The organism is Streptococcus australis, from assembly GCF_901543175.1.
Classification (GTDB): Bacteria; Bacillota; Bacilli; order Lactobacillales; family Streptococcaceae; genus Streptococcus; species Streptococcus australis_A.
In genome coordinates this window covers 865073-922743 of sequence record NZ_LR594040.1, presented here as the reverse complement: position 1 = coordinate 922743, position 57671 = coordinate 865073, and the positions used below count along the sequence as shown (strand labels likewise).

51 protein-coding genes, 1 tRNA gene, 1 pseudogene and 1 riboswitch (2 of these 54 running past the window's edge) are annotated in these 57671 nt (G+C 40.5%); of the genes and pseudogenes, 10 read left to right on the top strand and 43 right to left on the bottom strand.

Annotated elements, in window-relative coordinates:
- From FGK98_RS04485 to FGK98_RS04465, 5 genes are all read right to left on the bottom strand, one after another.
- Positions 1-103: the 5' portion of a YwqH-like family protein gene (locus FGK98_RS04485; RefSeq protein WP_138100246.1), read on the bottom strand. It extends 299 nt beyond the left edge of the window; 103 of the gene's 402 nt are visible here — the first part of the coding sequence; its start codon is at positions 101-103; its stop codon lies off the left edge, out of view.
- 106 nt (positions 104-209) lie between these two features.
- On the bottom strand, positions 210-4658 hold the full coding sequence (gene essC, locus FGK98_RS04480) for a type VII secretion protein EssC (protein WP_138100245.1): 4449 nt from the start codon (positions 4656-4658) through the stop codon (positions 210-212).
- On the bottom strand, positions 4648-5838 hold the full coding sequence (essB, locus tag FGK98_RS04475; protein ID WP_138100244.1) for a type VII secretion protein EssB: 1191 nt from the start codon (positions 5836-5838) through the stop codon (positions 4648-4650). Before essB ends, essC begins: the two co-directional genes overlap by 11 nt.
- Positions 5835-6083, bottom strand: a complete 249-nt coding sequence (locus tag FGK98_RS04470) for an EsaB/YukD family protein (protein WP_084948606.1) — start codon at positions 6081-6083, stop codon at positions 5835-5837. Before FGK98_RS04470 ends, essB begins: the two co-directional genes overlap by 4 nt.
- Positions 6083-6568 (bottom strand): type VII secretion EssA family protein, encoded by a 486-nt coding sequence (locus tag FGK98_RS04465; protein WP_138100243.1) that lies wholly within the window; start codon positions 6566-6568, stop codon positions 6083-6085. The genes FGK98_RS04470 and FGK98_RS04465 overlap by 1 nt, the downstream gene beginning before the upstream one ends.
- Positions 6569-6788: 220 nt before the next feature.
- On the opposite strand from FGK98_RS04465, the pseudogene FGK98_RS04460 reads away from it, so the two are divergent.
- Positions 6789-8096 (top strand): annotated as a pseudogene (locus tag FGK98_RS04460) (transposase).
- A gap of 34 nt (positions 8097-8130) precedes the next feature.
- Here FGK98_RS04460 and esaA read toward each other — a convergent pair.
- From esaA to FGK98_RS04400, 12 genes are all read right to left on the bottom strand, one after another.
- Entirely contained in the window at positions 8131-11589 is a 3459-nt protein-coding gene (esaA, locus tag FGK98_RS04455) for a type VII secretion protein EsaA (protein ID WP_138100242.1), read from the bottom strand.
- Positions 11590-11654: 65 nt separating this feature from the next.
- Positions 11655-11948 carry a WXG100 family type VII secretion target gene (locus FGK98_RS04450; protein WP_138100241.1) on the bottom strand — a complete coding sequence of 98 codons (294 nt, stop codon included), beginning with the start codon at positions 11946-11948 and terminating at the stop codon, positions 11655-11657.
- A gap of 464 nt (positions 11949-12412) precedes the next feature.
- The gene (gene rlmD, locus FGK98_RS04445) at positions 12413-13771 is read right to left on the bottom strand and encodes a 23S rRNA (uracil(1939)-C(5))-methyltransferase RlmD (protein ID WP_138100240.1); all 1359 of its coding nucleotides are present in this window, start codon (positions 13769-13771) and stop codon (positions 12413-12415) included.
- 73 nt (positions 13772-13844) lie between these two features.
- The gene (locus FGK98_RS04440) at positions 13845-14819 is read right to left on the bottom strand and encodes a DUF1002 domain-containing protein (RefSeq protein WP_138100239.1); all 975 of its coding nucleotides are present in this window, start codon (positions 14817-14819) and stop codon (positions 13845-13847) included.
- An 86-nt stretch (positions 14820-14905) separates the two neighbouring features.
- Positions 14906-15508 carry a lysozyme family protein gene (locus FGK98_RS04435; RefSeq protein ID WP_008289362.1) on the bottom strand — a complete coding sequence of 201 codons (603 nt, stop codon included), beginning with the start codon at positions 15506-15508 and terminating at the stop codon, positions 14906-14908.
- Positions 15508-16482 (bottom strand): nucleoid-associated protein, encoded by a 975-nt coding sequence (locus tag FGK98_RS04430; protein WP_171011112.1) that lies wholly within the window; start codon positions 16480-16482, stop codon positions 15508-15510. The genes FGK98_RS04435 and FGK98_RS04430 overlap by 1 nt, the downstream gene beginning before the upstream one ends.
- 7 nt (positions 16483-16489) lie before the next feature.
- Positions 16490-17746 carry a serine hydroxymethyltransferase gene (glyA, locus tag FGK98_RS04425; RefSeq protein ID WP_138100237.1) on the bottom strand — a complete coding sequence of 419 codons (1257 nt, stop codon included), beginning with the start codon at positions 17744-17746 and terminating at the stop codon, positions 16490-16492.
- 62 nt (positions 17747-17808) lie between these two features.
- Entirely contained in the window at positions 17809-18240 is a 432-nt protein-coding gene (locus FGK98_RS04420) for a GNAT family N-acetyltransferase (RefSeq protein ID WP_138100236.1), read from the bottom strand.
- A gap of 1 nt (position 18241) precedes the next feature.
- Positions 18242-18844, bottom strand: coding sequence for an L-threonylcarbamoyladenylate synthase (locus tag FGK98_RS04415; protein ID WP_171011111.1), 603 nt, complete (start codon positions 18842-18844; stop codon positions 18242-18244).
- Positions 18828-19664 carry a peptide chain release factor N(5)-glutamine methyltransferase gene (gene prmC, locus FGK98_RS04410; protein ID WP_138100235.1) on the bottom strand — a complete coding sequence of 279 codons (837 nt, stop codon included), beginning with the start codon at positions 19662-19664 and terminating at the stop codon, positions 18828-18830. Before prmC ends, FGK98_RS04415 begins: the two co-directional genes overlap by 17 nt.
- Positions 19664-20743 carry a peptide chain release factor 1 gene (gene prfA / locus FGK98_RS04405; RefSeq protein WP_138100234.1) on the bottom strand — a complete coding sequence of 360 codons (1080 nt, stop codon included), beginning with the start codon at positions 20741-20743 and terminating at the stop codon, positions 19664-19666. Before prfA ends, prmC begins: the two co-directional genes overlap by 1 nt.
- Positions 20740-21330, bottom strand: a complete 591-nt coding sequence (locus FGK98_RS04400) for a thymidine kinase (RefSeq protein WP_138100233.1) — start codon at positions 21328-21330, stop codon at positions 20740-20742. The genes prfA and FGK98_RS04400 overlap by 4 nt, the downstream gene beginning before the upstream one ends.
- A 122-nt stretch (positions 21331-21452) precedes the next feature.
- On the opposite strand from FGK98_RS04400, the gene FGK98_RS04395 reads away from it, so the two are divergent.
- Both FGK98_RS04395 and mnmE read left to right on the top strand, forming a co-directional pair.
- Complete coding sequence (locus FGK98_RS04395) at positions 21453-21635, top strand: 4-oxalocrotonate tautomerase (protein WP_138100232.1); 183 nt, start codon at positions 21453-21455, stop codon at positions 21633-21635.
- Positions 21636-21767: 132 nt separating this feature from the next.
- Positions 21768-23141 (top strand): tRNA uridine-5-carboxymethylaminomethyl(34) synthesis GTPase MnmE, encoded by a 1374-nt coding sequence (gene mnmE / locus FGK98_RS04390; protein WP_138100231.1) that lies wholly within the window; start codon positions 21768-21770, stop codon positions 23139-23141.
- 44 nt (positions 23142-23185) lie between these two features.
- On the opposite strand, the gene dapA is transcribed toward mnmE, so the two are convergent.
- From dapA to FGK98_RS04370, 4 genes are all read right to left on the bottom strand, one after another.
- Positions 23186-24121, bottom strand: a complete 936-nt coding sequence (gene dapA, locus FGK98_RS04385) for a 4-hydroxy-tetrahydrodipicolinate synthase (RefSeq protein WP_138100230.1) — start codon at positions 24119-24121, stop codon at positions 23186-23188.
- A gap of 51 nt (positions 24122-24172) precedes the next feature.
- Positions 24173-25249 (bottom strand): aspartate-semialdehyde dehydrogenase, encoded by a 1077-nt coding sequence (locus FGK98_RS04380; RefSeq protein WP_138100229.1) that lies wholly within the window; start codon positions 25247-25249, stop codon positions 24173-24175.
- Between the two features lie 339 nt (positions 25250-25588).
- Positions 25589-25661: transfer RNA gene (locus FGK98_RS04375), tRNA-Thr, on the bottom strand.
- Between the two features lie 105 nt (positions 25662-25766).
- Positions 25767-26276: a QueT transporter family protein gene (locus tag FGK98_RS04370; RefSeq protein WP_138100228.1), complete on the bottom strand. Its 510-nt coding sequence runs from the start codon at positions 26274-26276 to the stop codon at positions 25767-25769.
- Positions 26274-26370, bottom strand: a riboswitch (PreQ1 riboswitch). Its footprint overlaps the gene before it by 3 nt.
- Positions 26371-26398: 28 nt before the next feature.
- On the opposite strand from FGK98_RS04370, the gene FGK98_RS04365 reads away from it, so the two are divergent.
- Positions 26399-26833 carry a GtrA family protein gene (locus FGK98_RS04365; RefSeq protein WP_138100226.1) on the top strand — a complete coding sequence of 145 codons (435 nt, stop codon included), beginning with the start codon at positions 26399-26401 and terminating at the stop codon, positions 26831-26833.
- Between the two features lie 81 nt (positions 26834-26914).
- Positions 26915-27295, top strand: a complete 381-nt coding sequence (mscL, locus tag FGK98_RS04360; RefSeq protein WP_138101032.1) for a large conductance mechanosensitive channel protein MscL — start codon at positions 26915-26917, stop codon at positions 27293-27295.
- A 41-nt stretch (positions 27296-27336) separates the two neighbouring features.
- Here the strand turns inward: mscL and hemH are convergent, their stop codons facing one another.
- Entirely contained in the window at positions 27337-28431 is a 1095-nt protein-coding gene (gene hemH, locus FGK98_RS04355) for a ferrochelatase (protein WP_138100224.1), read from the bottom strand.
- Positions 28432-28575: 144 nt separating this feature from the next.
- On the opposite strand from hemH, the gene pepT reads away from it, so the two are divergent.
- A complete protein-coding gene (pepT, locus tag FGK98_RS04350) occupies positions 28576-29799 on the top strand; it encodes a peptidase T (protein WP_138100222.1) in 1224 nt (407 codons plus the stop codon).
- Positions 29800-29835: 36 nt separating this feature from the next.
- Here the strand turns inward: pepT and FGK98_RS04345 are convergent, their stop codons facing one another.
- From FGK98_RS04345 to FGK98_RS04325, 5 genes are all read right to left on the bottom strand, one after another.
- The gene (locus FGK98_RS04345; protein ID WP_138100220.1) at positions 29836-32883 is read right to left on the bottom strand and encodes a pneumococcal-type histidine triad protein; all 3048 of its coding nucleotides are present in this window, start codon (positions 32881-32883) and stop codon (positions 29836-29838) included.
- A gap of 13 nt (positions 32884-32896) precedes the next feature.
- Complete coding sequence (locus FGK98_RS04340) at positions 32897-33814, bottom strand: metal ABC transporter substrate-binding protein (protein ID WP_138100218.1); 918 nt, start codon at positions 33812-33814, stop codon at positions 32897-32899.
- A 187-nt stretch (positions 33815-34001) separates the two neighbouring features.
- The gene (locus FGK98_RS04335) at positions 34002-36506 is read right to left on the bottom strand and encodes a pneumococcal-type histidine triad protein (protein ID WP_138100217.1); all 2505 of its coding nucleotides are present in this window, start codon (positions 36504-36506) and stop codon (positions 34002-34004) included.
- 245 nt (positions 36507-36751) lie between these two features.
- Entirely contained in the window at positions 36752-38485 is a 1734-nt protein-coding gene (ptsP, locus tag FGK98_RS04330) for a phosphoenolpyruvate--protein phosphotransferase (protein ID WP_033585964.1), read from the bottom strand.
- A 4-nt stretch (positions 38486-38489) separates the two neighbouring features.
- The gene (locus FGK98_RS04325) at positions 38490-38753 is read right to left on the bottom strand and encodes a phosphocarrier protein HPr (RefSeq protein WP_000146947.1); all 264 of its coding nucleotides are present in this window, start codon (positions 38751-38753) and stop codon (positions 38490-38492) included.
- 361 nt (positions 38754-39114) lie between these two features.
- Here FGK98_RS04325 and nrdH point away from each other — a divergent pair, with 361 nt between their 5' ends.
- The 4 genes from nrdH (at position 39115) to FGK98_RS04305 (ending at position 43627) form a co-directional block, all read left to right on the top strand.
- Positions 39115-39333 (top strand): glutaredoxin-like protein NrdH, encoded by a 219-nt coding sequence (gene nrdH / locus FGK98_RS04320; RefSeq protein WP_138100215.1) that lies wholly within the window; start codon positions 39115-39117, stop codon positions 39331-39333.
- 81 nt (positions 39334-39414) lie between these two features.
- On the top strand, positions 39415-41574 hold the full coding sequence (gene nrdE, locus FGK98_RS04315; protein ID WP_138100213.1) for a class 1b ribonucleoside-diphosphate reductase subunit alpha: 2160 nt from the start codon (positions 39415-39417) through the stop codon (positions 41572-41574).
- 183 nt (positions 41575-41757) lie between these two features.
- Positions 41758-42720 carry a class 1b ribonucleoside-diphosphate reductase subunit beta gene (nrdF, locus tag FGK98_RS04310; protein WP_138100211.1) on the top strand — a complete coding sequence of 321 codons (963 nt, stop codon included), beginning with the start codon at positions 41758-41760 and terminating at the stop codon, positions 42718-42720.
- 139 nt (positions 42721-42859) lie between these two features.
- Positions 42860-43627 (top strand): DeoR/GlpR family DNA-binding transcription regulator, encoded by a 768-nt coding sequence (locus FGK98_RS04305; protein WP_138100209.1) that lies wholly within the window; start codon positions 42860-42862, stop codon positions 43625-43627.
- Between the two features lie 42 nt (positions 43628-43669).
- On the opposite strand, the gene lacG is transcribed toward FGK98_RS04305, so the two are convergent.
- The 16 genes from lacG to FGK98_RS04225 all read right to left on the bottom strand — a co-directional run.
- A complete protein-coding gene (gene lacG, locus FGK98_RS04300; RefSeq protein ID WP_138100208.1) occupies positions 43670-45076 on the bottom strand; it encodes a 6-phospho-beta-galactosidase in 1407 nt (468 codons plus the stop codon).
- Positions 45077-45169: 93 nt separating this feature from the next.
- Positions 45170-46864, bottom strand: a complete 1695-nt coding sequence (locus FGK98_RS04295) for a lactose-specific PTS transporter subunit EIIC (protein WP_138100206.1) — start codon at positions 46862-46864, stop codon at positions 45170-45172.
- Positions 46864-47181: a PTS lactose/cellobiose transporter subunit IIA gene (locus tag FGK98_RS04290; RefSeq protein WP_001078327.1), complete on the bottom strand. Its 318-nt coding sequence runs from the start codon at positions 47179-47181 to the stop codon at positions 46864-46866. Before FGK98_RS04290 ends, FGK98_RS04295 begins: the two co-directional genes overlap by 1 nt.
- Before the next feature lie 35 nt (positions 47182-47216).
- Positions 47217-48053, bottom strand: coding sequence for a PRD domain-containing protein (locus FGK98_RS04285; protein ID WP_125847599.1), 837 nt, complete (start codon positions 48051-48053; stop codon positions 47217-47219).
- Positions 48054-48288: 235 nt separating this feature from the next.
- The gene (gene lacD / locus FGK98_RS04280; protein ID WP_138100204.1) at positions 48289-49269 is read right to left on the bottom strand and encodes a tagatose-bisphosphate aldolase; all 981 of its coding nucleotides are present in this window, start codon (positions 49267-49269) and stop codon (positions 48289-48291) included.
- A 1-nt stretch (position 49270) separates the two neighbouring features.
- Positions 49271-50200 (bottom strand): tagatose-6-phosphate kinase, encoded by a 930-nt coding sequence (locus FGK98_RS04275; RefSeq protein WP_138100202.1) that lies wholly within the window; start codon positions 50198-50200, stop codon positions 49271-49273.
- Between the two features lie 10 nt (positions 50201-50210).
- Positions 50211-50726: a galactose-6-phosphate isomerase subunit LacB gene (gene lacB, locus FGK98_RS04270; protein ID WP_138100200.1), complete on the bottom strand. Its 516-nt coding sequence runs from the start codon at positions 50724-50726 to the stop codon at positions 50211-50213.
- A gap of 30 nt (positions 50727-50756) precedes the next feature.
- Positions 50757-51182, bottom strand: a complete 426-nt coding sequence (lacA, locus tag FGK98_RS04265; protein WP_000029277.1) for a galactose-6-phosphate isomerase subunit LacA — start codon at positions 51180-51182, stop codon at positions 50757-50759.
- A 290-nt stretch (positions 51183-51472) separates the two neighbouring features.
- Positions 51473-52369 (bottom strand): aldose 1-epimerase family protein, encoded by an 897-nt coding sequence (locus FGK98_RS04260; protein WP_138100198.1) that lies wholly within the window; start codon positions 52367-52369, stop codon positions 51473-51475.
- A 107-nt stretch (positions 52370-52476) separates the two neighbouring features.
- The gene (locus FGK98_RS04255) at positions 52477-53952 is read right to left on the bottom strand and encodes a PTS galactitol transporter subunit IIC (protein ID WP_000382509.1); all 1476 of its coding nucleotides are present in this window, start codon (positions 53950-53952) and stop codon (positions 52477-52479) included.
- Between the two features lie 44 nt (positions 53953-53996).
- Positions 53997-54302: a PTS sugar transporter subunit IIB gene (locus tag FGK98_RS04250; protein ID WP_000590545.1), complete on the bottom strand. Its 306-nt coding sequence runs from the start codon at positions 54300-54302 to the stop codon at positions 53997-53999.
- A 38-nt stretch (positions 54303-54340) separates the two neighbouring features.
- A complete protein-coding gene (locus FGK98_RS04245) occupies positions 54341-54817 on the bottom strand; it encodes a PTS sugar transporter subunit IIA (RefSeq protein WP_171011109.1) in 477 nt (158 codons plus the stop codon).
- 218 nt (positions 54818-55035) lie between these two features.
- Positions 55036-55725 carry a sugar phosphate nucleotidyltransferase gene (locus FGK98_RS04240; protein WP_138100196.1) on the bottom strand — a complete coding sequence of 230 codons (690 nt, stop codon included), beginning with the start codon at positions 55723-55725 and terminating at the stop codon, positions 55036-55038.
- 11 nt (positions 55726-55736) lie between these two features.
- On the bottom strand, positions 55737-56615 hold the full coding sequence (locus FGK98_RS04235; protein ID WP_138100194.1) for a DMT family transporter: 879 nt from the start codon (positions 56613-56615) through the stop codon (positions 55737-55739).
- A 1-nt stretch (position 56616) separates the two neighbouring features.
- Positions 56617-57474 carry a phosphotransferase family protein gene (locus FGK98_RS04230; RefSeq protein ID WP_138100192.1) on the bottom strand — a complete coding sequence of 286 codons (858 nt, stop codon included), beginning with the start codon at positions 57472-57474 and terminating at the stop codon, positions 56617-56619.
- Between the two features lie 16 nt (positions 57475-57490).
- On the bottom strand, positions 57491-57671 hold the final stretch of the coding sequence (locus FGK98_RS04225) for a ribitol-5-phosphate dehydrogenase (RefSeq protein WP_138100190.1). Its footprint extends 842 nt past the window's final position; the window shows 181 of its 1023 coding nt (coding positions 843-1023); its start codon lies beyond the right edge, outside the window — the gene reads right to left on this strand; its stop codon occupies positions 57491-57493.

Below are 57671 nucleotides of genomic sequence, written 5' to 3'. Positions count from 1 at the left end.
CAGATTCCAACCGTCTTATCTTATCCTCATAAGTACGTATATCCAAACGGATCCAACGAATTTGCGCATGACAATTCGCAATAGCACTATCGTATCGTCCCATACATAAACTCCTCCACTTTTTCTCTAATTATATCAAAAATTCTGATGTTTTACCATAAGGATTGGGAAAGAACCATAAAAATAAAAGCAAGTCAAATGACTCGCTTTTATTCACTGATAAGTTTGATGCGATAACCATCTCGGCTGGTGAAGTAGTTGTACTCATCCACTCCGACAACCGATTCTGTGAAGCTACTCTTAATGGATACAACATTCTGGTCTTGGAAACGAATTCCGATACAACCTGCAGGCACATTAACCTTTAAAATCTTATCCACTTCCATATAACCGTTAACGATCTGACGGAGCTCACCCATAAAGATGAAGTGGAGCCCAACTGTCCCTCCTTTGTGCAGAAGAGACTTAAAGGCATCTTCTGTCATCTTAAGATTCATAAGCTTGCTGAGGGCTTGTGCTTCTGGAATCAAGATGTAGATAGGATAATCCAAATCAGCTGGCGTGCGCGCATCCACTTCAGACTGCATATCCATAAAGAAACCAGGGATCTCCTCGCCCACAAATACTTCGTCGAACAGCCCTTCCGACTGATGGTAGTTTCCTGTTGGATCCACCAAGAACTTTTTAATGTGACTAGGCACTTTTTCTAAGCCTGTCAGAAGCGCTGCTTCGCCATATTCTAGTTGCTGCATGGTATCATAGAGAAGCTCAAAGTAGCCGTCTCGTTTTGGCACAAAGCCAACCGGGTGTGTACTTTCTTTGTCAAAACCAATTGGCAACTCGCCTCTTTGCCACATATCCTGAACTTTCTCGTGATTTTCAAAGAAACTCGTAGAAATCTTACTTGGCAACATAGGTACTGCTTCTGGACGTAAGCCTTGCCAGTCCTGATTCATTGATTGGATTTCTGCTGTTAAGTGAGAAAGACGGTCGATATCGTCTTTTCCTTCTATCGGCAGATAGACTTGTAACTCTAGAACTTCTTCCTGTGTCACCTGAGCACGGCCGACAATTTCCTGGCCTGGCAGGGCATCACGTCCCATAACCGTCCGAAGCGCTCCTTCTTCTACTAAGTAAAAGCTCAAAGCATTGGGAATCGTCGAACTCATCCGTAAACGCAAGCTACTAGCGCTGAGTACGGTTATCAGAGTATAAATACCCAGACTAGCTCCCTCACGTAGGAGCTGGTTGACAGCTGACTCGATGATCTCCTCTAATGGGCTTTCCCGTACTGAGTCATAGCCATCAAAGAAGTTGAGAAGAACAGGGAGAGCTTGACCTGTCTTTTGCTCATACTGTGACAGACTAGACACGCCAGCCTCTGTAAAGAGGGCTTTTCGCTCTTTCATAAGACTATCCAGACGTTTCAGATACTTGAGGAGCTTTTCTTCCTCATCTAGTCGAACCAGATCCGCCACATGTGGCAACTCTCTAATTGGTAAGAGACCATTCGTCCCAAAATCAAAAAGGTTAAACTGAACTTGCTCAGGCGTATTTCTACGAGCCAGATTCATGAGGATAGTTTGAAGAGCTGTTGATTTTCCAAAGCCTGGGGACCCATATAAGACGGTATTGCCTAACTCCTCAATATCAAAGTGGTAGACCTCCTGCTTTTGAGCACTTGGCAGATCCAGCATGCCTAGTGGAATGGAGAGTTGACGTGGGGTTGTCCACTCTGCTTGACGATCAATTGCCGCTCCTACTAGCTCCTCTCCAAGAGCTGGTAACCATGGCTTTTCAGGGAGGATGACTTGCAGACGCTCCGTTTCCTTATTGATATAATCAATCACAGCTTCAAGCTCTGTCTCCTGCTCTTGTGTCTCTTCAACCGAGTAATCCCCGTCATTTCCGTCAATCAAGAGTTCGCTCTGCCCTAGTTGATTCACTAACCAAATCCGTTCATCTACTTGGTTGCCTTCATCACTATATGGCTGATAATCCGCTCCACTCCATGCTGACTGGAAGAGTTCATAGATTTCATTGTTTCCGACCTGAAGATAAGCACGACCAGGCTGAGTGATACTAGCCGCATCTGGGGTTTTGATAATCTCATTTGAGTCTGAAGGATCGGCAACCTTGAGCGCCAGCTTAAAGCGAGAATTAGACCAGATCTGCTCATCCACCACTCCAGATGGCTTTTGAGTCGCAAGGATCAGGTGAACCCCTAGGGAACGTCCGATACGTGCCGTGGAGACGAGTTCTGCCATAAACTCTGGTTCATTTTGCTTCAACTCCGCAAACTCATCTGAGATCAGGAAAAGATGAGGTAAAGGCTCTGTCGGATAGGTCTTTTTCTCCTCTGGATCGCTAAGTGCCTTCCCTTTTTTATAGAGCTTGGTATAGCCATTGATATGGTTGACACCGAATTTCCCAAAGAGACGCTGACGCTTTTGAAGTTCCGCACGAATACTCTTCAGCGCACGAGCCGTCCCAGCTCCATCCAAGTTGGTAATAGCACCCATCAAGTGAGGCAGCTTGGCAAAGAGATTGGCCATCCCTCCCCCTTTGAAGTCAATCGGAAGAAATCCAACATCTTCTGGCGCAAAGTTAACAGCTAGAGACAGAATATAGCTCTGCACAATTTCAGACTTACCAGATCCGGTAGTCCCTGCAACTAGTCCGTGTGGACCATGGGCACGCTCATGAAGGTTGAGCAGCACAATATCATCCTTCCCTCGAACACCTAGAGGTACAGCGAGAGACTTAGATGCATCCGCTGCCTGCCAGCGTTTCTCCACATCCAATTCCTCGACCTGCTTAACACCGTAGAGTTCCATAAAGGAAATCGTATCTGGAATCGAGTTTTTCTCCACTTCGATATGATTGAGATTGGCCAAACGGTAAATCGCTTCTTCAAGTTTTCCATTTTGAGGCAGACGATTAGGCTTAAAGTCTTGGTTGACATAGATATGATGATTATTGACGAGCTTGGCTGTTTCTCCATTTTGGTAATCAACCACTGCCGTCACCGTCTCAGGCAACATATTGAGGCTTTCCTTACCCCAGATAACCGTCACCCCATATTGGGTCATATCCTCTGCCAGAAATTCATTGAGCCCATGTCCTGACAGCCATGACTCATCCAAAATCGTCAAGACATAGTGCGGCGAGAATATTTGCTCCTGCTTTTGTTCCCGAACGACCTGACGACGCTTGACTAACATCTGGTAAAAAGAGGTCAAGATCATGTCCCTGGTCTGGTCATCATGAATAAGTCCCCGTAGATTGAGACTCCGCATTTGCGCATGAGGCAACCAGCGCCATTCTCGCCAGTGATTCTCGTATTCCTCTTGGGAGACCAAGGTCACAAACTCTACATCATGATAGGAATGGAGCGCCGCAATCTGAAACAATAGCGTTTGAACTGCTACTCGTAAGACAGGAGCTACTCCCGCTAATCCCAAAGCCTGATCACGTAGAGAGAGGACAATAGGCGCATCCTCTAATTTTATATGAGGTTGTACCAGTTTTTTCTCGACAAAGCGGCTCCAGTCTTCCTTGCGATTGGTTGGCTGAAAACGTAAGGAATAACTAGAATCAATCGTTCCAGTTCCCAAATGAACCTTTAGAAAGTCATCATTTGTCACCATCTTCTCATAAATCCGTGGGTTGTAACTTTCTACTAAATCCACTAATTCATCAACCGATGGAAAATTATATGTCAAGGCTTTCTTTTGTTCCGCCTTTAGACGACTCAATTGGCTTCCTGTCTCTAAGATATACTCTTGATAATCATCGTTTCTTTTCTGATTCTTCTCTTTGACTTCCTTTTTGTTGGTAAAATAGCTCGATACTGAAAATCCAGCTGTCAAGAGACTGGCACTGGCCATTCCCATCATAAGCAAGGCATTTCCCTGCATAAAGACACTAGAGGCTCCGCTAATCACCACCATTCCAACAGGCGGTACGATCGCACGCCATAGCTCACCACGTCTAAGTTTTTCTTCTGGCGCTGGTGAATTGATTTCCACCTTATCCTCAGGCTCTTTTAGATAAATGCGTGGACTTCTACGATAATTAGGAAATTCATGTGGAAACTCAGCTTTAAAAGGTTCTTCAAACAAATGATCAGATTGGATAGTGTACTGTCTGCTCAAGGGCAGGAAATGGATCTGATGTTCTCGAAATGAGAAAAGAAAGCAGTCCACCACCAAAACATCCCCTACCTGAATAGAGGCATCAACTTCCTCTAGAATTTGTCCATTTAGATAAACCTTAGCTCCATTAGATGATCCAGAGAGATGATAGGTATTCTCCTTAACTTTCAGGTAAAGGAGAGCTTGACTTTCAAGGCAAACATCTGCTTTCTTCTCCTTAGAAAAGAGTAAGTCCTGCTTAGGATAGGTAAAGGAATGGATCTGAATCTGTTCATGTGGAATGGCTACCAGACTTTCCTCCTTCTGACCAGCCCAAGGGATTCCGTCCTTTTCAAGACCACTTTCAGTAATTGAGATATGACTTTCTCCAATATTGATTGAGGAGGCCCTTTCGGTCAACTCTTTGTACTCAAAGCATTCTTTAAACGAAAACACATGCCAAAGAACCTCTTCATCTGACAGCTTTTGACTCCAAGTCGCTTGTTTGCCCTTAGTTGCCATTTTTAGTCTCCTTTGATGTACTATTTGCCTTTGAACTTCCGTTTAATTGTTCCTGTAACTTATCAATTTCTTTTTGATACTTTTCAAGGAGTTCTCGCTTTTTCGCTCCGCTCATCGTACTGTCTGTATTGACCTGATCATAGAGCTTCGTATAAGCATGAAGAATATACTGAATGTCCCCAATATTTTGAGCAATATCAAGTGCTTTTTCAAGTTCTCCACGGCCGATATAGATCCAATAAGAAAGAGTATTCTCACTAGATTTCTGTGACAAGTTTCTAGATACAGCTTCCTTTTGTTCTTGAGTAAGATTGTCTAACTCTAACGAGCTAGCCGCAAGTGTATACTGGACTCCCTTCGGAAGACTATTTGGAGCTTCTGACTTAAGACCTTCTACCACTGCCGTATAATCCTTAGCAATGTAACTCGTCTCAGCCTGAATGATTTTATCCTGCTTAGGCACCACATAAAAAGCATAAATACCTGTTGCAATCCCCATCGCAACTGTTACAATTGTGAGTCCTAAAGAACCCCATTTAAACAATTGATAGTTCCTTTTCGAGACAAGCAGTTTTTCCTTTTGACGCTTCTCTTCTTGGATACGAGCCTGCTCGCTAATGAGATGGTCTACTTCATCAAAAGTCTCCGCTTTAAAAAGAGTTTCCGCAAAAGCATTTTTTACCGTCGTAAGACTATCAATTAACTCTTCAAAGTTGAGCTTAGGTTGTAAAATGAACACAGCTAAAGCCTTATATTGCTTTAACAAGTCCTCCTTCATGAGCGAAAAAGGAACCACACTATCTGTCATCCCTCTATGTCCTAAAAGGACACTTTCCCCGCTCACAAACAGATTATCTGGGTGAATAAAGGGTTTCATAGGCTGATCGACAGTTTCTTTTAAGAATTGTAACTTTTGAAAAAGATGAAGGCGTTCTAAGATTTCTTTATTTTCAACAGCTTCTCGAATTGACTGATAACCTGCTGGAATTTGGTAAGAAAGACGAACGACCTCTTCTGCCTCTTCTTTCACTGCTCCTTGAGCTAAATGTGCCGTGCTTTCTAAAAAGAATCGATACTGCTTCATCCGATTCAGTTGAAATTGATTAGCGGATAACTTAATCTCTAGTTCACCAGCCTCTTTCGACCACTTGGATTGGATACTTGTCTCTTGTACTTTCATTTCTTTCTCCCTACAATTTCTAATTGATCTCCGTTTCCTAAAGGAAAGTCCGCTATCTGGTCATCATCATAAAAGGCAATTGATTTATTAGTCACTTGAAGATCAAAGTGACTTGGTAGCTCTTGGTTCATCATTGAAAATGACTCACATATCAGCTCTTTTACTCTCTTGAATGAAACCTGCGTTGGAAGTTTCAAATCATATATTTGGTCTCTCCATTTTATACCAACCGTAATTGTCTTCATCACACACTCTCCTTCTTAAAACGAAGCACTTTTGAGTACTTCCTACCTAGCCAAACACCTAGATAGGTCACTCCAAGTAGACCTATTCCAAATCCTAAAATAGATAGCCAAGTAGGTAGCGAAGTCTTAGAGGTGCTCTCTCCAGTCAAAATTGCTTCATCTGCTCTATAATTTGCTTGAAACAAGCCACGCGTCACCTTATCCTGACTCTGAAAACTATTAGTATCTTTAGTCCCGATAAAAAGAGAGGACTGCGCTTGATGAACATTCTCTTGCTGTGCTTTTTGTAGCTGTTTTTCTTTCTTCACACTATCTTCTAAAAATAATTCAGGAATATTCTTAGACTTAGTAGTCTGAGGATTGTTCCCTTGATCATGGATGGTTTGATTATTAATTTCAAGACTTCCATCATCTGCTCGGACATCACCTGAGTTAAGAAAAAAACACAACAATAATAGACTAAAAATGACTTGAACCTTCTTCATAAATCTCCTTCCCCACTTGGTAAAGATAACTTTATTATACTACAAATCACACCATCTCACAAGAAGACAAAAAGGATCCTTACCTTGATTATTTCTGGCTCTATAATTTCTGTAGTGGGTAAAGCCACTGTAGGAATTATGGAGTCTATTTTTTTGTAGAAAAAAAGCCCCATAAGACCTATAATGAAAAAGTGACCAAACCCTCATTAGAAAGAATCTTATGAAACAATTAAATTTTATCACAAACATACTTGAAATTAAAGACAAAAATATTATTATCTTAGATTATCTTGACGCTGGAACGCATAAAGAAGTCATTGCTAAGCTCGATTATCCTGCCTCTAAATGTCACAACTGTCAAGGACAAATGGCTAAATATGACTTTCAAAAAGAATCCAAAATCCCCTACCTCGAATGTGCTGGCTACAAGACTCTCATTCGATTGAAAAACGCCGTTTCCGCTGTAAAAACTGTGGAAAAATAGCCGTCGCAGAGACTTCCTTAGTCAAGAAGAATCACTAGATCGCAACCATCGTCAAACAGAAAATCACTCAAAAATTGATTGAGAAAGTCCCTATGACAGCTATCTCCGAAAGTTTATCTGTCTCCACTTCGACAGTCATTCGTCAGTTACATAAATTCAAATTTTAGACTGATCTTAACCACCTTCCAGAACACATGAGTTGGGATGAATATAGCCTCAAGAAAGGAAATATGAGCTTTATTGCACAGGACTACGATACAAGAAAAATCCTAGCTATCTTAGATGGACGGACTCAAGCAACTATTCGCAATCACTTCCTGCGCTATTCCAGACAGGTCCGAAATAGCGTGAAAATCATTACGATGGATAGGTTCAGCCCTTACTATGCCTTAGCTAGACAACTTCGCTTTTGAATTTCTAGGCTCAGGCTGAAACAGTCTCCCAGACTGTTTCACTCCCAAACGCTAAAATCGTTCTCGATCGTTTTCATATTATCCAGCATCTCAGCCGAGCAATGAATCGCGTATGCATCCAAATTATGAATCAGTTTGATAGAAGATCGCAAGAATATAAAGCACTGAAACGTTACTGGATACTCATTCAACAGGATAACTATATGCTGAGCAGTAAACGATTTTATCGTCCAACATTTCAGTCGCATTTAACCAATAAAGAGATTCTCGAAAAACTTCTCTCTTACTCTCAAGATCTTAGAGAGCACTATGAACTCTATCAGCTTTTACTCTTTCATTTTCAAGAGAAGCACGCTGATTATTTCTTTGAATTAATAAAGGAAACTATTTCTTCTGTCAATCCAATCTCCCAGACCATTTTTAGGACTTTTTTGAGAGATCAGGATAAGATCATTAATGCACTTGTACTTCCCTACTCAAACGCAAAACTTGAGACCACAAATATCCTCATCAAAGTCATTAAGCAAAATGCTTTTGGTTTCCGGAACTTTGAAAACTTTAAAACGAGAATTCTCATCGCTCTTTGAATATCAAAAAGGAGAGAACCAGTTTGGTCCTCTCCAGGTTGTAACTTTTTATCAACCCACTACAGTTGACAAAGAGCCTTATTTCTTTCTTGTAAAGAGATTGAGACTAACTCCGATGCCTACAAATAATAAGAGTAGAAGAATCGTTACAATGCTTAAGTTACCACCGACCAAGAGATAACTAAAGCCGTTTTCAATATTTTGTAACGGAGACAGTCGATATAAGAAATTAAGGAAACTTCCTGATTGAGTTGCCACTCCCAAAATAGGAGTTAGTAGGAGATAAAAACCTAAGAGGGATGCAGATACAATATAAGTCGGATACGGAGCTTTCTTCAAGCTGTAAGATAGCACTAAAATCAAGCTTGCCATTAACATAAAGCTATAAATGAACCATAAGAATCCATTAGCTGCTGTTGCTACTCCTATTGTAACTCCTGAAAACAAAATCGAACCAACAGTAGCCGTTATGATTGTCGGTAAGAAACTTTGAAGTTTCAAGTCCCACTTTTTCGTTGTCAAAAGATCAGTTTCTTCCCTTTCCTGTCTATCTTTAACAAAGCGTCCGATCGTCATAGCTATCACAAAAGAAATAACCGATAACAACAAGGTCATATAATAGGGGATGATGGAAATGTGACTAGCTGCCTGTGTCTTACCTTCTGTGACTTTTGTAGTAATTGGATCGGATAAGAAATTGAACACTTGCTTGTTATCAGCACCTCCACTTTTCGCATTGGCAAGCACCTTTCCAAACTGTTCTGCATAAGAGGTATTTTTCTCAACTGTACTACTTGTTTCCTTCACACTCTGGTTCAAACTGGAAAGGACACCATCTGCGGACTTTTGAACCGATTCTGTTGTCTCGTTTAACTGTTGGATTTGTGGTGAGATATCTCGTACCTGAGCAGCTCCATCAGCTGTAGCTTGTGCAGCTTTTTTAGAACTATCTCGTAAGCTATCGTATTGAGACAAAAGTTTCTTCACTTCTTCTTCCAGCTTAGAGGTATTCATCTTCTCTGGTTGTGGATTTTGATCATTGACAACTGATTCATAAGCAAGTTTCTCAGAATCTTTCCACTGATTATGAGCCTCATCTAAGACCTTCTGCATCTCCCCATACCAGGTATTTAAGGCAGAAGCTTGCTTAACAAGCAAATCTGAGTCTGGGAGAGACTGATACACTTGACGAAGGGTGCCTTCTTTAGGATTCACTTTTTCACCTAGAATATCTGTCACATCCTTTAATTGCTGATCTACCTGTTTGTATAAATTATCTCCTGCAAGCCGATACTTCGTAACTAAAACATCCGATATTTCTGAAGCCCGTTCGTCGTCAGTTAGATTATTGTAGAGACTATATACAGAATCTGGACTAGCCTTTTGTACGAGAGTACCACTTGATAGCGTGCCTGCAAATTGATTGATATCTAAACTTGCCCCTGGTGATGCAAATAGAGTAACGATTTGTTGGGCAGCAAAGTCTAGGTTTTGGAAGTTTTTCAGAATCGTAGGTAAATCCTCAGCCAAAGTGTCATACTTACCATTAAAGACAGATAACTGAGCACTAGCTTGAACTGAACTTCCATCTGTCCAACTATAACCTACTTGGTTATAGGAATTCTTTTTCACATCATCAGATAAATTCCACTTTATCTGTCCACTAATCGTGACACTCACCTTTTTAGGAAGTGTTGCATAGCTTGGTTGACTGACTCCTGGTGAAGTAGTTGGCGTTGCTGCCGTACTTTCACTTGTAGAAGTGGAATTTGTAGATGTTGTTGCATCACTTGCATCCGCATTTGAAGTACTTGATCCCCCTGAGTCCGAAGAGGTAATCGGAGTAGTTGACGCCGTTCTTTCATTGACAAATGTGACTTGAATTGTATTTCCTGATACTGCAGCTGTCACATGATAGCCTGTATCTTTTAACTGTTGACGGATAGAGGCTTCAATTGAATCTTTCGTCACACCTTCCAGTTCAAGATTCCCCATCTTTGCATCATCGATGTTCAATTGGACTGTCTGACTACCAGTTGACGGATCAAATTCTAGAGTTTGGTGAATGGGATAGGTCACTGGACTAGTAACAGTAGCCGCTGAGGACAGATACTTAAAGGTTGTATTTTGCCCTAAAGAACCACCCAACTCGCTACTGTAGTTAGACACAATTTTCAGTGCATTACGATAAGTTGTAGCCTCATCTGATGAGATCAATTTATCTTGCTCTAATTTAGCAATGAGAGCACTCAAATCTCCAGATGAAATCATCGGTAAGCGACTAGCAATTGCCTCAATATACTGCTTAGGGAGTTTGCTTCGGTTTTCTGGCTTCGTCATTAAGTTCAAAATAGCCGAGCGAATATCTTTATCAGTAGCTGTCTGATCACTTAAATCCTTAGAGTCATAATAAGTCTCTGCAATGGTCTCCCTGAGTGCTCTAAGCTCCGCTACTTCTTTTTCTAAAGAAGTGAGTTGTGCCTCTAAGTTCCCCTTGACCTTACTTTGTGCAGTTTTATACTCCCCCGCCTTAGCTTTGAAATCTGCCATAAAGGAACCGGTTGCCGTATCGGAAAACTGCAATTCTTTTAATTTAGCATTCCCAACAGTGTAAAGGGCATTATACAAGTCAGAATAATGCTTCTGATCATCTGTCCATTGTTTTTCCAAGGCAGCCTTATCTTTTTCAGATTGCTCCTTATATTGGTCGGTTGACTTTTCAAGACGAGTATTAGCTTCTTTTGAAAACTCATTCACAGAGTTTGTTGTAGACTCAAGGGCTTTCCCAGAAGCATCTAAAGAGTTGTTATTCGCTTCCATGCTGCTTGCGACTGATTTAACAAAAGCTTCTTGTTGGGTCTTAAAGAGTTCATTATCCGTCTTCAGACTATTTGCAATGGATTGAGTACTTCTAAATGAATCTGGTAGGGTCGAAAATGGAGCTTGAATATTTGAAATGATGAACGTATTTTGAGATAACTCTGTAGTTGCCATCTGATTCACATTCGTCTGTGCATCTGAAAGATTCCGAATGATGCTCGAAAAATACATCCGAACCACCCGTTGATTAAATCCTTGTAAGACTGTATTAACTTGACTGTGGACAGCCTGATTAGCTTGTTCGTTTTGCCCTTCGCGAATCTGGTAAGAAACAGTGGCTTTTTCTGGAGAAACACTCTCTAAGCTCAACAATTTCTCAGAAAAGTCTGACGGAAGAGTAATAACTGCATCAAACTGACCTGACTTCAATCCTGCTTCAGCCACGCTACGATTGGTTGTCTCCCAGTTATTCTCTGTATCCTGATTAATTAAAGTGACAAAATCCGAGCCTAAATTATAATCAGTATTTTCAAACCTTGCACCTTTATCTTCATTCACAAGCGCATATTGAACCTTAGCAGTTTGCTTGATCTCACTTGAATAGTGAAGGCTCTGATCCTTTAATGCGAAATAAACAAGAGAACCTGATAACAGGGATACGAATGCTACTGCAGTTAAAATTTTTAAGTATCGTTTTTCTTTATGAGGACTATTCATTATTCCCTTTTCCACTTATAACTAGCAAAAAACGACGCCCCTTGCGAAGCGCCGTTCACCGATGATTAATTCAAACCAAATGAAGTTGCATCCTGACGGTCACGCTCAGCAACAGTATCAGCGTATTGATTCAATTGTGCATGGATACTTTCAAGAAGTTGTTCCATTTGAATCACGCTTACTGATAATTGTTGGAATTGTTCCAAGTAAGATTGGAAAGCCGCACCTTGCCATTGTCCTTGAAGACGACCATTTGCGCCTGAAACTTTGTTAATGGCATCTTTCAATTGTTCAGAAGCATTGGTATAAGTTTGTGCTTCAGACTTTAACTGTTCTGGGGTCAACGAAATTGCTGGCATATCATTATTCTCCTTTTTTAACTTGGTCATCTTCCCGATAACCTTATAGTCAATATTGTATCACAAACTCGTCAGATTGCAAGTGTTTTTTAGAATTTTGATTCAACTTTATAAATCGATTGAATACTTCCCACTATTTGATGTGTGCAATCAAGCATGTCACATCTTTCAATATAAAAATACTAGGTTATAAAGCATTTCATTGTAGACTATTGTATCAATTACTGAACTCCTACTTCCATCGACCATCTTGGTGATATCAAAAAAAGGGGGTGCAAAACAATTCCCACAGACACCCTACCTGCTGGAACATTTTGCACCCTCTTTGCGTATGTGAGAATAAATTTCATACTTTACCACTATCAATCCTGCTACATCACTTCAGACTGTTAGATTTATACTTCACTCAAAAATTCAAAAAAGACCGAATATCAAGCCTTTTGTAACCCCTGAAACGGTGGGCTTTATCCCTTTCTCTCCAGCATTCCTACAACCTCGATATGATGCGTTTGCGGAAATAAATCAACTGGCTGTACATTCTTCAGTTCATATCCTAACTCTTGGTAGAGTTTGATATCACGCGCCATGGTTGCAACATTGCAGGAGATATAGGCAATGCGGTCTGCTCCTGTTTGGCTACTTGCCTTTATAAAGCTCTCTGTGAGGCCTTTTCTTGGTGGGTCTACTAGGATAAGACTTGGTTGAATACCTTCCTTGAGCCAGTTCTTCATAGCATTTTCAGCTGTGTCACATACATAGTGGGCGTTGGCAATCTCGTTGATTTCCGCATTCTTTTTGCTATTCTCAACTGCTTCTGGAATGACTTCAACACCATAAACATCCTTGACATGCTTAGCAACGGATAAACCAATGGTTCCAATTCCTGAGTAGGCATCGATTACCACATCGTCTTCTCTTAACTCTGCAAAGTCAATGGCTGTCTGGTAGAGTTTCTCTGCCATTTCTGTATTTACCTGGTAAAAGGCTGGTCCAGATATTTGGAAGTCATTTCCCAACATTTGGTCGGTAATGTAGTCTTGACCATAAAGTGTCCGCCAGTCCTTGCCGAAAATAGCATTGGTATTCTGGTCGTTGATATTTTGCATGACAGAGACAATCTCTGGAAACTGCTTGATTAGTTGTTCAATCAATTGATCAACACGGAAAAATTTCGGACGAGTGGTTACCAAAATAACCATGATTTGTCCGGAATAATGCCCACGACGCACGACAAGGTTCCGAATCAAACCAGACTGTTCCTTTTCATCATAAGGTTTCAAATCATAACGACGGAGTAAGTCACGTAGGGCTACTACAACTTGGTCAATCACTGGATCTTGGATAAAGAAATCTTCGAGTGGCATGAGGTCATGCGAATTCTTACGGAAAAAGCCAGTTTCCAAGACGCCATTGACACGACGAACTGGAACTTGCGCCTTATTTCGATACTTGACTGGATTTTCCATACCAAGTGTCTCTGCTACTTCTATATCTGCAATTCCAGCAATTTTGTAGAGACTGTCTTTGACTTGCTTGGTTTTAAACTTGAGCTGCTCTGGGTAGGCAAGATGCCCTAAATCAGCGATACCTGAACGTAGATAAGCTAGGTCAAGGTCTTGGTTACGATGTGGAGAGTAAGTAAGGTATTCTTCAACCTTCCCAAAGCCAATCTTTTTAGTGACTTTAAGGACACGCATAAGGATTTTCTCAGTTGGTAGAGCATTCTCTACAAAGAAAACCAAACCATCTACCTTGGCAACCCCTGCCCCTTCATGGGTCAAATCAACAATTTCAACTTCTACAATATCATTTTTCTTTAACATATTTTTCACTTTCTATCAGCCGACAAAAAAGACGGCAACATTTCTGTTACCATCTATTATATCATGAAATGACCTAAGCACCAAAACTCTTGAAGAAGTTGACAATGGCTTGCCAAAGAGAGCTAAAGAAGTTGCCCCCCTCTTCTAGCGCTTTATTGGCATCAAAGTTGAGGTTGATATTTTTAAAACTATCTCCAGCTTGTGAAACGATGCTTTGTTTGAGATCATTTAGGGTTTTGGTGAAATCAGCATTGTTCAAAATATCACTCTTTGAGAGATTGAGGGCAAAACTGATGATGATATTGACCTGGTTTCCTGTTATAACCTGATCGAGTTTGTAGTTTTTTAGAGTGTCTTCAACGATTTTGCGAACATCTTCTTCTGTCAGATTTCCTTTGGCTTCTTTTGCCTTTGCGATTCCTGCCTTGATATCTGTCAAAGCAACATTGAGTTTATTGGCATCGTAGCCCGACTTGTCCTTGTTTTCAGCATTGATATCGGACAAGGCTTTTAGTTCTTCTTGGGCTAGGTCTTTATTGGCTTGCGGTACTTTAGCACCATTGGCCTCTAATGAGTAGTATATCCCAGCTAGGGCGCTCTCACCTGTAACTGGAATAGGAGCTGCAACTGTAATTTTGGCATGCTCGACTCCCAGAGTCACCGCTGCATTACGGTACATATCCTGCGTCACCTTGGTGATATTTTCAGGCGTTTCAATCTTGATCTCTAGAGGTGATTTATCCCCCAGCTTTTGAATCTTGGCCGACGAATAGAGTTGTAGACTAGCATCATTAGCCACATTCATAATTTTCGAATAAATATCAGGTGTCATGGTTTTGATATTTTTGGTGTCTTTGGATGCGTCATAGCCAAGTTTGCTAAGAGTTTTATTTTTCTGGTCTTCAGTTAGTGAAGAACCAAGCACATATTCAGGTTGTACATAGGTTTCATCGATTACTTTTTGAACATCTGTTGCTGCGTGGACACTCGTCATAGCTGTTGCTGCCCACAGAACTGCAGCGCTTGTTAGAAAGAATTTCTTTCTCATAGGGTATACCCTCCTTTACCTTTCTAGGGTAATAAAACAATCTTAAATAAAACTTATAGTGAAAAACACCTGGTAAAACCATATGCTTAGAAGAAATTAAAGAATTTCATGATGTACAGGTTAAAGCGTACCTGTCTCGAGTAGTAATAATTTCCACCATTTTCATAGAGTTCTGCACCATGAAAGATAGAAATTGGGTTGATGTAGGTGTAGGTCTTCCCAGTGGTATTTCCAAGGATAGGAGCGACCGTCTCTCGGGAATAACGCTTGGCTAATGCTAGTGTATTTTCCTTACCATTCTGAGCGATAAAGTCTATATAGGCAGGTCCAAAATTATAGGCTTGAACGGCCGTCCAGACATCCACTCCTTTGTTTTGAGCAAGATAAAGGTTATCTGTAAGAGTTTGAATGCCTTGCCGAATGCTAGAGGCATTATCATTGATGGTGTTGGTGGAGCCACTTGCAGACTCACTAGACTGCATAACATCGCCTTCTTTTCCTTTGGTTTCGGTATAAATCATGGCGAGCACCAACTCTTCATTGGCTGGAGTATCTCTTTCACTGAGAATTTCCCGAACCATAGGTTGATAGGTCATGACTTGCTTTACATCCTGACGAATGTGATAGGCTTTGTATCCAGCAAAAAGAAGGACTGCTAGCACTAGCATTCTTCTTATAAATTTAAACATTATTTACTTTGAATATCCTCGATATTTTTGATTAAGATAGAATAGGTTCCATTGTCATTTTGGATAAACTCAACAGATTCCGCGTCTTGATAAACATTATTTGGAACGATAAGTTCGATTCCATTTGACAAGGAAAGTTTTTGGTTTTCAAATTTCTTGAGCTGGCGACTGGCATCAATCTCATCAAACTGGACTGGTTCAGGTACAGCTTCCTTGACCTGGTCGATAAAACTTAGACGAGCTGTCAGGTTGTTATCAAAAAGGTCATTAGCCAATTTTTCAGGCGACAATTCATTGCTTTCTTCAAGATTGTTGAAAATAGCAGATTTGACCTTGGATTGAAACTGAAAATCATCTGTGTTAAAGGACTCAGCAATTCTCTGGGCTGTTTTTTCCAATTCCTTGATGGATTTCTTGGGAGAAATCTTAGGAGCGACAGCAAGAAGATTTTCTGAAAAGTAGTTCAAAAAAGTTCCATTATACTTGATTCGTTTCTCGATCAGGTGGTACTTGCGACTTTGAAGATTGACGACCAAAGCCTCATCAGCTCCCGTTCCAAATCCAGGCAGGTTATTCTGAGTCAGCTTGATTGGATTATCAACTTCTCCTCCAAGGTGGGTCAAGGTTTCCCGCAGGGCAATTCGTAAGAAGGCGAAATGCTCTACACCTTCTTTAGAAAACTGAACAAAAACCAAGTCATTGGTTTTGAGATTTTCTGAAATACTAAACTCCTCTTTCCAGAGATTAGCCAGTGTTACAGAAGTCTCCAACAAATCATTTGTGATGTGATTGAAGAAGGGATTTTCTTCCTCGAAAATCCCAGTCTTAGCTTCATCTGAATAAACACGTTCGATTTTTTTGCGCAAGTATTCTTCGATTTTTGGAGTGATATTGAGAAATTTATCCGCTAGAAACAACTCAGTATCATCTGGGCTGAACTGATGGATAATAGCTTTCTTAATATAAATGTCCATAAAAGTATTAGTCCTCGTATAATGGGAAGGCATCTGTCAATTCTTTGACTGCGCTTCTCACTTCTTCTAAGACAGCCTCATTTTCTGCATTTTTAAGAGTTTTAATAATGAGTTCAGCTACTTTTCGACTTTCTTCTTCACCAAATCCACGTGCAGTGATGGCTGCAGATCCGATACGAATACCACTTGTCTTGAATGGTGACAAGGTTTCGTATGGGATTGAGTTTTTATTTAGGGTAATATTGACTTCGTCCAGCAAGTTTTGAGCAACTTTTCCGTTCTCTACAACCTTAGTGACATCAACAAGGAAGAGGTGATTTTCAGTCCCGCCAGAAATGATACGGAAATCAGGGTCTTGCAAGAAGACTTCAACCATGGCCTTGCTATTTTTGATGACATTAGCAGCATATTCCTTGAAGGCTGGATCCAAAACCTCTTTGAAGGAAACAGCTTTAGCCGCAACAACATGCTCCAAAGGACCACCTTGAATACCAGGGAAAATAGCTGAGTTGATTTTCTTAGCTAGTTCCTCATCATTTGTCAAGATCAACCCACCACGTGGTCCACGAAGGGTTTTGTGGGTCGTTGTTGTGGTGATATGAGCGTATGGTACTGGGCTTGGGTGAAGTCCAGCTGCAACCAAACCAGCGATATGGGCCATATCTACCATGAGCTTAGCCCCAACAGCATCAGCAATTTCACGGAATTTTGAAAAGTCAATAATTTGAGAATAGGCTGAAGCACCAGCTACGATCAATTTTGGTTTTACTTCTTGGGCTTGTTTCAAGATAGCATCAAAGTCCAAGAGTTCCGTTTCAGGATCCACACTATAAGAAACAAAGTTGTAGGTTTGGCCAGAGAAGCTAACTGAAGCTCCGTGGGTCAAGTGTCCACCTGCTGCCAAATCCATTCCCATAACCGTATCACCTGGCTCAATCAAGGCCATGTAAGCAGCACAGTTGGCTTGGCTTCCTGAGTGAGGTTGGACATTGGCAAATTTTGCACCGAAAATTTCTTTGGCACGTTCAATAGCAAGAGTCTCTACCACGTCTACCACATCAGTTCCACCATAATAACGGCGTCCTGGGTAACCTTCGGCGTATTTATTCGTCAAGATAGACCCTTGAGCAGCCATTACAGCCTTGGAAACAACGTTTTCCGAAGCAATCAACTCAATGTTGTTTTGTTGGCGTTCTTCTTCTTTGGCAATAGCATTCCAGAGATCAGCATCGTATGCTTTAAAATCATCTTTGTCAAAAATCATAGGTCTTCTCCTTTATAATAGTGTGACTGGTCCTTTAGTTTGTTTTTCGATAAGAAAATAAGCTAAAAGATGCGAATAAACCGTTTCTGCACTTTATCACAAGTATAACCAACTTTTTCATAAAATGCATGAGCACCCAGACGATGATCGGCAGAGTTTAAGCGGATAAACCCATAGCCACGTCTTTTTGCTTCTTGATCCAACCCTTGCAGTAAGCTTTTACCGATACCTTGCCCTTGTGCTTGCGGTGAAACCGCTAAGCCTAAGATGTTAAATCCTGCTTTGGAATAAAGAGATTCATAGACCTCAGCGTGGACATATCCAAGTAGGACATGGCTGGCTTCATCATCATAGCCAAGTAGGAAATGATGTGAATCCTGAGACAGTCTAGCTAGTTGACTAGCTGTGTCCTCTGGACTAAAAGAATACTCCAAAGCCTCTTGGTTAATCTCACATATAGCATTCACATCTGTTTCTTGCAAATCTCTAAGCATCTCATTCCTCCTCGAAAGAAATCTCTGGCAACTGTGCAAGAATATCATCTCGCTCAATGGCTCCTTGGCGTAAGATTTTCACCTTGTCTCCAGACAGATCCAAAATGGTCGAATCCTGTCCAGTTAGAAAAGCATCGTCTTCCAGACCCAGAACCTCTTGATCAAAATCTTCAAGGATTTCCTGAAAGGTTACTCCACTTGCCTGACCTGAAATATTAGCAGACGGTCCAATCAAGGGACCTGTCTCTCGAATCAAATCCAGCGTAATGGGGTGATTCGGCATCCGAAATCCAACAGTTGCAAGACCAGAATTAACCCAATAGGGCACTCTATCATTGGCTTCGAGTATAATGGTCAGGGGACCTGGTAAAAAGGTATCTACAAGTTTTTGTAGATAAGCTGGTTGATTCTTTGAAAAGTACAAGATGTCCTCTAGAGAGGCAACATTGAGATTAAGCGCCTTGTCTCTAGGACGACGTTTGAGCTGGTAAACATGGTCGACTGCTTTTTCGTCTAAGGCCTTAGCAAAGAGGCCGTAAACTGTCTCTGTAGGTAGAACAACAGCTCCTCCCTTTTCCAACTCTTGCCTAATCCTGTCCATCATCAGCTACAACCATCCTATCTTGACCAAATTGGTCCTTGAGTGTTCGTACTCGTTTTTCAGGAAGATGTTTCCTAAAAAGCGCAGGAACACTTTGACCTTGCTTGTATCCAATTTCAAGGTAAATCTTACCACCATCTTTGAGATAGTCTTTTGCCTCTTCCACAATTCTGCGGTAAATAGCTAGGCCATCCTCATCTGCAAAGAGAGCTAGATGAGGTTCTGAATGCAAAACATTCAAACCGACCTCTGACTCATCTTCACGAGAGATATAGGGTGGATTGGATACAATTATATCATATTTTTCAGAAATTTCTGCAAAACAATCAGATTTTTTAAAAAATATCTGGAAATTCTGAACTTTAGCGTTTTCAGTTGCCAAATCTAGTGCATCCTGTGAAATATCAACTGCTGTCACTGACCAGTCTGGACGATTCTTTGCTAAAGCAAGGGCGATGGCACCACTTCCCGTGCCGATATCCAATACCTTAAGATTTTCATCAGAATTTTCAGCCAGGATGAGCTCAACCAACTCCTCTGTTTCGGGTCGGGGAATTAAAACCCGCTCATCCACTTTTAGCTGCATTCCAAAGAAATCTGCATGACCGATGATGTACTGGGCAGGTTTATGAGCTGCTAACTGTCGGTAAATCACTTCTACAAATTGATTTTCTTCCTCGGTTACCTCTTGCTGGAGGGCAAAGACGAAGTCTGTAAAAGAGAGATTTTTCAGACTACGATAGACAAAAGAGAGGCTTTCTGCTTCCTCTCCTTGTCTTATCAACTTTTCCTCAAAATCTGAAAATAATTGAGCTAGTTTCATTATTTGTTTAATTCTTCTAATTTCTGTGTTTGGTCGTAAAGTACCAAGGCATCCACAACTTCATCCAATTTACCAGACAAAATGGTATCTAGTTTCTGGAGAGTCAAGCCGATACGGTGGTCTGTGACACGGTTTTGTGGGAAGTTATAAGTACGGATACGTTCTGAACGGTCACCAGTACCAATTGTTGACTTACGCTCAGCGTCTTGTTCGTCTTGTGCGATTTGTGCAAAGTGGTCAGCAACACGCGCACGAATAATCTTCATAGCCTTCTCACGGTTCTTTTGCTGAGTACGTTCTTCCTGCATCTCAACCTTAATATTGGTCGGCAAGTGAACAATACGAACAGCAGTCGCAACCTTATTGACGTTCTGTCCACCAGCACCTGATGCGTGGTAAATATCAACGCGAAGGTCTTTTGGATCAATATCGTATTCTACTTCTTCCACTTCTGGCATGACAAGAACTGTCGCTGTCGAAGTATGTACACGGCCTTGGCTCTCTGTCACTGGGACACGTTGTACACGATGAGCACCAGACTCATACTTAAGCTTAGAGTAAACAGACTGACCGGAAACCATGGCTACGACTTCTTTGAAACCACCGACACCGTTGATAGAGGCTTCCATGACTTCAAAGCGCCAGCCTTGGGCTTCCGCATACTTTTGATACATGGTTAGAAGGTCTCCAGCGAAAAGTGCCGCCTCATCTCCACCTGCAGCTCCACGGATTTCAAGGATGATGTTCTTGTCATCGTTTGGATCTTTTGGAAGGAGCAAGATTTTTAGTTTTTCTTCGTATTCTTCTTTTTCAGCCTTGGCATCCTTCAGTTCTTGCTTAGCCATTTCTTCCAAGTCCGCATCTCCGCCAGACTCTTTAATCATTTCCTCAGCATCAACGATGTTTTGAAGGACTTGTTTGTACTCACGGTAGGCTGTTACCGTATCACGAGTTGAAGATTCTTCTTTTGAAAGCTCCATGAAGCGCTTGGTGTCAGAGACTACATCTGGGTCACTAAGCAATTCTCCTAATTCCTCATAACGGTCTTCTACAGCTTGTAGTTGATCATAGATGTTCATTTTTCTTCATTCTCCTTATTGATTTCAGGGGCAAAATAATGTTTACGGCAGACTGAGATATAGGTTTCATTTCCACCTATCTGTATTTGTTCGCCTTCGTAGGTGGGCTTGCCGTCTAAGGTTCTGAGTACCATGGTCGCCTTTTTCTTACAGTACTGACAGATAGTTTTAATCTCATCGATTTTGTCTGCTAAAAGCAAGAGGTGTTTGGAACCTTCGAAGAGTTCATTGCGAAAGTCATTTTTCAAACCAAATGCCATGACAGGGATGTCTAACTCATCGACAACACGAGCTAGGTCGTAAACATGGTGACGTTTGAGAAACTGCGCCTCATCGACCAGCACACAGTACGGTTCCTCAGGTAAATCTCGAATAAACCCAAAGATATCCGTCGACTCCTCAATGGCAATGGCTGGACGTTTCATACCAATTCTACTCGACACATAGCCAACACCGTCACGCGTATCCAGAGCAGAGGTCATGATGACAACACCTTTTCCTTGCTCTTCATAGTTATAGGCTACCTTGAGAATCTCGATCGTTTTACCTGAATTCATAGTCCCATAACGATAATACAACTGTGCCATGCTTCTATTTCACGTCCGTTTCTAAATTTTTGCTACATTCTAGTATATCATAATTTTCTTAAGCTTTAAACGGCAAAATGTGGTAAAATAGAAGAAATCAAGAACCAGTGGAGGAAACCATTATGCCATTTATACGTATCGATTTATTTGAAGGACGCACTCTAGAGCAAAAGAAAGCTCTCGCTAAGGAAGTTACTGAAGCAGTTGTCCGCAACACAGGAGCGCCTCAATCTGCTGTTCATGTCATTATCAACGACATGCCTGAAGGAACTTACTTCCCACAGGGAGAAATGCGTACCAAATAAGCAAGCTTAAGCAAATTGGCTTAGGCTTTTTCAATCTCCAAGTACATCCATTGAAGAAATGGTTTAAATTTGTTACAATTTGAAAAGAGTCTTGGAGAAAGCTCCAAGAAAAGTGTTATTAAAGGAAGAAGTATGATTACACGTGAATTTGATACCATTGCTGCCATCTCTACTCCTCTTGGAGAAGGGGCCATTGGTATTGTCCGCTTGAGCGGAACAGATAGTTTTGCTATTGCACAAAAGATTTTTAAAGGCAAAAACTTGAGTAAGGTTGCCAGCCACACTCTTAACTACGGGCATATCGTTGACCCTCAGACAGGCAAGGTCATGGACGAGGTCATGGTTGGGGCTATGAAGTCTCCTAAGACCTTCACCCGTGAAGATATTATCGAGATTAACACCCACGGTGGAATTGCCGTGACCAATGAAATTCTCCAGCTAGCTATCCGTGAAGGAGCTCGTATGGCAGAACCTGGTGAATTTACCAAGCGTGCCTTTCTAAATGGTCGTGTGGACTTGACTCAGGCTGAGGCGGTGATGGACATCATCCGTGCCAAGACAGATAAAGCCATGAACATAGCAGTCAAACAATTGGACGGTTCTCTTTCTGATCTCATTAACAATACTCGCCAAGAAATCCTCAATACACTTGCCCAAGTTGAGGTCAATATTGACTATCCTGAGTACGACGATGTTGAGGAAGCTACTACTGCAGTTGTTCGTGAAAAGACTATGGAGTTTGAACAACTCTTGACCAATCTCCTTAAAACAGCTCGCCGTGGTAAAATCCTTCGCGAGGGCATTTCAACAGCCATCATCGGACGTCCCAACGTTGGGAAATCCAGCCTTCTCAACAACCTCTTGCGTGAAGACAAGGCTATCGTGACGGATATCGCTGGTACAACGCGTGATGTCATTGAAGAATACGTCAACATCAACGGTGTCCCGCTTAAATTAATTGATACAGCTGGAATTCGTGAAACAGAGGACATCGTCGAACAAATCGGTGTTGAGCGTTCGAAAAAAGCCCTCAAGGAAGCTGACTTGGTTCTACTGGTGCTAAATGCCAGTGAACCCCTAACTGCTCAAGACCGCCAACTCCTAGAAATCAGTCAGGATACTAATCGCATTATTCTACTTAATAAAACCGACTTGCCTGAAACGATTGAAACTTCTGAACTTCCAGATGACGCTATTCGTATTTCAGTTCTTAAAAATCAAAATATTGATAAAATTGAGGAACGCATCAACAACCTTTTCTTTGAAAATGCCGGTCTTGTCGAGCAAGATGCAACCTACCTATCCAATGCCCGTCACATTTCCTTGATTGAAAAGGCTGTTGAAAGCTTGCAAGCAGTTAATGAAGGACTAGAGCTTGGGATGCCAGTCGACCTTCTCCAGGTTGACTTGACCCGTACTTGGGAAATTCTCGGAGAAATCACAGGTGATGCGGCTCCAGATGAACTCATTACCCAACTCTTTAGCCAATTCTGTTTAGGAAAATAAGAAATCCATGATCGTTCTTGCGGTCATGGATTTTATTGTCTTTATTAGTAATCTGGTCTTAAGACACCTGTTACAGTTGCCTTTGTGGCCTCGTAGTCGCCGTCTACGACAACTTTGATAATGCGTTTGGCATCTTCTTCTGGTGCTGGAACTAGAGGTAGACGAGTTGGTCCAGCATCAAATCCCATGTAGTTCAAAACTGCTTTAACAGGTGCAGGACTTGGATAAGAGAAGAGGGCGTTGACCTTAGGAATGAACTGACGCTGAATAGCTGCTGCTCTCTTCATGTCGCTTTCTGCAATAGCAGTGAACATCTCATGCATCTCATCTCCATTTGTATGTGAAGCAACAGAGATCACACCATCTGCTCCGAGATTCATCGCATGGAAGGCATCTCCGTCCTCACCTGTATAAATCAAGAATTCTTCTGGCTTATGCTCAATCAAGTAAGCCATATTTGCCAAGCTAGTACATTCTTTGACACCGATAATATTTGGATGGTCAGCCAAGCGAAGCATGGTTTCAGGAGTCAATTCGACAACCACACGCCCTGGAATGTTATAGATAATAATCGGTAAGTCAGACGCATCTGCAATGGCTTTAAAGTGCTGGTACATACCTTCTTGTGATGGTTTGTTATAGTAAGGTACGATTGCAAGTCCCGCCGCAAATCCACCAAACACAGCTACTTCTTTGACAAACTCGATAGAGTCACGCGTGTCATTGGTACCGATACCGGCAATGAGTGGAACCCGTCCATTGACCACTTTTTGTACAGCAGTAAAAATTTCCAACTCCTCATCGTGAGTCAAAGTCGGACTTTCAGCTGTAGTCCCTGCAAGGAGAATGCCATCCGTATGATGGTCCAACAAATACTCAATCAAGGCAGGGATTGCATCAAAGTTGATAGAACCATCATCATGGAAAGGAGTGATGAAGGCCGTGATGATTTTACACTCTTTTAGATCTTGGTAAGACATGAGAAACACCTCTCTATTTCAAAGAAGGAGTTCATTCGAACTCCTAAACCATTATTTCAATTCAAATTTTAGCTCAGCTGTTGGACGGACTAAACCACGCTCATGAAGCGTTTCTGCGATCTGTACAGAGTTCCAAGCAGCACCTTTAAGAAGATTATCTGAAACAACCCACATGTGGATTCCTTTTTCAGCATCCAAGTCCTTACGGATACGACCAACAAAGGTATCACGTGAACCCACTGCATTGATAGCTTGAGGATAGATTTGATGAGCTACATCATCTTCAAGGACAGCACCTGGGAAGGCTGCGATAGCTGCTTTTACTTCTTCAATTGGAGCCACTTCTTTTGTTTCGATGTAAACAGACTCAGAGTGGGCTGACAAGACTGGAATACGCACACATGTTGCAGATACTGCAATGCTATCATCTTCCATAATTTTCTTAGTTTCCTTAGTCATCTTCATTTCTTCGTAAGTGTAATCATTGTCAGTGAAGACATCAATTTGTGGAAGAGCATTGAAGGCGATAGGATAATGTTTCTTGTCACCACCTGAAGGTAAGATTTCCGCATGCAAATCACGTGGATTCACTCCATCATTTAAAACTTCACGAAGTTCACGTTGAGTTTCAAGAATAGCTCCCATACCTGCACCTGAAACGGCTTGGTAAGTTGAAACGATGATACGGTCCAAGCCCCATTTTTGACGAACAGGTTCAAGGGCAACCATCATTTGGATTGTGGAACAGTTAGGGCAGGCAATAATTCCGTTGTGGTCATCAAGTGCATGAGCATTGACCTCTGGAACAACCAATGGTACATCTGGATTTTGACGGAAGTAAGATGTGTTATCAACCACTACTGCACCAGCCTTAACTGCGTAGGGAGCATACTTGGCAGATGTCGAACCACCAGCTGAGAAGAGAGCGATATCCACACCTTCAAAAGCTGTCTCAGTCGTCTCCTCAATCGTAATATCTTGATCTTTAAATTTCAAAGTCTTACCAGCTGAACGTGCAGAAGCAAGGTAACGAATTTTATCAATAGGAAGTGATGACTCTTCCAGCATTTTTATCATCTGAGCTCCGACAGCACCTGTCGCGCCGACTACAGCAACTGTATATCCCATAAATAACCTCTTTCGGAATTTTCTAAAAATTTCTATAATAGAAGTATTATACTACTTTTTCAGTGAATTGCAAAGCTTTTTAAGCTATATTTTCTGAAAATTAAAAATCCCTAGCCATTGACTAGGGACTAAGAGGCATCTTCATGTGATGAGCTGGTTCACACAACTCACCAAGGTCCGCTCCTGCGTTATGACCTCCTTATGCTCAATAGTAGTCCGAAGACTACCTATCGACTCATCGCAGGTTTTATTCTACTATGCTTTGCTGACTTTGTCAAGGCTAATGCGAGGTAAATATAAAAAAACTCTCGAATATCAAGAGTTTTTCTGTCCATTTAATGCTAATTGCCGGGATTGAACCGGCGACCTCATCCTTACCATGGATGCGCTCTGCCAACTGAGCTAAATCAGCTTACCTAAAAAGTATACTATAGTTCTATGCTCTTGTCAAGCGCTCTCTTTTAATTTTCTAGAATGAGAAAAGCTAGACCTGGCAAGTATCTAGCTTATAAACTTCTTATTTTGTAAGGTCGATTCGCTGTCCCAGTTTTCCGATTAGGATTGCACCAACGATAAGCGAAGCAAACTCTCCAATCCCTGTAGAAAACCAAGTGAAGAAGAATGGAGCTTCAGCAACGATATGAAGTTCTGCTGCAATGGTAATCATTGAAATAGAGAAAAGGATTGAAAAGAAGAAATGATCTTTTCGAATCAAACCATTGAACAAATAGTCTTTCTTATACTTGCTAAAGAGCCAGACACCTAAACTTAAAAAGACCAGGGTAGATCCCCCTCCAACAAAGACATCAATCATACCAAAACTAAAGAAATTAGCAATCATACAACCAATCGTCACACCGATGATGTATTTAGGATTGTAAAAGGCCAAAAAATTCATCATCTCAGAAATACGGAACTGGTAAGCACCGTAGCTAATGGCATTCAGCGGTGGGGTAATGGTCAAAACCACATAGATAGCAGCAACGATAGCAATATCTGCCATGTCACGAACAGTTAAATTTTTCATGTTTTCTCCTTTGGCGGTTTCCCGCGTGAAATATGCTTGGTGAAAGAAGCTAAGCACCAAGGGTTGAGTGAATCAACCTTACTAGTATAGCACAATATATGTCTTTATGCTATACTAAAATTATGAAAAATCAAATAAAAACTTTTTTTGATAATGAAATCCTCTCCTATCTATTTTTTGGTGGAGCTACTACTTTAGTATCTATTTTATCACGTTTAGCTATCTACCATATCAGTCATCAGGAAATCCTAGCAACTGCACTTGCAAATATTATCGGTATTCTTTTTGCCTTTATCACTAATGATACATTTGTTTTTAAACAAAAGAGAAGGAATTGGGCAATCCGTCTGGCCAAATTTTTCTTAGCACGTCTTTCTACACTTGGTCTTGACGTTCTTTTAACTTATATCTTCGTTACATCTTATCCTGATATTATCGGGCAATTTGTCAACGATCAACTAGATCAGGTTAATGCCATCGAAACGATAATTGCGCAGGTTTTGATTATCATTCTTAACTATATTTTTAGTAAAGTCTATATTTTTAAAACAAAATAATGGGTTGTTAGAACATCAGAGTTGTATTATTTCACTATTTGGGATATAATTAATTAGAATTTTTGAAAGGAATTTATGAAAATGTTAAAGGATCTTAAAGCATTTTTGCTTCGTGGTAATGTTGTTGACCTTGCTGTCGGTGTGATCATTGCCTCTGCTTTTGGTGCTATCGTTACTTCATTTGTTAATGATATCATCACTCCACTTCTATTGAACCCTGCCTTGGAAGCTGCGAATGCTAACAACATCGCTGATCTTGCATGGAATGGTGTTACATATGGTAAATTCTTGAGTGCTATTATCAACTTCCTCGTTGTAGGTACTGTGCTTTTCTTCGTTGTTAAAGGTATGGAAAAAGCGCAAAACCTTACTAAAAAAGAAGAAGAAGCTGAGGAAGCTCCTGCTGCTCCAACTGAATTGGAAGTACTTCAAGAAATCAAAGCTCTTCTTGAGAAAAAATAATCGATTAAAAGGATCTAGCACAAAGCTAAATCCTTTTTCCTTTACAATTTTGGTAACTTACCTGCTTTCTCAAGCATTTTTTTGATAAGATAAGGCATCTTAACATTTTCACGACCTTTTTTCTCAATCAATTTTTTCACAAATTCTGGCATCTGAAGGTCGTCTGTCTCTTTCATGATGTCCTTGGTAGTTGCTGAAGGAACTAACTCATCAAAGGTTTCTTCTTCTGGAAGAAAAGCTTTAAATCCTTTGTCTTCATTGGCTCTTACAGTAGCAACTAAGGCGTCAATTAAACGACTATCCGTATTTGGCATTGGTGGACGATGGTAATGCACCCCCAATTCCTGACATAACTCATAACATTCCACATCGTTGTCAAACAAGACTTCAATGTGCTCACTGATAAAACTAATAGGTACAAAAATATAATGGTCTGGATGTTCTGTCTGTTCTCTGAGATATTCTAAAACATCTGGCTTAATCCATGGAATACCGATATCACTCTCACTCTGCCAAGTGTTGGTATATTGTTCTGAATCCAAACCTAGTTTTTCAGCAACTAGCTTGCTATTTTCAAAAATTTGATCGATATAAGGATCACCAAAATCCAAGGCAAAAACGGGCACACTATGGGCTGAAAAGATGACTTTAAAGCTATCTTGCTTCACTTCTTCTTTTAAAATTTTAGCAATTTCATCTGCCCAATAGTTTAAGAGCGCTTCTTCTTGATACCAGTCCTTAATAACTAAAAATTGAATTTGCTTGCTTTCTAAAAATTTCTCATAGCCCATAACAGAGTAAAAAGAATAATGGGGCTCCAAAATCAAACAAATACACTGCTCAATTCCGTCTGCTTCCATCTGACCAATCACATCTGGGATAAAGGGTCTAGAAAACTTATTAGCAAAATAAACACTATACTCATTCCCCAGCCTAGCTTCTACCAAGGCAACCTCTTCACGAGTAATTTTTTGCAAAGGAGTGCCACCAATTCGTATATAATTATCATAGAGAGTTTGAATCTCGTGGTCTCGAGGTCTCACTCCACGACGAATATTTGTGAAAAAATCAGCCACACCTTCAAAGGTAATCTCTTCTGGCGAACCGAAGGTCATCATTAAAATTGCTTTTTTCATAATCGCTTCCTTGTGATTTTTTTATCAAGTTTATTTTATCATGAATTCACTAATAAGTAAACGCTGACATAGCGACATTCACAATCTTTTGTTTTTCTCCTCTTTCTATGATACAATGAAAAAAATGATATTAAAGGAGTTTTTATGACTTATCCCAACCTTTTAGAGCATTTCTTGACCTACGTTAAGGTCAATACGCGTTCTGATGAACACTCGACTACTACTCCAAGTACGCAAAGTCAGGTAGATTTTGCGACCAATGTTCTTATTCCTGAAATGAAACGTGTCGGCCTGCAAAATGTTTACTACCTCCCAAATGGTTTCGCCATTGGTACCTTACCAGCTAATGATCCGAGCTTGACACGCAAAATCGGGTTCATCTCCCACATGGATACAGCTGACTTTAATGCTGAGGGAGTTAATCCGCAAGTTATCGAAAATTACGACGGTGGAGTTATCGACTTGGGTGATTCTGGATTTAAACTGGATCCAGCTGACTTTAAGAGTCTTGAAAAATATCCAGGCCAAACGCTTATCACAACCGATGGCACGACCTTGCTGGGTGCTGATGACAAGTCAGGGATCGCTGAGATTATGACTGCTATTGAATATCTGACTGCTCATCCCGAAATCAAACACTGTGAGATTCGAGTTGGTTTTGGACCAGATGAAGAAATCGGTGTTGGAGCTAACAAGTTTGATGCTGAAGACTTTGACGTTGACTTTGCCTATACTGTTGATGGTGGACCACTAGGGGAGCTTCAATACGAGACTTTCTCAGCAGCTGGTGCTGAACTCCATTTCCAAGGTCGCAATGTCCACCCTGGTACTGCTAAAGGTCAGATGGTCAATGCCCTTCAGCTAGCAATTGATTTTCATAATCAACTTCCAGAAAATGACCGACCTGAACTGACAGATGGTTACCAAGGTTTCTATCATCTTATGGATGTGTCAGGTAGTGTCGAGGAGGCGCGTGCAAGCTACATCATTCGCGATTTTGAAAAGGATGCCTTTGAAGCGCGTAAAGCAGCTATGCAAGCCATCGCTGACAAGATGAATCAAGAGCTTGGGAATGATCGCGTGACCTTAACTCTGACAGACCAGTACTACAATATGAAGGAAGTCATTGAGAAAGACATGACGCCTGTTACCATTGCTAAAGCTGTTATGGAAGATATAGGTATCACGCCAATTATCGAACCAATTCGTGGTGGCACAGATGGATCTAAGATTTCCTTTATGGGAATTCCAACTCCAAATATCTTTGCTGGTGGAGAAAACATGCATGGACGTTTTGAATACGTCAGCCTTCAGACTATGGAGCGTGCGGTGGATACCATCATTGGCATTGTATCTTATAAAGACTAAAAAAGACGAGGTAGCTCAGCTACTTCGCCTTTCTTTTTATTCGTTTGGTTGAGCACTTGGCTCAGACTCACTTTGCGCTTGCTTTTCTGTTGGTTGAGAAGCAACTGTCTCACTGTCTTTCTCAGACTTAGATTGGCTATCAGTTTCACTTGCTGTTGAACGGAGTTCCTGGTTCAAGCTAATGATTTCTTTAGCTAGAGTGAGGAGACCTTCTTTATCACTGCTTTTGGCTGCAAGTTGATCAAATAGGGCATCAACTCGTTCAAAGTCATCATCGGATCCTTTGTTATCCTCTAAGTACTTGTGAAGAGAGAGCAAGACATTATAGAGTTTTTGGTAGATGATCACGGTTTGTGGATCTTGTTCTGCTTCTTTTTCCTCTCGTTGGATAGTCGCTGCAATACGATTTAAAAGATCCTCAAGTTGTGTTTCAGCTTCGTCAAGGTCTGCATTTTCCTTTTCAGTAGCCGCTTTGATATTAGCTGCTTCTTCAGCTAGGGATTGTTTGACACCATCTTCTTTGACACGTGCTAGGAGTTGGGCAGCTTTAGTTAGGAGAGCATCCACTTCTTCCTTCTTAACATGGCTAACCCGCTCTTCTGGCATAAAATCACCGTAGAGTTCTTTTAGGAATTCATAGATGGCGATCTTAGCAGTTTGACTATCTACTTTTTCCGTATCTAGAATAGTCTTACCAGCTTTTGTAGATACGGGTTCTTCTTTGAGAGCTTCTTCTACTTCTAGCTTAGTTTGGTAAATAGTTGGGAATAACTTGTTCAAGTCGGTTGCTTTGAGGAAAGATTGTGACTGGTAAAGTTCCCAAGTCAACTGGGCAACACGGTTCCGAAGTTCTTCTCTCAAACGACCATCAGATACATGTTCATAGAAATACTTGATGTACTCTACTGTTGTAACCCCTGTCCGATCTCGGAAATCTTGCAAGGCCTGAAGTTTTGTTTCAATGGCATCCAACTCTGTCTCATCTTGTGCTAGTTTTGCTTCCTGCAAATGTACCAAAAGATCTTTCTTAGGCAGGCCATAAGTATCTGTATCCAGTGTATTGATCTTATCTACTAGAGCTTGGTACTTCTTATCTAAAGGTGAAGTTTCAACCGGTGCCACACTTTGATCCACATGGATATACTGTTTATCAAAGAGATCCAAGGCTGCTAGATATCCAGCAGTTGAGTTTGTTGCCAGTTTTTTCATATTTTCGGTGAATTGCCCCAAAGCAAGTTCAACACGTCTCTGCATGATTGGCTGGTCTTTGTAGAGACTTCTGCTATCTGCTAAAAGTTGATCCACCTTAGATAGAACAGTTTGTTCATCAAATGCTCCAGGTTGATAGGTCGATTGTAGGGCCGGAATCTTATTTTTCAAAGCTACTTCATAGCCCTTAGTTTGAACCTTGATGTAGTGATTGTGGTCTCCGTGAGGAATCACAAAACTATCATTTTCTACTTGCAAACTATAAGGAGACACCCCATCACGTAGAGCAGTCGTATACAGTTCATTTAGGAAATCCAGTTCTGGATTTCCAGTTTGGAGAGGAATACGAACATGTTCTTTTCGAACAGCATAGGGATGGATATGGGTTGGATCATAAGCTTGGTCTGGATTTCCAAAGACAAAGAATCCATTTGAAATGCGAATCGCTTCGAGCGGAACCCCGTAGGTCTGTGAGATATACTTGATTTTTTCTTCATCGCTAGCATCTCTTGAGAAACTTTCCACAGTCTTTGCAAGTGGTTGAACGTGCTGAGACTGATGATTTTCTTTCAAGTGATCCTGAGCAGCTTTGATTTGGGTTGCAGTCAAGTCCTTCTTAAAGAAATAATGAGCGTGATCTCCATGAGAAACTACAAACCCTTGCTCATCTTCACTAATGACACGGTCAGCTGCAAAACCATGATCATGTTCTTCACCGTGGTGGTGGTCATGCTCCTCTCCATCATGGTCATGGTCTTCATGGTTGGTATCCTGACTTCCATGGTCACCGTCTTGGTCATGAGGATGATCTTGTTGAGCTGGATGCTCTGCTGGTTTGCTTGGATTTTCCAAAGGTGTTGGCTTCCCACTGTCGCTAGATAAAGGAACCATACGCGCAATCTTTTCTTCCAAGGCAGAAAGCTTTGTATATGGGATGAAATGATAGTGATTTCCGTGAGGAATCGCCACGCCACTCGGCGTTCTACTTGAAATCTTAGCAGGATCAAAAATCAAGCCATCTGATTCAGCATAACGTTGATTACTTGGAAGAGCATAAAGTTGCTGCAATAGACTCTGAAGGCTCTCTTCTGGTTTGCTTGGTGTTTCGGTTTGTTGACTTGGATTAGTGGTTTGACTGCTTCCATTTTGGTTTGGACGATAGTCAGTCACAGTTGGTTGCTTTCTAGTTCCAGAGAAGTAAGCTTGAGCAGCTGCCAATTCGCTAGCAGACAAGGAACTTTTTGGAATATAGTGGTAATGTCCTCCATGAGGAACGATATAAGCATCACCAGTATCCTCTATAATATCAGATGGATTAAAAATATATCCATCATCGGTAGTATAGCGTCCTTGTGATCGTGCAAGTGTCACTGCACCGTTAGAAGTTGGTGCATCGTGTGTATGACCTTGTTTTTGGCGTTCAATTTCGTCCTTTGTACGAACGTTATCTGCATGCGCCGCATCCTTAAGGTAAACATAATGCTTACCATCCACCTTGATAATATAGCCACCTTTGATTTCATTGACAATATCAGTGTCTTTAAGCTGATAATTGGCATCTTTCATCAAAAGTTCTTCACTGAAAATCGCATCAAAAGGAACTTTCCCATTGTAATAATGGAAATGATCACCGTGTGATGTCACATAACCTTGATCAGTAATTTTCACGACAATTTGTTCTGACTGAATATCTTCTTTTTTGCTAACTTGATCTGGTGTCTGAGTCTCTGTTTTTTGAGAGTCTTGTTTACCATCAACATAAGATACACGGTTATTATCTTTGTTTACTTCTACTTGGTGTTGGTTCAGTGCATAGATGCAAAGACTTAGAGAAAGGACTAAAGCCGATCCCGCTGCAAGATATTTCTTCTTCATTTTCATCATCTCCTCATTTTAATTCTTCTGCAAGAACATTTATATTTTCTTCTAGATTTTCTAAGTAAGTTTTGTTATTTTCGGGGTCTGCTTCCAAAGGATTCAGTGTTTTCAGACTAACTCCTGTTGATTTGACCAAGGTTTCAGCAACTTTAGAGGAAGCATTGCTCTCAGTAAAGATGGTTTTAACCTTATAGGTTTTGACAAATTCTTGGATTTCAGTCAACTGTCTGGGACTCGGCTCTTGTTCAGGAGAGATACCAGCAATTCCAAGTTGTCTCAAACCAAAGCGTTTAGCTAGGTAAGAAAAGGCTGTGTGTTGTGTAACAAAAGTCTTTTGACTCGCTTTTTCGAAAATGGGCTGGTATTTCTTGCTTAATTCTTGAGCTTTAGCGATAAAGTTTTTGGCATTCTTTTGATAGGTTTCCTTGTTTGCACTATCAATTTCAGAAAGTTTGTCCGCAATAATCTGTGCTTCTTCGCCTGCTTTTTCAGGATCTAACCAAGTGTGCGGGTCGTAAAGTGTTTTTTCATCAATCCCATCACCAGCTTCTACGTCTTCCAAACCGGGTACACGTTCCAAGGTCATCCCTTCAGACGCTTCTAAGACTTTTACTTTTGATTTTTTCAAGTTGGGATCTAGACTTCCCGCCCAAGACTCCAGTGTATGCGAGTGGTAGACAAAGACATCCGCGTCATAAATAGCAGCAATATCGTTCGCTGAGGGTTCATATGAGTGAATTCCACTACTTGACTGAATCATCCGTACATCATTCAAGTCACCTGATACCTCTTTGACCATGGCGTAGATAGGGTAAAAACTTGTGACAATCTTCATCCCTTTTGCTTCTTGTTTTTCTTTTTGACTACATGCTCCTAAGACAAGAGCCAGCAGACTGGCCATCAATAATAGGATCGTTCTTTTTTTCATTATTACTCCTTAACTAGTATTTAACCATTTAATTAACTAGTAAATAGTTTATCTTTATTTACACCATATGTCAAGACATTTTGCACATTTCCATGAAAAAATGAGAACTAGAACTTACATTCTGCTCTCATTTTTCGTTTTCCCGTTCTCCTATCCTGTTTTTAGGAGTTAGAACATGCTGCTACGACTACTTACTCTCCCTTAACAAAGCCAATAGTTTTTCAGCTTCTGCCATAATAGTATTGTTGTCTTGGGCGCCAAATAGTAAATTATTCTTTAATCCTGTGAGAGTTTCTTTGGCGTTGGACTTGGTAATTGGATCCTGAATTTTTCCGAGTAAATCTTCAGCCTCTCTCAGTTTTTCTTCAACCTTTTCAGTTTCAACCTGAGGTTCTTCTGGCTCCTCTGGCGATTCTTCTTTTGGCTCCTCTGATGGTGTTGGAGATTCTGGTTTCTCACTCTGAGGTTTCTCTTCGCGAGGTTTTTCTTCCTCATGTTTTTCTGTACGAGGTTTCTCCACTGATGGTTTTTCCGATTGATTGTTACCAGCTTGACCATTTTGATTTCTTTGAACATGGTCACTTGCATTGCCCCATCCACTATCTGAATGCGGACGTTCGTTTGGATGTTCTACATAGTATTTTACAGTCGCAAAAAGATCCTCCAGAGTATACCCCTTAGGTGCCTCATAAAGGCCTTCGTCAAACCACTCAAATTTGATGTTATGGTAATGGTCATAATGAGGAATAATCAAGCTTCCGTTTTTGACTTCCACAGTATGTTGGAGATTGTAAGGCATACGATCAAGTGGCACCTTCTTAGCTGCCTTCACGCGATTGTAGATAGCTTCTGCTCCTTTAGCCTCAGTATTTCCTGAATTCTGATGGTCAGTCGAAGGAGGTGTCAAACCTTTCTCTTTAGTATAAGCTTGGGCTGCTGCTCTTTCAGCTTCAGACAAACTATCTTTCTTAATCCAATGACTGTGGGTCATATGCGGAGTTACATAGGCATCCCCCTCATCACTGGTGATATCACGAGGATCAAAGATATAGCCATCTTCTGTTGTATACTTGCCTGCCAACTTGGCTACTTGAATCTCATCATCTGTATAAGCAATTTGCGCATTTGGTTTTCCTAAACGTTCTGGATGACGAATCGGTGCTGAGAAGTCAAGAATATCATTCACTAACTTGACTTTATCTCTTGAGGCATCATTGAGACGTTCCAACAGTTTATCCAAGGCCTCAAAATCAACTTGTCGACCTTTATTATCAAGTAAATCTTGATGAATTCTTGCTAGTAGGTCATAAGCCTTATTGTAAAATTCTCGATCACTAGATGGGAGCTCAGTTTTCTTAGCTCCTAGCTTATGAGATAAACTTTCTAGCTTGGCTAGTTTACTATCAATGGCTGCTGCTGTTTCTGCTGAAAGTTCCTTGGCTGGGATATAACGAGAAACTCCATTCTCTTCAAAGACATAACCATCAGCTACTTTTCGAACCGCTTGTTTGACCAATTTTTCGTCAATTGGATTGCTTGGAGCAGGTTGAGGATTTGGTGCAGGTTGCGGATTCGGTTGTGGGTTTGGTTGTTCTGGTCTTGAATCTGGCACCCAATGGTTCGAACTGTAACGAAGTGGAATGATGCGAGCGATTCGCTCTTCTAATTCAGACATTTGTTCATAAGGGATAAAGTGGTAATGGTTACCATGAGGGACAGCTACACCTCTGGCTGTACGACTTGTGATTTGCGCTGGATCAAAGACAAGTCCATCTGATTCCACGTGTCGTTGGCTCAAAGGCAGTTTGTAGAGCTGTCTCAAAAGACTATCAATGTCATCACTTTGACTTGCTTGACTGTTAGTGTTACTGTTGTTGCTTGTGTTAGTATTGGTAGTTCCCTGATTGCTTACAGAAGGAACCCAGTTAGTTCTTGGGGTGCTATCGCTATTTTGTCGGCGATAGGTTCTTGAACTTGACAAACTTCCCCGACCAGATAGGAAGGCTTCTGCAGCAGCCAATTCGCTAGCTGATAATTCATTCTTAGGAATATAATGGTAATGATCACCATGAGGAACGATATAAGCATCGCCAGTATCTTCAATGATATCAGATGCATTAAAGATGTAACCATCATCTGTGGTATAACGTCCTTGCGAACGTGCCAGAGCTACAGCACCATCGTTTCTTGGAGTCCCACCTTCACGATGCTGACTATGCTCTTGTTTTTGTCGATTGATTTCCTCTTTTGTACGGACATTATCAGCATGGGCAGCATCCTTAAGGTAAACATAGTATTTTCCATCTACCTTGATAACATAACCACCCTTGACTTCATTAACAATATCCTCATCTTTTAGCCTATAGTTTGGATCCTTCATGAGTAATTCTTCACTAAAAATCGCATCATAAGGAACCTTTCCATTGTAATAATGATAGTGGTCGCCATGTGAAGTGACATAGCCTTGGTCTGTTATCTTGATGACGATTTGCTCAGCATTGATGCCTTCTTTTTTACTGACTTCATCAGGAGTCAAATTCTCCGTTTTTTGCGTCGCTTGTTTTCCATCTATATAGGAAACACGATTATTTTCCTTAACCGTTCTAGCTTGATACAGTCCCAACTCGTAAGAACAAACACTTAAAATCAAGGCTGCCGCAGAACCTGCTAGGTATTTTTTATTAATTTTCATCGAAGCTCTCTTTCTTTTTGATATTTCTAGTCGCAATTCATTTCTAAATTGCAGAAACTCCTCTCTAATAGTTAACTGGTTAATAGTTTACCCCTAAATTTGCAACTTGTCAAGAATTTTATGAACTAGTTAAGTATTTTTTTATTCCCCACCACTACTTTCTCTAGAATGAACTTTATATAAAAAAGATTTTCTTGAAAATTCTTTAAAAAAATCCCTGCAACCGAGTTGCAAGGACTTTTTGATTAATCAAAATTAACGTATTCTTTTTGAAGTTCAAGAACTTCTTCCATTGTTGAGCATTCTGTAAGGGCACGGTTTGCGTACTCTTCCATCTTAGCTGTATCCAATTTCTTCATCAAGCTACGTGTACGAAGTACAGATGTTGCTGACATAGAGAACTCATCCAAGCCCATTCCGACAAGAAGTGGAACAGCTTGTTGGTCACCAGCCATCTCACCACACATACCAGCCCATTTACCTTCAGCGTGAGCTGCTTTGATAACGTTGTTGATCAAACGTAGGATTGATGGGTTGTATGGTTGGTAAAGGTATGAAACTTGCTCGTTCATACGGTCTGCTGCCATTGTGTATTGGATCAAGTCATTTGTACCAATTGAGAAGAAGTCAACTTCTTTAGCAAATTGGTCTGCAAGCATGGCTGCTGCAGGGATTTCGATCATGATACCAACTTGGATATTATCCGCAACTGCAACTCCTTCAGCAAGAAGGTTTGCTTTTTCTTCGTCAAAGACTGCTTTAGCTGCACGGAATTCTTTCAAGAGCGCAACCATTGGGAACATGATACGCAATTGACCGTGAACAGACGCACGAAGAAGGGCACGGATTTGTGTGCGGAACATAGCATCTCCAGTCTCAGAGATAGAGATACGAAGGGCACGGAATCCAAGGAATGGGTTCATTTCGTGAGGCATATCGAAGTAAGGAAGTTCCTTATCTCCACCGATATCCATTGTACGAACGACAACAGGTTTACCGTTCATTCCTTCAAGTACAGCCTTGTAAGCTTCGTACTGCTCGTCTTCTGTTGGGAAGTCTTGAGAATCCATGTACAAGAACTCTGTACGGTAAAGACCGACAGCTTCAGCACCATTGTCATTGACACCTTCGACGTCTTTTGGAGTACCGATGTTGGCAGCCAATTCAAAGTGTTTACCATCAGCAGTTACTGTTTTGGCATCTTTCAAGAGAGCCCATTCAGCTTTTTGCTTCGCATAAGCTTCACCAGCTGCCTTGAATTCTGCTGCTTGCTCATCAGTTGGGTTGATAATAACCTCACCAGTGATTCCGTTAACGGCAAGGATGTCACCGTCTTTAACGATTTCAGTGATGTTGTTTGTACCCAATACAGCAGCAATTTCAAGTGTACGTGCCATGATAGCTGAGTGGCTTGTACGTCCACCGATGTTGGTTACAAAAGCTTTTACAAAGTTTTTGTCCAATTGAGCTGTATCAGAAGGAGTCAAGTCATGTGCAATGACGATTACTTCTTCATTGATAGAAGCTGGGTTTGGCAATTTTTTACCAAGAAGATTTGCCAATACACGTTTTGTCACGTCGCGGATATCCGCCGCACGTTCTTGCATGTATGGGTTGTCTTCCATACCCTCAAAGATAGTGATAAACATGTCTGTCACTTCTTTCAGACCTGCTTCTGCATTCACTTTCTTAGCACGGATTGTTTCTTTGATTTGGCTGATCATTTCTGGGTCAGCAAGAACCATTAAGTGAGCGTCAAATACTTGAGCAGCTTCTTCACCGAGCGTACCTACTGCTTTCTCACGAATAACAGAAAGCTCGTCTTGTGATGCTTTTAGAGCGACATCAAGGCGAGCTTCTTCTGCGTTTGTATCTTCGACTGTAACAGTCTCAAATGACAAATCCGGTTGAACGAGTAGATATGCTTTTGCAACTGCAACACCGTCTGATGCTGCGATTCCTTTAAGCATTTCTGTCATTTCCTTATGCCAATCCTTCTTTTTCCATTGTTTCTGAGATAGCAGCGATTGCATCGTCAGCATCTGCACCTTCAGCTGAAATTGTAACGTCAGCGCCTTGGCCAACACCAAGACTCATAACACCCATGATAGATTTAAGGTTTACTGATTTACCTTTGTACTCAAGAGTGATATCTGAAGCAAATTTGCTAGCTGTTTGTACCAACAATGTTGCTGGACGTGCGTGGATACCTGTTTCTGCCACTACGTGGAAATCTTTAGAAGCCATAGTTTGACTCTCCTTTAAGTGTTTTCTTTTTTGAGTTATATGTGATAACCCTTACAATAGTGTATTATATCACCTTCAAGATAATTTTTCAAGTGTTTTATGGACTTTCTTCAATTTCCTTTCAGATAACTTGCTGAAAATCTTCTATATAAATTACCAACATACAGGATATAGTTTTTTTGTTTTAATAAAATTTGATAGTTCAATGAAAGTCAAAACTTATGTTTTAAAAACCACTATATATTGTATTTTGTTTTTAAAACTGTAACTTTTAGGCACAAGATTTAGTTTAAAAAGTTTGACAAAGTTTTTTTTTCTGATATACTAAGAAAGTAATCAAATTTTATGAGGAGTTACGAAAATGGTAACGGTTTATTCTAAAAATAATTGTGTACAATGTAAAATGACCAAACGTTTCTTGGACAGCAACAATGTCGCTTATCGTGAGATCAATCTCGACGAGCAACCTGAGTACATCGATCAAGTTAAAGAGCTCGGTTTCAGCGCAGCTCCTGTTATCCAAACACCAACTGAAGTCTTTTCAGGTTTCCAACCAGAAAAACTGAAACAATTAGCATAATCTTAGTACATCATCCAGAAGAAACTCGCTTCTAGGGCTAACTTAGAGGCCTTTCTTTTGTAATTAGATAAAGGAAATTTTATGGGATTAAAACATCTTGAGGACGTGACCTACTTCCGTCTCAATAACGAAATTAACCGTCCTGTTAATGGACAAATCATGCTTCATAAAGATAAAGAAGCCTTGGATGCTTTCTTTAAAGAAAATGTAGTTCCAAACACTATGGTTTTTGATTCAATCACTGATAAAATCAACTACCTCATTGAACACAACTACATTGAAACAGCATTTATCAAGAAATACCGCCCAGAATTCTTGGAAGAATTGCATCAATTTATCAAGGACCAAAACTTTCAATTCAAGTCTTTCATGGCTGCCTATAAGTTCTATAATCAATACGCCTTGAAGACTAATGACGGTGAATATTACCTTGAAAGCATGGAAGACCGTGTCTTCTTTAATGCACTTTACTTTGCTGACGGAGATGAAGCGATTGCGACTGATATTGCCAATGAAATCATCCACCAACGCTACCAACCAGCTACTCCTTCCTTTTTGAACGCAGGTCGTGCTCGTCGTGGGGAGTTGGTATCTTGTTTCTTGATTCAAGTAACTGATGACATGAACTCTATCGGACGTTCTATCAACTCTGCTCTTCAACTTTCACGTATCGGTGGTGGTGTGGGAATTTCCCTCAGCAACCTTCGTGAAGCTGGAGCTCCTATCAAAGGCTATGAAGGAGCAGCATCTGGTGTCGTACCAGTTATGAAGCTTTTTGAAGACAGCTTCTCTTACTCAAACCAACTCGGGCAACGTCAAGGTGCTGGGGTTGTCTACCTCAACGTCTTTCACCCAGATATCATCGCTTTCCTTTCAACTAAGAAAGAAAATGCTGATGAAAAAGTTCGGGTTAAGACTCTCTCACTCGGTGTTGTAGTACCTGATAAATTCTACGAATTGGCTCGTAAAAATGAAGAAATGTACCTCTTCAGTCCATACTCTGTAGAGCTTGAGTACGGTGTGCCATTCAACTATATCGACATCACTGAAAAATATGATGAACTAGTAGCAAATCCAAATATCCGCAAGACAAAAATCAAGGCGCGTGATTTGGAAACTGAAATTTCTAAATTGCAACAAGAATCTGGCTATCCTTATGTAGTCAACATTGATACAGCTAACCGTGCAAATCCAGTTGAGGGTAAGATTATCATGAGTAACTTGTGTTCTGAGATTCTTCAAGTTCAAGAACCAAGTTTGATCAACGATGCTCAAGAATTCCTTCAAATGGGAACGGACGTTTCATGTAACCTTGGTTCAACCAACGTGGTCAACATGATGACTTCACCTGACTTTGGTCGTTCAATTCGTGCCATGGTTCGTGCTTTGACTTTCGTTACAGATAGTTCACACATCGTAGCTGTACCTACTATCGACCACGGAAATAGCTTGGCCCACACCTTTGGTCTTGGTGCCATGGGACTTCATAGCTATCTAGCGCAACAACTCATCGAATATGGATCACCTGAGTCTGTTGAATTCACTAGCATCTACTTTATGCTTATGAACTACTGGACCTTGGTAGAATCTAATAACATCGCGCGTGAACGTGGTATCACCTTCCACAACTTTGAAAAATCAGACTATGCTAACGGAAGCTACTTCGATAAGTATGTGACAGGCGAATTCCTTCCAAAATCAGACCGTGTCAAAGAGCTCTTCAAAGATGTCTTTATCCCTAGTGCTGCTGACTGGGCTGAACTTCGTGACAAGGTTCAAGCAGATGGACTTTATCACCAAAACCGTCTTGCTGTTGCTCCAAATGGTTCTATCAGCTACATCAACGACGTTTCCGCTTCTATCCACCCGATTACGCAACGTATCGAAGAACGTCAAGAAAAGAAAATCGGTAAAATCTACTACCCTGCTGCTGGCTTGTCAACAGATACTATCCCTTACTACACTTCTGCTTACGACATGGATATGCGTAAGGTGATTGATGTTTACGCTGCTGCTACTGAACACGTGGACCAAGGGCTTTCACTCACTCTCTTTATGCGTAGTGACATTCCAAAAGATCTTTACGAATGGAAGAAAGAAAACAAACAAACGACACGTGACTTGTCAATCCTTCGTAACTATGCCTTTAACAAGGGTATCAAGTCTATCTACTACGTCCGTACCTTTACAGACGACGGTGGAGAAGTCGGTGCTAACCAATGTGAAAGCTGTGTGATTTAATGGAAAAAATTTTTACTACTTGTCTAAATAGTAAATGGGAGCCAATTTACGTTATACTTTTTCTTGGCTCCATGACATTTATTGCTTATTCCGCAATAAAAAAATATGATACCATTGAAATAGGTTCTATAAAACTAAGCAAGGCTGCATAATAATTACTATTACATTGGAGAAATACACCTTATGGAAACTTACTACAAAGCTATTAACTGGAATGCCATCGAAGATGTCATCGACAAATCAACTTGGGAAAAGCTGACGGAGCAATTCTGGCTCGATACGCGTATCCCCTTGTCAAATGACCTAGACGACTGGAGAAAACTATCAAACAAAGAAAAAGACTTAGTAGGAAAAGTCTTTGGTGGTTTGACCCTTTTGGATACTATGCAATCTGAAACAGGGGTTCAAGCCCTTCGCGCAGACATCCGTACACCGCATGAGGAAGCTGTTTTCAACAATATCCAGTTTATGGAATCTGTCCACGCAAAATCTTACTCTTCTATCTTTTCAACCTTGAATACCAAGGCTGAAATCGAAGAAATCTTTGAATGGACCAACACTAACCCCTACCTACAAAGAAAAGCGGAAATTATCAATGAAATCTACCTCAATGGTAGCCCCCTTGAAAAGAAAGTTGCCAGTGTCTTTCTTGAAACCTTCCTCTTCTACTCTGGTTTCTTCACCCCACTTTACTATCTCGGTAATAACAAACTTGCCAATGTTGCGGAAATCATCAAGTTGATTATCCGTGATGAATCTGTTCACGGAACCTACATTGGTTACAAATTCCAAGTTGGTTTTAATGAATTACCTGAAGAGGAGCAAGAAAAACTCAAAGAATGGATGTACGACCTGCTCTATACCCTCTATGAGAACGAAGAGGGCTATACAGAAAGTCTCTATGACGGTGTTGGTTGGACTGAAGAAGTCAAAACCTTCCTTCGCTACAATGCCAATAAGGCTCTGATGAATCTTGGACAAGATCCTCTCTTCCCAGATTCAGCTGATGATGTCAATCCTATCGTCATGAACGGAATCTCAACAGGAACTTCTAACCACGACTTCTTCTCTCAAGTCGGAAATGGTTACCTCCTTGGGGAAGTTGAAGCAATGCAAGACGAAGATTACAACTACGGTTTAGACTAATTTAACCAATCATTCAAAATATCATGGTTTGTTTAAAACAACCATGGTATTTTTGTTTTTGTTTTATTTTGTTTTTTTCTATTTGATTGATTGAGCGTTTTATGGTAAGATAATAATAGTAGAAATCGAGGTGATAAGGATGCTGAAGCAAGAAAAACTAGATAGTATTTTAGAAACAGTGAATACTAAAGGAACCATTACCGTAAAAGAAATCATGACGCGTCTGGATGTATCAGATATGACAGCTCGTCGCTACTTACAAGAATTGGCAGATAAAGATTTACTGGTCCGTGTGCATGGTGGTGCTGAAAAACTTCGTACAGGTTCTCTCTTAAACAACGAACGCTCAAACGTCGAAAAACAAGGCTTGCAGATTGCTGAAAAACAAGAAATCAGCCGTTTTGCGGGTCATTTGATTGACGAAGGTGAAACTATTTTTATCGGACCAGGTACGACCTTAGAATGCTTTGCTCGTGAGCTCCCAATTGATAATATTCGTGTCGTAACAAACAGTCTTCCTGTTTTTCTCATCCTAAACGAACGAAAACTAACAGATCTGATTTTGATTGGTGGAAACTATCGCTCTATCACTGGTGCTTTTGTAGGGACACTCACCTTGCAGGATTTGACCAACCTTCAGTTTTCTAAAGCGTTTGTAAGTTGTAATGGTATTAAGGATAAGGCAATTGCTACCTTCAGTGAAGAAGAGGGCGAGGTACAACGAATCGCCTTGAATAATGCCAATAAAAAATACTTACTGGCAGACCACAGTAAGTTTAATAAGTTTGATTTTTACACTTTCTACAATATCTCAGAGATTGATACCATCGTTTCAGATTCCAAACTGAGTCAGGAGACATTTGAAGATCTGTCGAAACAAACAACCATTCTTTTATCAAAACCATAAAAATTCCCCTGCCTTTTGGCGGGGAATTTTTTTGTTTTAGTTTTACTCGATAATCTGTGTCTCAGCTAGTTTTTTGTACCAGTGAGCTGATTTCTTGGGATAGCGCTCCTGGGTCTCAAAATCAACATAGAAGAGGCCGTAACGCTTTTCGTAACCATTTGACCAAGAAAAGACATCCATCAACGACCAGATAAAGTAGCCTTTGACATTGGCTCCATCAGAGATTGCATCTGCAATCACTTCCATGTGTTTCTTTACATAATCAATCCGTCCATCATCGTAGACTGTCCCATCCACAAACTCATCTTTGTATCCGAGACCATTCTCTGTGATGTAGATTTTCTTGTAATTTGGGTAATCTTTCTTCACGCGCATGATTTGATCATACAAACCTTGAGGATAGATAATCCAGTCCCAGTCCGTACGTGGGACATAGTCAGGCGCCACTCGACGTCCAACTCCCTTAATCTGATACTTAGAGCTTCCTTTTTCACCCTTACCGTTATGAATGATTTCTGTTTCGCCATCAAAGGCTTGCATCCAATCACTCATGTAGTAGTTAATTCCAAGGAAGTCATTCAGGTCTTTTGCAGCTTCTAGCACAGCGAAGTCTTCTTCACGCAGATCTAAACTTCCACCATTGACTGCTAAGATATGGTTGACACCTTCCATCGTTTCTTCGGAATATCGTCCTAGATAAGTCGCATCCAAAATAAATTTATTGTGAATGATATCTTCTAACTCGGCTGCACGAACATCTGCTGGATTATCTGGATCCAGAGGATACTTAGTAGGCAGTGCATGAACCACACCAATTTCACCCTTATATCCCTTATCCTTGAAAAGTTTTACTGCACGCGCATGCGACACCATCATATTGTGATGAGATTGGAAGACTTTGGCAAGGTCGTACTGAATACCTGGAGGGAATTTCCCAACCAAATACTGACCATCTCCTATCGGCCCAATTTCATTAAAGGTTGTCCAATAGTTGACTTCAGGAAATTCTTCAAAACAGAAGGCTGCATAATCCACAAAGTGATCAATGTTTTCTCTATTCAGGAAGTCTCCATTTGAATGTAGAGCTTCTGGCGTATCAAAGTGATGAAGAGTTACAAAGGGCTCAACATGACGGTTGTGGCACTCTGCAAATAGATTATGATAGAACTCAACCCCCTTGTCATTAACCTTCCCATAACCAGTTGGAAAGATACGTGACCAAGCGATTGAAATACGGATACCATTGACACCATACTCTTCTGCAAGTTTGAGGTCAACTGGGTATTTGTGATAGAAATCACTGGCTGGTTCAGCAGTGTACCAGTAGTTATCTTTGAGGTATTTGTCCCAGGCAACTGGTCCTTTTCCATCGGTATGTGTAGCACCTTCTGCTTGGTAGGCTGCTGTTGCTCCGCCAAAAATAAAGTCTTTTGGTAATGTTTTTGACATTTTGTTCACCTTTCAAGAATTTCAAGAAATAGAAATGAGATGGAGATATAGTTGGGAGGAGTTCCTCCATCTCACTTCTTCGCTATTTACATTTTAATCTTCGAACTGCGCTTGAACAAAGGCAAGAGCGCCTTTTCCATCGCGAGTCAATTTAATGTATTGGCCACCTTCTGTCTTAGCAAGTTTGATACCAAGTTTGTCGGTTTCGGCCTTCATGTCTTCAAAGTTTGAAGCAACTTGAGGAGCAAGAATAACCAGATCAAACTCAGGCAACATTTCACGGTGAGCACCATAGCCACCAGCTGCTGCTTTAACAGGAACTTTGTACTCTGCAGCTGCCTTGTTTAGAGCATTTGCAAGGAGACCACTTGTTCCTCCACCTGCACAGAGAACGAGAACATTTGTTTCTTCTGTGATTGTGTTTTGCGCTGTTTCTACACCTGCTTTTTCAAGAATCGCATCTGCTTTGGCAGTATTGAAGTTTGCTGCTACTTTTTCTTTCAATTCATCATTGGCTTTACCTGAACGCTCTTCTTCAAGAATTTGTTCATCATAAACCTTGAGAAATGGATAGTAGATGGCTACGTCAACAAGGATTAACAAAGCAGCAAGAACAAAGGACAAGAATTGGAAGTTTGTACCGAGAACAATACCGAGTGGACCTGGTGTTGTCCAAGGAAGGTTGGCAGTAAATGAGTTCATGCCAAGCGTTTCAATGAAGAATTTAAAGATCCATACGTTGGCAATTGGCGCAAAGATGAAAGGAATAAAGAAGATTGGGTTCAAGACAAGCGGTGCACCAAACAGAATTGGTTCGTTCACACCAAAGAAGGTTGGTACTACTGACGCACGTCCGATCGCACGGTTTCGTTTTGATTTGGTCAACCACATGAACATGAATGGAACAACCAGTGTTGCACCCGTACCACCCATGGTAACGATAAACATTTGTGTACCTGAAGTAAGGATCTTGTCTGCATGCATCCCTTGTTGGAGAAGGTTCAAGTTGACCTCAGCATTTGCATAGGTAATCGCTGCGATTGCAGGTTCAACGATAGATGGACCATGGATACCAACAAACCAGAAGAAGGCAAAGGCACCAAAGATAATGGTAATACCTAGATAACCATCAGCAGCAGAGAATAATGGTGCAAAGAATTTTCCAATTGATTCAGCTACGCTTGCACCAACAAAATGACGAGCTAGTAAATCAAGAGCATAAAGAGAAACCACTGATAGAGTGAATGGAATCACATCTTTAAATACTTGTGAGATATTTGGTGGAACTTCGTCAGGCATACGAATAGTGACGTTGTTCTTAACACAAACCTTATAGATGGCTACAGTAACAAAGGCAGCAAGGAAGGCTGAAAGCAAACCTTTTGTCCCCAAGAATCCAGTAGCTAGGCCATTTTCGATAGGATCAGCTGCCAACATCAACAAACCAACAATTGCTGCCAACAATGTTGACATATAGTTGATTTGATTGGTTTTCTCCATGCTACGGTTTACTGAGTCGGTCAATGACTTAGCCGTTGTACCAGCTACCAAGAGAGCTAGAATCCCCATTGAATAGCTATAAGGTTTCATGAGGAGATTAACAACATCATCAGACCATTTAAAGCCCCATGAGTTTGGTACAAAAGCAATCAAGATAAAGATACTTGAGAAGAGAATGACAGGCATACCAGCAATGAAACCATCACGAATGGCCCGAAGATAGATATTACGAGACAGTTTTTCAAAGAAAGGTTTTCCTTTCTCAATAAAAGCAATTAGTTTGTTCATTACTTAACTCCTCTCTTGTAAAGTTCGATTAAATGGTGCATCAAATCTTTTAACAAAATGGTAGTCATCAAGTGATCCTGACCGTGCATCATGGTTACACTATAGGCCAAATCTTCACCAGCTGCCTCCTTAGTCAAAAGGCTTGTTTGCGCGTGGTGTGCCTCCGCGATGCAACCACCTGCTTCCTCCACGAGAGTATCAGCTTTCGCAAAATCGCCAGCTTCAGCAGCCTTCAAGGCTTCCAATAGTTTTGAACGAGCATCGCCAGCATAGGCTACGATTTCAAAACCTAACAATGTTACTTCTTCTCTATTCATGATAGAATTCTCCTTATGTATTTTTAATTAAATTTTTATGACAATAAACGTTGGATATGTAGAACTAGATAAACTCGCTCACTCTTATACAAATCAAGACCAGTATGTTGCGTAATCACATCATAGATCTTGGAGCCGACCTCAAATGCTTTTGGATAGGATTGTTTGATATGGTCTTCCATATCTAGAAGAGATTGATTATCATCTCTGGAACGGTCTAAATAATCCAAAAAATAGTTGAGATGAATCATAAAGCGATCATAGAAATGGTTATTCTCTTTGGTTCGTTGAATAGCGTAACTCTTTAGCACTTCTTCAACATTCCTGAGGATTTCTTTCCTCTTGTCTATCGACTCAACCACTTGAACTTCGTTCTCCCCTTCGGCATTGATGAAATGATAAGCGATCCGAATAATTTCATCCTCAGGGAAATGATCTGTCAACTTCTGACGATAGATTTCAAAGGCTTCCTTTGCGATTTGAAAAGCTACAGGATACTTGGCAGAAATATCTGGCAGATTGCTATCCTTGTACCTTCCTTGTGTTAGAGCTTGATAGGAACAGTAAATATGATCTGTCAAGGTCACATAGAGATACTCTTGAATCGGATAATGATATTTCTTAGAAAGCTTATCAATGATCTCGTAGGTCACTGTGATAAAATCAAGCGGAACATCTTTGAGCAGAGCCATAAAGTTTTCCCTAGACTCTTCTGTCTTCATCCGAAAGATTTTCTCAACCTGATTTTCAGCAATCAAATCCCCCTTCTTCTTTCCAAATGCAATCCCCTTACCAATCACAATCACTTCTTCTCCTTTGTCATTTCTGACAAGCGAGACATTGTGATTCATTGGATTCAGAATTCGATACATGGCAACCTCCTTTTATCTCTTAAAGGTATATGAGTATAAAAAATGACCACAAATGAACTAGAAAATCTATCGATTTCTAATCCACCTGTGATCATGCCTAATATTACTTAGTAACACTCACCTTGTATTAACTTGTGATTTAAGTATAGCACAAGTAAGTTTTTTTGTAAACCTTTACATTCAACTTTTTTAAAAATTTTTATTTAGATCAATGTTCCTAAGATTAGGGGGAAACTTATACACGTGCAGTCCATGAAGTCGCTGTTGTTTGAAGAACCTTGTTGAGTTCGTCAATGTTCTCAAATCCAGTTGTACGCAACCACTCACGAGCTGCTGCCTCACCATCTTTAATGTAAGCTTCAACTGATCCAGCCCATGTTGCACGTCCGCAAAGAACACCGTTGAAGTTTGCACCTGATTCGTGGGCAAAGACAAGGGTCTCTTGGAAGAGTTTAGCTGATACACCTGCACTCAAGTAGATGTATGGAAGATTTGTTGCTTCGTCTTGAGCTTTGAAGAAGGCTGCTGCTTCTTCGCGTGTATGAACGATTTCACCATCGCCAAAGCCTTCAACGTATTTAACGTTGACTGGAACTTCCACTTTCAAGACATCAATGTTGAAGCGTGGGTCTGAGAAGACTTTCATCGCACCGATAACTTTATGTGGTTTTACTTTGGCGTATTCTGCAGAACCTGCGTCAGCGATTTTTTCATCGTAAGCGAGGATTTCAAGGAAGAATGGAATATCTTCCGCCACACACTCAGAACCGATGCGTTCGATGTAGGCTTGTTTTTGTTGGTTGAGTTCGTCAGTGCTGTCTACGTCATAGTAAAGCAAGAACTTAACAGCGTCTGCACCTTGTTCCTTGATACGTTTTGCAGACCAAACATCCAAGCAGTCTGGCAAGCGTTTGGTGCTTGTTGTGTCGTAACCAGTTTTCTCATAAGCGAGGAGAAGGCCAGCATTGGCATCAAGCGCTTTTGTAGCTGGGAGACCATATTCAGGGTCGAGAAGCATAGATGATGCGTATTTTGTCAATTCATCTGCAACCAATACTTTAAGTTCTTCCATTTGAGTCACTGTTGGCTCTTCTGTTTGGTATTGAGCCATGAGACGTTTCAAAGCGCCACGTTGGTCAAAGGCAAGAGCTGAGATAATGCCGTTCTTGTCAGAGAGTTTTTGCAAGCAAGCACGTTTATTTTCTGTTAAAACCATTTTATACCTCTTTTACTATTAATTGATCATATAAAGCTTGATAGTTGGCCATATTGACATGACCTGTCATCTTTTCTTGAGCATTGAGCATACCAAGAACATTTGCCTTGTTGAGGAGTTCTTGATCAGTTTCCTTATGAAGAAGGCCTGATGAAATACCTGCAACAGTAGAATCACCAGATCCGACAGGGTTGACTACCTGAATTCTAGGAATATCTACCTTGTAGAAAGTATCACCATGTTTGGCAAAAGCACCATTTGCACCAAGTGAAACGATAATCCACTCAATCCCTGCAAATAAAGGCTCTTGAAGAACTTCTTTTAATTCATCCAAATCCTCAGAAACTTCTCTTCCTAGAAGCTGAGACAATTCTTCGTTATTTGGTTTGATTACTGTTGGTTTGTGGGGTGATTCAAGAACCACCTGAAGGGCAGCACCTGAGCAGTCCAGAACAACTGGTTTTCCTGCGCGATTAGCAAGTTCTACTAAGCTTGCATAGTAGTCAACTGGAAGACCAGCTGGCAGACTACCTGAGATGGCTACTACTTCTACAGTGTCAAGAAGATTCTCGAAATGAGCCAAGAAATCTTGACCTTCTTGTTCTAATACTTCAGGACCTTTCTCCAGAATTTCTGTTTGGTTATCTCCGTGTAGAATAGCGATACAGTTACGAGTCTCTCCTTGAATGGAGAAGAAACGTTTACTCACTTTATCATCAATGTTTTCTACTAGAAAATCACCAAGTTTGCCACCAACTAAACCAGTAGCAGCAACAGAATCACCAAATTCTGAAAGAACTCGCGTAACATTGAGCCCTTTACCACCAGCTGTCTTGGTCACGTCCACCACACGGTTGACAGTGTCAATCTTTAACTCATCCAAGGGATAAGAAATATCAATGGATGGATTCATTGTGACTGTTAAAATCATGCGTCACCTCTTAGTCGTGGTATTCACCGCGATCCCATTTTTCAAGGAATTCTGTAAAGAAGTTTGCATCTGCTTGATGAGCATTGTGAGTTTCAACATGCTCGATTTTAGCGATCAATTTTTTGTTTTCTTCAGATGGCTTGTATTCAGCATTGATGAAAGCTTCAATGATATCACACATAAGCAATTCACCAGTAATCTTACCACCAAAACCAATAACGTTGGCGTTCAATTGTTCTTTTGCATAAAGAGCTGTTGTCATATCACGAACCAAGGCAGAACGGACACCAGGAACTTTATTTACAGCGTTGTTGATACCAACACCAGTACCACAGATACATACCCCAAGATCAGCTTGACCGCTTGTAACAGCCTCACCAACTTTTTTACCAAAAATTGGGTAATGTGTACGAGCATGATCGTAAGTACCAAAGTCAATGACTTCATGTCCTTTTGATTTCAAGAATTCAGAAACCGCCATTTTTTCATTTGTTACGATGTGGTCACATCCGATTGCAATTCTCATTTTTAACTTACCTTTCTTACTGTAATCTAATTAACACATTTTGTTCAACATGTCGACACGAATCTGATGACGTCCACCGTCGTATTTACCATTAACAAAACCTTTAGCAATGTTTTTGGCCAATTCGTCACCAACAAGTTGTGCACCCATAGTGATCATACGTGAGTTGTTGTGTCCACGAGTCATATAAGCTGAACGTTCATCTGAAACTTCTGCAGCAACCATTCCTTTGATTTTAGTTGCGACCATGAAAGGACCAGCACCATAAGCGTCAATCACGATACCAAGATTTTGTTCTTCTTTATTTACTTCTGCAGCAACAGCAAGAGTCACATCGACAAAGTCTTGGCCTTCTGCTGTAACATCCACTACGTGGAAGTTTTCTTTTTCCAAGAAGTCTTTCACAACTTCTTTCAATCTCAAACCTGCAGCGTCTGCACCAATAACAATAGACATATTGTTTACTCCTTTTTATTATTCTAGGCCAGTAAAGACTTTTATAGCTAGCAGTTTACCTACAAAAGACTTTCTAGCAGTTTATTGACAAATTTGATTGAATGAGATGAATACCACCTTATTCAAGTTTAGGAAATCAAGTTCCTAGAAATAATCTTTCTTTGCGAAAGAGAATATAACAAGTGATTATTTGTTTGTTACAAACATCATTTGTTGCTTACAAACATAATATACTCCTATTTTTGGAAAAAGTCAACAGTTAATGTTTGTTTTTGTGTTTTATTTTTTATTTAAAAGATTTCAATATCAAAACCAATCTGATCCACTTGACCTGGTTCTAAGAGACGAACATTCTTCTTATCTTCTAAATGATCTCCTTCTTCAAGAGATGTTGACAAGCCAGACCAAGGTTCAAAGGCAATGAATGGTCCCTTATTCAAAGTTGACCAGATAATAAGATTTGAAAACTCTTGGAAGTGTACTTTTAATCCCTTCTCATGCTTACGAGAACGAAGGGCAATTGTTCTAGATTGCAACTCATCCAAAGTCACTGCATCAACACTAAACAGATCGTAACTGAGCTCTACTTCCTTTTGTGAATCCAACCATGGACTTCTATCTTGGAAGTCTAACATGCCTGTTTCTGGGAAAGGACGTGGAACAGAGCAAGTCTCTTCTTTTTCAAACTCTAAATAGTAATCTTCATAAGTTTCGCCATCTAGCAGAGGACAGTTAAAGCCTGGATGTCCACCAATAAAGTATGGCATTACTTTATTGGTTTCTTTATTGAAAATCTTGTATTGAGTACGAACAGTCTTGCCAGTAACTTCATAAGTGATTTCAAGGCGGAAATGATAAGGATAGTTCTGATAAGTACTCTCATCATCTTCGATAGCAAAGGTTACGCTGTTTTCTGTTTGATTAACTAAGTCAAATTCTTTTTTACGGACCAAACCGTGACGAGGAATGTTTCCTTTCGTCTCCGTTCCATCTGCATGACTGTAGAAGGCTGTATCTTCTCTTAAAGAGCCGCAGATTGGAAAAAGTACTGGGGCTTGTCCACTCCAGTAAGTGGCATCTCCTTGCCACAAATACTCAATGCCTTCTCGGTCCTTGATTGACGACAATGCGCCACCTAAGGTTTTAAACTGGACCGTTAACTGGTCTGATTTTACTTCAATTACCATTATATTCTCCAACTATTTTTAGATTTTTATATAAAAAACTAGGTTGTCACTCCCAATGTCGGAAATTGACAACCTAGTTTTCACAATTTACATTTTATAGGAGCGAATTATTTAGCATTTGCTGCGTATTCTTCGTTACGTTTGATCATTTGTTTTCTATACCAAGCAAAGATACCTACATAGAATACAAGGAAGGCTGCTGCACCAAGGATTGCTTTGATATCACCTGTTGTAGCATTACCAATTGCCCAACCAAATAGTTTTTCGATTGGTCCTTCAAGAGTTGAGTGAGTGATCAATTGAGTTTGGCTCACACCTTCTGGGAAGGCACCTACACCTTTAGCAAGTTCAGTTGCAAATGGAGCGATAAGAGTACCTGAAAGAAGGAAGAGTGGCAACAAGAGTGTTCCGAAGATAATCATACGGAGCAATTTACCACGAGTAACAACCAAGAGAGCTGGAGTTACACCCATAGCGATGATACCTGCAAGTGGCAAGATACCATTTCCGACGTTTGAAAGAAGCACTGCTTCTACTAGCATGATTGGAGCAAGTACGTTGGCACAAGCCCAGATTTCAGCACGACCAGCGATGAAAGGCCAGTCAAGACCGATGTTGAATTTACGTCCTTGAAGACGTTTAGTAGCAACGTTTGTGATACCTTGTGAAAGTGGTTCTACGGCTGCGATGAACCAAGATCCGATAAGTGAGAAGAGCTCCAAGCAGACACCGGCAGTCAAACCAAGGCTCAACCAACCTTTAATAACAAGTTCCCATTTATCGGCTCCTTCTACACCAGCAACTGGGTGTGGAGTTCCCATCAAACCAATAACGATACCAAGAATGAAACCGATGAAGAATTTAGATCCCCAGAAACCGATTTTCTTGTTCAATTTTGCAGCGTCAAAGTCATATTTATCAAGACCTGGCAATACTTTATCGAAGATCTTATCCAAGACCATGATAACTGGGTTCATCATGTAGTTCATGTGAGTTGAAGTCATTGGTGATGAACTTGGTGCGTTAAGAAGGTCATCGAATGTTGGTTTCATCAAGTCAGAGTTGATGATTTTCAAAACACCGACAAGGACAACTGCTGCAGTTGCGATGAAGAGTGAAACCCCTTGGCTAACTCCATTGTTGTCTGCGTACCATTTAATCAAAAGACCAGTGATTGACAAGTGCCAGATATCAAAGATATCGACGTCAAGTGTGTCCGTTTTCTTCATTGCAAGCATCACAACGTTGACAATCAACATTACAAGCAAGAAGTAAAGTGTCCAAGCAGATCCCCAAGTGATCGTAGCAAGTGGTGCCCAACCAACGTCAGTGATGTTCAATTGAATACCAGTATTTTCAACGAATTTCGCAAGAGATGCTGAGAAAGCTCCGTTGAGCATACCGATGATAGCACCGATACCAGTAAGAGCGATGGCAAGTTTGATACCACCTTCAAGCGCTTTGGAGAATTTCACTCCAAATAGTAAGGCCAATACTGTCAAGATGATCAGCATGATGATAGGACCACCCATTTCCAAGACTGGCTTGAAAATCTTATTGGCTAGTTCGATAATGACATCCATAATAGTTCCTCCCTTTATTTTTATGGAATCTTACAAAATAATAATTAACTTAGTCCGTGTTCTTTGATAGCTGCCTCAATATTGTCAAATACAGGAGCGCTCATTGCTGGAATACGGAACAAGATTGGTCCAGCTTCGATAACTGGAATACCTGGTTCAAAGCCAAGATCTGTTGCAGCGATTGGTGTAAAGATATCGTATCCCTTGATAAGGTCTTCGTTTACATCTTTTACCATAACTGCATCACAGTGAACATCATAACCGCGATTTGCGAGTTCTTCTTCTAGAGCACTTTTAATTTGGTGACTTGAGTTAACACCTGCACCGCAGGCAGCAAGAATTTTAATCATTAGGATTTCCTCCGATTTTATTTTTTTAATAGATAAGATTAAGCTGTCGCTTCAGCTATATAAGCATAAAGTTTTTCTGGTTCAGAAATTTTTGATAAATCTTCCAGATGGCTATTCCCTGTAAAGAAGTCCATTAACTGAGCAAGAATGTTGGTTTGACTCGAACTTGAATTGTTAATGATAAAGAAGAGTAGAGATACTTCCACTTCCTTATCAGGAGCAATCATATTGTGAAAAGTTACTGGTTTTTCTAATCGAACAACCACCACTTTCTCAGCTAGATTGTGAACAATATCTGTATGAGGAATCGCTACATTTGGCAAGTCCTTTCCCAGAAATTCCATATCTAAGCCAGTTGGAAATGACTTTTCACGCGTGATCAAGGCTTCACGATAAGTTGGAGTCACTATTTCTCGTTCTTCCAACAGGGTTGCTACCTGATCAAAGAGTTGTTCTTGATTATCCGCTTCTAAGCAAAACACGAGGTCTTTGTCAAAGAAATGATCTAATCCCATAACAGTTTCCCTTCTTTCAATTAACTTTTACGTTATAAGTATAACACTATATGAAATCGTTGTCAATACTTTTTGTTTTATTTTGTTTCTTTTTTGTTGATTGTGTTTTGTTAATTAATTATAATCATTATCAAACAATCTTTTTAAATTCTATTTTCGTGCATTTCAAACAAAAAAAGACCAAAATGGGTCTTTCTGTTACTAATTTCTAATGTTATTTAGTTAATGGAAGATAAAATTTCTTCTAGCTTTTGATAGTCCTTAACACTATCGATTTCATAGATGCTGTTGCCTTCTAATTCTTCAACATACACATCTAGTTCTTTAATGTTATCTTTAACCATGTTGTCCCAATAGAGATCAACAAATTCGCCGCTTGCGTATGCTTTGTCAATAAAGCCAACAATCTTTTCTGCAGTTGGAGCATCCCAGAATGATACGCCGCTCAGAATACGACCAGCCTTGCTATCAACGATGATGTCTTGAACTTTATAGTCATCACCGTAAACCAAGAACCATTCATTCTCACAGTCTTCACGATAAACACTGAAATAGGTTGAACGTTTAAGATCGTCTCTAAACATATTTTTGAAAAGATAGTTATCCGCATCAATAACATAGCTGTTAGCTAAGTCTTCTTTAACGAGATAAAGTGAGTAAAAATTGTTGTAATCGGCATACTTATCGTTAAAGACTAAACGAACACCATATTTTTCTTTTAGGTAGTCAAATTGTTCTTTAAGGTAGCCGATAACAATGATAATCTCATCAATTCCTCTCTCTTTCAAAAACTCGATTTGGTATTCTACCAAGGGTTTTTGGTTGACCTTAACCAAGGCTTTGGGGGTATTTTCAGTCATAGGACGCAGACGAGTTCCCAACCCCGCTGCCAAGATAATTGCTTTCACGCTATTCTCCTTTATTCTTTAATAATAATATAAACACCAGCCATGACAACAAGCGATGTAATAATGGTCACCATATCGAGTGGTGTACCTAAAAGCATTGCTGAGAACAATACTGTCCAAACGACATAGCTTACGTTCAAACCAGTTGCTTTTGCTGGTTGTAGCCGATTGATTGCAATGTAATAAGCCAAATAAGAAATCATATTACATGCTGCAAAGACTAACATCAAACCGAGTAATTGTCCATCTGCTACTTCTGCAAATGAATGATGAGAAAAGAGGACAATGACAAGGTATGACAAGAATGAGGTTACTTGACGGATTAATAGTGCTTCAATTTCACTTAATTCACTTTCCATGGCGTAGGAACTAAGAACACTCTCACTTCCCCAGGCGATGGCACAAACTAATGCACAAAGAATTCCGATATAAAAAGAATTAACCTGCTCAACTTTGTATGTCTGGGCAATAATACCAGCGATAATCAACAGAATACCAAACACAGTATTCCTAGATACCTTGTGTTTCAAAATGAAAAATGCTAGTAAAACAGAAACTGCTGGATAGATGGCTGATACTGAAGATGCAAGAGAACTACCGATATACTTAACCGCATAAAGATTGGCCTGCATTCCTATTGGTCCAGCTAGCAAGGCTCCGATAATAACACTGACATTCCGAATATTTAGAAAGATTGACAAGCGAACTTTTCCTTCTTTTACCAAAAGAAATGCTAATAGAATAAAGATACTCAAGAAATCATGAGCAGCAGCCACTACAAAAGGTGAAAGATTGGTAAAAACTGAAAAGATATAAGCACTGATTGTCAGTCCTAGCCCCCAGAAGATACCTGAGAACAGACCAAAAGAAACACCGTTTTTATTCTTCATCCTAACCTCCATAATAGGTCAACGCGTCAACCGCTCTTTGGTAACGACTCACACCATAATCTCCAAAGTCAGCACCTTGAGCTTCTTTGTACACTGTCCACAAACTCCAGATGGTATCTTGTAAAATTTTATAGATTCTAATCTTTTCACGAGATACTGGAGTTTTGTCACTCTCATAATAAGCAAGGAAATCTTCTTCTTCCTGATTTGTAAATTCAGACTCCAAAAAGAGAGCTGCCAAATCCCACATTGGATCATTCATGGAAGAGTATTCCCAGTCAATCAAGTACAAACGACCTTGAGGTGACTCGATAAAGTTTTCTGGAACCAAGTCGATATGACAAGACTTTCTGTCAACACCCAAATCAGCCAATCTTTTCTCTAGCAAGAATACATCTTTTCTTACCGCTTCATAATTGGCGTATGGAATATTTCCCTCAATCAAGGATTCATATTTTTTGATTTCTTCAAAAGGTGCAAATTCCCCTTTTAGTTCTTTGCCTGATGCATGAATCGCCTGTAAAATCGGAGCGATTTTATCAAACTTGGTCTTAATCGAAGTGGAATCAAACGTTGTGGCAGAATCAATGTACTCATTTACCTTGATTCCTGACTCAATATCAAAGAGATAATTTTTGACATCAAGATTCAAATCTTTCAACAATTCAAGATTGTATTTTTCATCTTGACGATTGATGAGCTTTTCGGTCCCTTTTCCGAAAAATTTAACGATATACTGCTTATTAGTTGTTCTGGCCAAATAGTTTTGATTGGTCATGCCTCCCAGTTGTTCAACACTGAGAACTTCCTCTTCTTCAGATAGCAAAGAAGAAATTTTTTCTTTGATGATTTTCTCCACAATTTAGCTCCATCTTCTAGACTTCCCACTTGAATACTGTTTTAAAAGCAGTATTAAGGTCTGTTGCAAAGACACGATGAATGTCCTTGATTTCTCTCACCGGTTCTTCAATATAAAGGATATTTTTCAGACGATTTGCAAACTTTTTAACTTCCATCATCTGTATTGCATTTTCAAAATCAATTCGTCCGGATCGA

What these genes read in the sequence shown, in the direction of transcription:
- essC (WP_138100245.1), bottom strand. Translation starts at nt 4,658, where the DNA reads ATGGCAACTAAGGGCAAACAAGCGACTTGGAGTCAAAAGCTGTCAGAT.
- essB (WP_138100244.1), bottom strand. Translation starts at nt 5,838, where the DNA reads ATGAAAGTACAAGAGACAAGTATCCAATCCAAGTGGTCGAAAGAGGCT.
- FGK98_RS04470 (WP_084948606.1), bottom strand. Translation starts at nt 6,083, where the DNA reads ATGAAGACAATTACGGTTGGTATAAAATGGAGAGACCAAATATATGAT.
- FGK98_RS04465 (WP_138100243.1), bottom strand. Translation starts at nt 6,568, where the DNA reads ATGAAGAAGGTTCAAGTCATTTTTAGTCTATTATTGTTGTGTTTTTTT.
- esaA (WP_138100242.1), bottom strand. Translation starts at nt 11,589, where the DNA reads ATGAATAGTCCTCATAAAGAAAAACGATACTTAAAAATTTTAACTGCA.
- FGK98_RS04450 (WP_138100241.1), bottom strand. Translation starts at nt 11,948, where the DNA reads ATGCCAGCAATTTCGTTGACCCCAGAACAGTTAAAGTCTGAAGCACAA.
- rlmD (WP_138100240.1), bottom strand. Translation starts at nt 13,771, where the DNA reads ATGTTAAAGAAAAATGATATTGTAGAAGTTGAAATTGTTGATTTGACC.
- FGK98_RS04440 (WP_138100239.1), bottom strand. Translation starts at nt 14,819, where the DNA reads ATGAGAAAGAAATTCTTTCTAACAAGCGCTGCAGTTCTGTGGGCAGCA.
- FGK98_RS04435 (WP_008289362.1), bottom strand. Translation starts at nt 15,508, where the DNA reads ATGTTTAAATTTATAAGAAGAATGCTAGTGCTAGCAGTCCTTCTTTTT.
- FGK98_RS04430 (WP_171011112.1), bottom strand. Translation starts at nt 16,482, where the DNA reads ATGGACATTTATATTAAGAAAGCTATTATCCATCAGTTCAGCCCAGAT.
- glyA (WP_138100237.1), bottom strand. Translation starts at nt 17,746, where the DNA reads ATGATTTTTGACAAAGATGATTTTAAAGCATACGATGCTGATCTCTGG.
- FGK98_RS04420 (WP_138100236.1), bottom strand. Translation starts at nt 18,240, where the DNA reads ATGCTTAGAGATTTGCAAGAAACAGATGTGAATGCTATATGTGAGATT.
- FGK98_RS04415 (WP_171011111.1), bottom strand. Translation starts at nt 18,844, where the DNA reads ATGATGGACAGGATTAGGCAAGAGTTGGAAAAGGGAGGAGCTGTTGTT.
- prmC (WP_138100235.1), bottom strand. Translation starts at nt 19,664, where the DNA reads ATGAAACTAGCTCAATTATTTTCAGATTTTGAGGAAAAGTTGATAAGA.
- prfA (WP_138100234.1), bottom strand. Translation starts at nt 20,743, where the DNA reads ATGAACATCTATGATCAACTACAAGCTGTAGAAGACCGTTATGAGGAA.
- FGK98_RS04400 (WP_138100233.1), bottom strand. Translation starts at nt 21,330, where the DNA reads ATGGCACAGTTGTATTATCGTTATGGGACTATGAATTCAGGTAAAACG.
- FGK98_RS04395 (WP_138100232.1), top strand. Translation starts at nt 21,453, where the DNA reads ATGCCATTTATACGTATCGATTTATTTGAAGGACGCACTCTAGAGCAA.
- mnmE (WP_138100231.1), top strand. Translation starts at nt 21,768, where the DNA reads ATGATTACACGTGAATTTGATACCATTGCTGCCATCTCTACTCCTCTT.
- dapA (WP_138100230.1), bottom strand. Translation starts at nt 24,121, where the DNA reads ATGTCTTACCAAGATCTAAAAGAGTGTAAAATCATCACGGCCTTCATC.
- FGK98_RS04380 (WP_138100229.1), bottom strand. Translation starts at nt 25,249, where the DNA reads ATGGGATATACAGTTGCTGTAGTCGGCGCGACAGGTGCTGTCGGAGCT.
- FGK98_RS04370 (WP_138100228.1), bottom strand. Translation starts at nt 26,276, where the DNA reads ATGAAAAATTTAACTGTTCGTGACATGGCAGATATTGCTATCGTTGCT.
- FGK98_RS04365 (WP_138100226.1), top strand. Translation starts at nt 26,399, where the DNA reads ATGAAAAATCAAATAAAAACTTTTTTTGATAATGAAATCCTCTCCTAT.
- mscL (WP_138101032.1), top strand. Translation starts at nt 26,915, where the DNA reads ATGTTAAAGGATCTTAAAGCATTTTTGCTTCGTGGTAATGTTGTTGAC.
- hemH (WP_138100224.1), bottom strand. Translation starts at nt 28,431, where the DNA reads ATGAAAAAAGCAATTTTAATGATGACCTTCGGTTCGCCAGAAGAGATT.
- pepT (WP_138100222.1), top strand. Translation starts at nt 28,576, where the DNA reads ATGACTTATCCCAACCTTTTAGAGCATTTCTTGACCTACGTTAAGGTC.
- FGK98_RS04345 (WP_138100220.1), bottom strand. Translation starts at nt 32,883, where the DNA reads ATGAAGAAGAAATATCTTGCAGCGGGATCGGCTTTAGTCCTTTCTCTA.
- FGK98_RS04340 (WP_138100218.1), bottom strand. Translation starts at nt 33,814, where the DNA reads ATGAAAAAAAGAACGATCCTATTATTGATGGCCAGTCTGCTGGCTCTT.
- FGK98_RS04335 (WP_138100217.1), bottom strand. Translation starts at nt 36,506, where the DNA reads ATGAAAATTAATAAAAAATACCTAGCAGGTTCTGCGGCAGCCTTGATT.
- ptsP (WP_033585964.1), bottom strand. Translation starts at nt 38,485, where the DNA reads ATGACAGAAATGCTTAAAGGAATCGCAGCATCAGACGGTGTTGCAGTT.
- FGK98_RS04325 (WP_000146947.1), bottom strand. Translation starts at nt 38,753, where the DNA reads ATGGCTTCTAAAGATTTCCACGTAGTGGCAGAAACAGGTATCCACGCA.
- nrdH (WP_138100215.1), top strand. Translation starts at nt 39,115, where the DNA reads ATGGTAACGGTTTATTCTAAAAATAATTGTGTACAATGTAAAATGACC.
- nrdE (WP_138100213.1), top strand. Translation starts at nt 39,415, where the DNA reads ATGGGATTAAAACATCTTGAGGACGTGACCTACTTCCGTCTCAATAAC.
- nrdF (WP_138100211.1), top strand. Translation starts at nt 41,758, where the DNA reads ATGGAAACTTACTACAAAGCTATTAACTGGAATGCCATCGAAGATGTC.
- FGK98_RS04305 (WP_138100209.1), top strand. Translation starts at nt 42,860, where the DNA reads ATGCTGAAGCAAGAAAAACTAGATAGTATTTTAGAAACAGTGAATACT.
- lacG (WP_138100208.1), bottom strand. Translation starts at nt 45,076, where the DNA reads ATGTCAAAAACATTACCAAAAGACTTTATTTTTGGCGGAGCAACAGCA.
- FGK98_RS04295 (WP_138100206.1), bottom strand. Translation starts at nt 46,864, where the DNA reads ATGAACAAACTAATTGCTTTTATTGAGAAAGGAAAACCTTTCTTTGAA.
- FGK98_RS04290 (WP_001078327.1), bottom strand. Translation starts at nt 47,181, where the DNA reads ATGAATAGAGAAGAAGTAACATTGTTAGGTTTTGAAATCGTAGCCTAT.
- FGK98_RS04285 (WP_125847599.1), bottom strand. Translation starts at nt 48,053, where the DNA reads ATGTATCGAATTCTGAATCCAATGAATCACAATGTCTCGCTTGTCAGA.
- lacD (WP_138100204.1), bottom strand. Translation starts at nt 49,269, where the DNA reads ATGGTTTTAACAGAAAATAAACGTGCTTGCTTGCAAAAACTCTCTGAC.
- FGK98_RS04275 (WP_138100202.1), bottom strand. Translation starts at nt 50,200, where the DNA reads ATGATTTTAACAGTCACAATGAATCCATCCATTGATATTTCTTATCCC.
- lacB (WP_138100200.1), bottom strand. Translation starts at nt 50,726, where the DNA reads ATGAGAATTGCAATCGGATGTGACCACATCGTAACAAATGAAAAAATG.
- lacA (WP_000029277.1), bottom strand. Translation starts at nt 51,182, where the DNA reads ATGTCTATTGTTATTGGTGCAGACGCTGCAGGTTTGAGATTGAAAGAA.
- FGK98_RS04260 (WP_138100198.1), bottom strand. Translation starts at nt 52,369, where the DNA reads ATGGTAATTGAAGTAAAATCAGACCAGTTAACGGTCCAGTTTAAAACC.
- FGK98_RS04255 (WP_000382509.1), bottom strand. Translation starts at nt 53,952, where the DNA reads ATGGATGTCATTATCGAACTAGCCAATAAGATTTTCAAGCCAGTCTTG.
- FGK98_RS04250 (WP_000590545.1), bottom strand. Translation starts at nt 54,302, where the DNA reads ATGATTAAAATTCTTGCTGCCTGCGGTGCAGGTGTTAACTCAAGTCAC.
- FGK98_RS04245 (WP_171011109.1), bottom strand. Translation starts at nt 54,817, where the DNA reads ATGGGATTAGATCATTTCTTTGACAAAGACCTCGTGTTTTGCTTAGAA.
- FGK98_RS04235 (WP_138100194.1), bottom strand. Translation starts at nt 56,615, where the DNA reads ATGAAGAATAAAAACGGTGTTTCTTTTGGTCTGTTCTCAGGTATCTTC.